This is a genomic window from Rhizobium beringeri (genome assembly GCF_004306515.1).
GTDB lineage: Bacteria > Pseudomonadota > Alphaproteobacteria > Rhizobiales > Rhizobiaceae > Rhizobium > Rhizobium beringeri.
Map to the genome: position 1 here is coordinate 2838252 of NZ_SILG01000001.1, position 57301 is coordinate 2895552.

The following is a 57301-nucleotide window of genomic DNA, read 5'->3' on the forward strand; positions in this document are numbered from 1 at the left end:
GAGCTTCTGGCCCGCGAGCCGGCCGCCTCGCGCGATCGCTACATCCTGCTCGACGCACAGGACTGGATGACGGACGAGCAGTTGAACGACGTCTGGACGGAAATCACCCGCACGGCGCGCGAAGGCGCCCGCGTGATCTTCCGCACCGCCGCCGAAAAAAGCATCATCGAAGGCCGCCTGGCTCCGGCGATCCGCGACCAATGGGATTATTTCGAGGAGAAGTCGCTTGAACTGACCGCGCTCGATCGTTCGGCAATCTACGGCGGCTTCCACATTTACGGGAAGAAGGCGTGAGCAAGGTCGGCACTGAGACGGCAGGAAAGAGCGGTGAACATGCCAGCCTCATGGATGGCATGTACCGCTACCAGCGGCATATCTACGACCTGACCCGCAAATATTATCTTCTTGGCCGCGACAGCACGATCCGCAATCTCGACGTGCCCGAAGGCGGCACCCTGCTTGAAGTCGGCTGCGGCACCGGGCGCAACATGGCCTTCGCCCACAGGCATTTCCCGACCGCCAAGCTGTTCGGCCTCGACATTTCCCAGGAAATGCTGATTTCGGCACGCAAGACCTTCGCCACGAAGGCGACGATCCCGGAATTCCGCGTCGCCGATGCCACGGCGTTCACGCCGCGCGAATTCGGCGTCAGCGGCTTCGACCGCATCCTGATTTCCTATGCCCTGTCGATGATCCCGGACTGGGAGCGCGCCGTCGATGCATCGATCGCCGCACTCAATCCCGGCGGCCAGCTGCACATTGTCGATTTCGGCCAGCAGGAAGGCTTGCCAGCCTGGTTCCGGCGCATGCTGCAGTCCTGGCTTGCGAAATTCCACGTCACCCCGCGCCCCGATCTGCGTGAGGTTCTGGAAGCGCAAGCCCATGAAAACAACGCGATATTGTTGTTCGATACCGTCGGCGGCGGTTATGCCTGGCGGGCTGCCATTATCAGCAAGCGCTTATAATTCGCTTGAAACTAACCGATTTTTTACGTTGATATGGTGAAAAGAGGGTTATCCTCTGCTGACTCGTCTTTTTCGAAGGTCAGGTTGTGGGGCAAAAAGATCATTCGAGTTACGACGGGACGCCCATGCGCCGGCTTTTGTTTTGCGTTTTGCCCCTTGCCATCATGCTGGCCGGCTGCACTTCTTCCGGTTATGACTATCTCGAAACGGCATCGATCAAGCCGAAGATGCGCTTCAAGGATACCGATCCGCAGGATTTCGGTCCGAAGCATCCGCAACAGAACCAGGTCCATGGCATCGATATCTCCAAATGGCAGGGCGATATCGATTGGGGCACGGTAAAGAATTCCGGTGTCGCCTTCGCCTTCATCAAGGCAACCGAAGGCAAGGACAGGGTCGATCCACGCTTCGACGAATACTGGCGCGAAGCCCGCGCCGCCGGCATCCCGCACGCCCCCTATCATTTCTATTATTTCTGCTCTTCGGCCGATCAGCAGGCAGACTGGTTCATCCGCAACGTGCCGAAGGAGGCCATGCGCCTGCCGCCAGTGCTAGACGTCGAATGGAACGCCGAATCGAAGACCTGCCGCTACCGCCCCGACGCTGAAACGGTGCGCGCCGAAATGCAGCGTTTCATGGACCGGCTGGAGGCTTATTACGGCAAGCGCCCGATCATCTATACCTCGGTCGATTTCCATCGCGACAATCTCGCCGGCTACTTCCAGGATTATCATTTCTGGGTCCGTTCGGTGGCAAAACACCCCGAGGTGACCTATTCCGACCGCCGCTGGGCCTTCTGGCAATATACCTCGACCGGCGTTATTCCCGGCATCAATGGGCCGACCGATATCAATGTCTTTGCCGGCAGCGCAAAGAACTGGAACAATTGGGTCGCGGCCGTTTCCAAGGATAGAAATTCTTAGTAACGTCTTGCGATGTTTCTTGCTTCCGTCACATTCGTCTGTGAAAGCGACGGCATTCTGTTTGATATAAGGACCACATCCATGCACCGCTCGCTCGCAAGCCGCTCTGCACTCGCCCTTCTGTTTGCCCTCGCCCTAGCAGGCGGCGCAGCCGCCCAGCAGGCGCCAGACGCGGCCCCGGCAGCGCCCTGCGGCGGTGATCTGTCCGCCTTCCTGGAAGGTGTCAAGAAAGATGCGGTCGCAGCCGGCGCCAGTGGGGTAGCCGCCGACGAGGCCTTTGCCGGCGCCGAGATCGATCCCAAGGTGCTGAGCCGGGATCGCGCCCAGGGCGTCTTCAAGCAGACCTTCCTCGAATTCTCCCAACGCACCGTCAGCCAAGCCCGCCTCGACATCGGCCGCCAGAAGATGAAGCAATATGCCGACGTCTTTGCCCGCGCCGAGCAGGAATTCGGCGTTCCCGCGGGCGTCATCACCGCCTTCTGGGCGATGGAAACCGATTTCGGCGCCGTCCAGGGCGATTTCAACACCCGCAACGCCCTGGTGACGCTGGCGCATGACTGCCGCCGCCCGGAACTCTTCCGCCCGCAGCTGATCGCCCTCGTCGAGATGGTTCAGCATGGTGACCTCGACCCCGCCACCAATACCGGCGCCTGGGCCGGCGAGATCGGCCAGGTGCAGATGTTGCCGCGCGACATCATTGCCTATGGCATGGATGGCGACGGTGACGGTCATATCCGCCTGAAGCAGAGCGGCCCGGACGCCATTCTGACGGCGGCGAAATTCATCCAGCATCTCGGCTTCGAGCGCGGCCAGCCCTGGCTGCAGGAAGTGACCCTGCCCGATAATCTGCCCTGGGAAAAATCCGGCCTCGGCGGCACGATGAAAGCGGGCGAATGGTTCGCGCTGGGCGTCAAGCCGCGCGACGGCAATACCGCCTTCGGTAACCTCGAAGGCGATCTCGTTCTGCCGCAGGGCCGCATGGGACCGGCCTTCATCGCCTATCCCAATTTCAAGATCTATCTCGAATGGAACAAGTCGTTCATCTACACGACCTCGGCCGCCTATTTCGGGACGCGTCTTTCGGGCGCCGAGCCCTATCTCAAGGGCGTGCCGGAACAGGGGCTTGCCAGCGACCAGATGAAGGCGCTGCAGACCAAGCTGCAGTCCCTCGGCCATGATGTCGGCGAGATCGACGGCATCCTCGGCTCCGGCACGCGTGTCGCGATCCAGAAGGAACAGCAGCGCCTCGGCATGCCGGCCGACGGCTGGGCGACGCCTGCCCTTCTCAACGCTCTCTGATCCCCGCTAGAGCCTTACCGTCGCCCGCTTCGCAAGAAACGGGTGGCGCGATCCGCTGCCTGCGCTAAAGCTTCAAACCGAAAACCGGTGCCGGTTTTCGGCAAAACAAGCGGCTTGCAGTGGAGGAATCTGCATGGACAGCAGAATGAATGCCTGGACTTGGGGTCTGCTGGTCCTGCTCGGCCTGATCTGGGGCGCCTCCTTCTTCTTTGCCCGCATCGCCGTCCACCACGTGCCGCCGCTGACCCTCGTCTTCTTCAGGCTGCTGCTCGCAGCGCTGGCGCTGCATATCTATATCGCCGGCCGTTTCGACTTCTATGCGATCCTCAAGGCCCGCTGGCGCGAATTCCTGATCCTCGGGCTCATCAACAATGCCCTGCCGCATGCGCTGATCTTCTTCGGCCAAACCCGCCTCGGCGCCGGTCTTGCGGCGATCCTGAATGCGACGACACCGATCTGGACCGTACTCATCGCCAACTACTTCACCTCGGACGAGAAGCTGTCGCCGGCAAAGATCGCCGGCTGCCTTGTCGGCCTGGTCGGAACGATCGTGCTGATCGGCCCCGGCCTGTCGGCCGGTGGCGAAGCCCCGCTCTGGGCGCTGCTTCTTCCCGTGCTTGCCGCGATCTCCTATGGTTTCGCCGCCACGTACGGCAAGCGCTTCAAGAATGTTCCCGCCCCTGTCACCGCAGCCGGCCAGTTGACCGCCTCCTCGCTGATTGCGCTGCCGCTGTCGCTACTGGCCGATCGCCCCTGGGCGCTTGCCGCACCGCCGCTCGATGCCCTCCTCGCCATCCTGGCGCTGGCACTGCTGTCGACCGCCTTCGGCTACATCCTCTATTTCCGGATCATGGCGTCGGCCGGCGCCACCAATGCCTCGCTCGTCACCCTGCTGGTGCCGCCGAGCGCCATCCTTCTTGGCGTGCTCTTCCTCGGCGAAAGGCTGACACTGGGTGAATTTTCCGGCATGGCGCTGATCGGTTTCGGCCTCGTCATTCTCGACGGCCGCGCCTATCACCTGCTGGCGAAAGCTGTTTGAACCGGTTGCGAATTTCGTATGTTTTCAACCGGTTGTCCATCCGCCATGTTTTAGACGCATAGGTAAATCCACAGTCGCCTGATTTAACGGCATGTTAAATTGTGTGAACAAAAATTTGTTGAGAATTATTGATTTATATCAAAGGCTTGCAAGAACGCTATTCGACTTATCCACCGAACCGTTCTGCAGCGCAGCATAAGATCTGCTTCCCAACCGACATATTTCAGACATATTATTGGCCGGTTAACGCGAGGAGACAGACATGGGACTCACGCAATCCTTGAATGTTCTGTTGGTCAGTGCAGCGTTTGCTTTCGTCCTGTCCATGCTCTTCATCTGAGCTGGCCGACGAAAGTGTAATGACTGATAGTGCCTAAACTCCTGAATAGCTGATCAATCCGCCAACGAAAAAGCGCATGTCCCGCCCGACATGCGCTTTTCACTTTTACGGCGCCGCGTGTCTTTTCAGACGCGCAAAGATCAGGCGGCTGCACCCGCACTTTTTGCCACCGGGCGGGAGAGGCCGAGATTGTCGAGCACGGCGGAAACCAGCGGCGCACGGTTCATCGTGTAGAGATGGAAATCATGGATGCCACGCCGGACGAGATCTTCGATCTGTTCGGCAGCGACTTCGGCGGCGACCTTCGCCCGCTCCTCGGGCTTGTCGTCAAAGCCTGCGAAGCGCTCGTCGAGAAAGGCGGGGATGATGGTGCCGCAGGCGCCGGCGAAGCGCTTCAGCTGCGTCAGATTCTGGATCGGCATGATGCCGGGCACGACTGGGATCGAGATGCCGGCGCCGCGCACCCGCTCCAAGTAACGCTCGAAATTGTCGTTGTCGAAGAAGAACTGCGTCAGCGCCCGGTCGGCGCCATTGTCGGCCTTGCGCTTCAGCATGTCGATATCGGCCGCCGTATCGCGGCTTTCCGGGTGTCTTTCCGGATAGGCGGAAACCGAAATCTCGAAATCGCCGATTTCCTTGAGGCCGGCCACCAACTCCGCCGCATTGGCGTAACCGCCGGGATGCGGCTGGTAGGGCGCCCCGGCGCCGCCGGGCGCATCGCCGCGCAGCGCCACGAAATGCGTCACGCCGGCTTTGCGGAACGTATCAACCACCTGATGCGTCTCCTCCTTGGTCGCGCCGACACAGGTGAGATGCGAGGCGGTGGCAAGCGGCGTCTGCGACAGGAAACGCGTGACGGTGGTCAGCGTCGGCGCCTTGGTGGTGCCGCCTGCGCCATAGGTCACCGAGACGAAATCCGGGTCCCAGTCCTGCAGCTGGCTGACGGTATGCCAGAGCTGCCCTTCCATCTCCTCCGATTTCGGCGGGAAGAATTCGAAGGAGACCCTGATGTTGCGGCCGCGTGCTTCGTTTTTCGAAACCATGTCATACCCTCCCGGCAAATGTAGGTTCGGCACCTTCGCTCGCCTGCGAAGCCATGAGGCGCCTCGGATCGCGCGCGAGCCAGACGGTAACCGTCAAGCCTTGCCCGCTTTGCTGACCCGGATGAAGATCGACGGCCTGCTCGACGTCGAGCCCGGCCTTGCGCAACCAGTCGGACATCGCCTGGTGCGAAAAGCCGAGACGGACATGCGCATGCTCGTCGCGGAGATATTCGAGCGTGTGCGGCGCCAGGTCGATGACCACGAGCCGGCCGCCCGGCCGGAGCATGCGCGCCGCTTCCGCGATCGCAATTTCCGGCTGATCGAAAAAGTGCAACACCTGATGGATCGTCACCAGGTCGAAATCCTGTCCCTCGAACGGCAGGTTCAGGATATCGGCGTGGCGCACGGTGGCCTTGGTGATGCGGGACTTGTCGAGATTGGCACGCGCCACGCTCAGCATGTCGCGGCTGGCATCGACGCCGGTCGCGCGGCGGTAGAGCCCGGACAAAAGTTCGAGGATACGGCCGGTGCCGGTGCCGAGATCGAGCAGAGAGTCGATCGGCTGGCTGCCGAGCAGCCGGATGACGGCGGCGTCGACCTCTTCGTCGGCGGCATGCAGACGGCGAAGCTCGTCCCATTCGGCCGCGTTGCGGCTGAAATAGGCCTGCGCCCGCTCGGCGCGCTGGCGCTTGACCTGCGAAAGCCGCTCGCCGTCGCGAAGGATAGTCGGATCGTTCTCGGAAACATGCTTGAGCAGCGCCCGCACCAGCATGGCGGCCTTGCCGTCCTGCTTGAGGCGGAAATAGGCCCAGGCGCCCTCCTGGTAGCGTTCGATCAGTTCGGCCTCGCCGAGCAGCTTCAGGTGACGGGAGATGCGGGGCTGGGATTGGCCGAGAATTTCGGTAAGATCGGTCACCGTCAGGTCGCCGCTGTCAAGAAGCGCCAGAAGACGCAGGCGCGTGGGCTCGCCGGCCGCCTTCAAGACGTCCACCAGCGCATCCAGTCCAAGCTTCAAGGGTTCGCTCATCTTCGATCCAATCAAGATATAAAGATATCTTTATGTGATTTGAAAAGCGGTGGCAAGCGAGAATTCGCTCTCTCCACGAAATTGCCTGCTCAAATTGCGACAAAGCCAGACATGAAAAAGCCCCGGCCGAACCGGGGCTCTCGCAAGCGAAAACAGCTGGAATAAATCAGCGCGTCAGACGCTTGTGGGCTTGGCTGCCCGGGTTAAGGGCGTCGGGGCCAAGGCGGCGCACCTTGTCCTGTTCATAATCCTCGAAGTTGCCTTCGAACCATTCGACATGGCCGTCGCCTTCGAAAGCGAGGATATGCGTCGCCAGACGGTCGAGGAACATGCGATCGTGGCTGATGATGATGGCACAGCCGGCGAAATTCTCCAGCGCGTTTTCCAGTGCACCCAGCGTTTCCGTATCGAGGTCGTTGGTCGGTTCGTCGAGCAGCAGAACGTTGCCGCCGGCCTTCAGCATCTTGGCAAGGTGAACGCGGTTGCGCTGACCGCCGGAGAGATTGCCGACCTTCTGCTGCTGGTCGCCGCCTTTGAAGTTGAAGGCGCCGCAATAGGCGCGGGAGTTCATGTCGAACTTGCCGAGCTTGATGATTTCGGCGCCGCCGGAGATTTCCTCCCAGACCGTCTTGTCGGCCGCAAGGGTGTCACGGCTCTGGTCGACATAACCGAGATGCACGGTCTCGCCGATGCGGATCGAACCGCCATCCGGCGTTTCCTGGCCGGTGATCATCCTGAATAGCGTCGTCTTACCGGCGCCGTTCGGGCCGATGATGCCGACGATACCGCCCGGCGGCAGCTTGATCGACAGATCGTTGATCAGCGTGCGGCCCTCGAAGCCCTTGGTGATGCCGTCCATCTCGATGACCACCTGGCCGAGGCGCTCGCTGACCGGGATGATGATCTGCGCGTCGCCGGGACGCTGCTTTTCGGCGGCATCCACCAGTTGCTCGTAGGACTTGATGCGCGCCTTGGATTTGGCCTGACGGGCCTTCGGGCTGGACGCGATCCATTCCTGTTCGCGGCTGATCGCCTTCTGGCGCGATGCGTCTTCGCGGCTTTCCTGCAGCATGCGCTTGGCTTTCGCCTGCAGGTAGGCCGAGTAGTTGCCCTCATAAGGAATGCCACGGCCGCGGTCGAGTTCGAGGATCCATCCGGTGACGTTGTCCAGGAAGTAGCGATCGTGGGTGATCATCATCACGGCGCCCGGATAGTCGCGCAGATGCTTTTCGAGCCAGGCGATGGTTTCGGCGTCCAGGTGGTTGGTCGGTTCGTCGAGCAGCAGCAGATCCGGCTGGGAAAGCAGCAGGCGGCAGAGCGCGACACGGCGACGCTCACCACCGGAAAGGCTGGTGACTTCAGCGTCGCGCGGCGGGCAACGCAGCGCTTCCATCGCCATCTCGACCTGGCTTTCCAGATCCCAGAGGTTCTGGCTGTCGATGACGTCCTGAAGCTTGGCGCCCTCTTCCGCCGTCTCATCGGAATAGTTCATCATCAATTCGTTGTAACGATCGAGGACAGCCGTCTTCGAGGCAACACCTTCCATGACGTTCTCGAACACCGTCTTGTTGGGATCGAGATGCGGCTCCTGCTCCAGATAGCCAACCGTCGCACCTTCGGCGAGCCAGGCTTCGCCGGTATACTCCTTGTCCTGGCCCGCGATAATGCGCAGTACGGTGGATTTACCCGCTCCGTTCGGACCGAGGATACCGATCTTGGCATCCGGGTAGAACGAAAGGTGGATATTCTCCAGGATCTTCTTGTTGCCATAGGCCTTGTTGAGGCCGGACATATGATAGATGAACTGACGTGCCATGCTGCGCTGCTCCGGGCGGGAAACTTTGATTGTGCCGCTATGTAGGCGAAACAGCGCCTCCGGGCAACGCCGAAACCCGGTTTACTCAGGATTTCCGGTCAAAAGCCCGCAGCGTCGACGACGCCTTCGTCGCAGCCGAACGACGTTTTTCCCGCACCCTGGATCAGATCGGCAAGCCCGGCACTTTTCGCCGATGCCGCTCCGGCGGCTTCCGAAAGCCCGATCGTCAGCTCGCTGATCATCCTGATATTGCCGGCCCGCCGGCAGCTCATCTTGACACGATCGCCGGCACCCGGCCCGAAGCTCTTGTCAAAAGCCGCCTTGATCGCTTCGGCCTTGACCGGCTTGCCGATATTGGCAGCGAAGAGATCGCGCACGGCCGACGCGTTGAGTGCGCCTACAAGATGCACACCAACGCCGAAATAGTCGTCGGCGCTCATCTTCGTGCAGGCGCCATGCTTTACCCATTCATGCCGTTCCAGGCCGGATTGCGTGCCGGGCATCGCCTTTGCCAGCGCCGTCTTCGTCTCGTCCGAAAGCGTGACCTCCGGCAGCTTGTTCCAGTCGCCGTCCTTGTCGGCGGCCTTCTGATCGGCGCTCACGCCGCAATAATCCTGCCGCATTGGCCAAAGCCCGTGCAACGAAAAGTTCGTCGCGTCATGGCGCTCCGTGGCCTGCGTAGCGCATTCAGCCTTCTTCTGGTTTGTCTGGCAAAAAGCCGGCTGCCAGCTCGCCGCCAGAATGAAGCGGGTGCGCCCGCCGGCCTCCTGCGCCACGGCGGCGCCGGCAATAACCATCGACACAGCGAACGACAAGGTACGCAACTGCATGCTGCTCATTTCAACCCCCAAAAAAGAACAATACAGGAACAAATAAGCATGAAGATTGAAAGGCCGCAACCCTGAATCGCAACAAGGCCGCAATTTGTTATCGGATAATCAAACGCCGATGTTGCAATTACCCGGCGATCTGGTCTGTTGCCGCCGGGAGGACCCACATGTTTTCTGAAACGCAAAGGCTCGTCGTACCTGGGGCGTCGCTGGCCTATCACCATGCCAAGGCCGAAGCTGCGGTCCGCGGCATCCTATTGATATCGCATGGCTTGGCCGAACATTCGAAACGATACCGCTCCTTTGCCGAGGCGATGGCAGAGCACGGCTATCACGTCTATGCCCACGATCATCGCGGCCACGGCGAGACGACGGCACCCGATGCGCCGATCGGCCGCTTTGCCCGGCGCGGTGGGGTCGAAAGGGTGATCGGCGACGTCATCGCCATGCGCGGCCATGCGGCCTCCCGCCATCCCGGCCTGCCGGTGATCCTCTTCGGCCATTCGATGGGCGGCCTCATCGCCCTCAATGCAGCCGTCACCGCTCCGGCCGACTTCGATGCTGTCGCCATCTGGAATTCGAATTTCGCCGTCGGCCTTGCCGGCCGAACCGCCCAGTCGATGCTGCTTGCCGAGCGCATGCTGAAGGGCTCCGACGTGCCGAGCGGCCTGTTGCCGAAGCTCACCTTCGGCACCTGGGGCAAATCCATTGCCGGCCGCCGCACCGAGTTCGATTGGCTGTCGCGTCGTCCTGATGAAGTCGACAAGTATGTCGCCGATCCACTCTGCGGCTTCGACGCCTCGGTCTCTCTCTGGCTCGATCTGTTCGAACTGACCTTCCGCGCGCCGCGGAAAATCCATCTCGACCGGCTGCCGCGGGATATGCCGATCCATCTCGTCGGCGGTGGAGAGGACCCGGCGACGGAGCGGGGAAAAGCCGTGCGCTGGCTGTCAAACCATTTGAAAGGCCGGGGCTTCTCCCGTATCAGCACTCAGATATATCAGGACATGCGACACGAAACGCTGAACGAGACCGGCGCGGATGCGGCGATCGCAGCCTTCGCCGACTGGTGCGACAAGGCGATCGCAAGATCCTGAGCGACCAATATCCTGAGTGACAGGGATTTCATCATGAACAGCACCTCCGCCCGCCCCGTTTCGTCCGCCTCCGACGTGACGATGGGGCTTGTGTTGATGGTTCTTTCGGTGATGGTCTCGCCGCTCATCGATATTTTTGCCAAGCTTGCGATCACGACCGTGCCATCCGGGGAGATCACCGCCGGCCGTTTCATCGTCCAGGCGCTCTGCATGCTGCCACTCGTGATATGGCGGCGCAGCTTCACCGATTTCTCCTGGCGACAGAGCCTGTTCCATGCCATCCGCGGCGCGATCATCACCGTCTCGATGATCTCCTTCGTCACGACGTTGAAATATATGGCGGTCGCCGACGCGATCGCGATCTTCTTCGTCGAGCCGATCATGGTGACGATCCTCGGTGGCATCTTCCTGAAGGAGACAATTGGCTGGCGGCGTTATACCGCCTGCGGCGTCGGCTTCTTCGGGGCGATGCTGATCATCCAACCGAGTTTCGAAGAGGTCGGCTACATCGCGCTTCTGCCTGTCGTCAGCGCGCTCTGCATCGCGATCTTCGTGCTGATGACCCGCGCCCTTTCGCGCAGGGAAGACCCCTGGTCGATGCAGTTCCAGATGAGCATCTGGGGCCTGCTCTTCTGTGTCCTCCTGCTTTTCCTGGGTCAGGGAACCGGCTCCGACCTCTTCGATCCGGTCATGCCGGAAGGCCGCGCCTGGTTCTATGTCGCCGGCGTCGGCGCCATGGCCGCAATCACCGGCATCCTCGGCGTCTACGCCTATCGCGCAGCACCGGCCTCGACGCTGGCGCCGCTGCAATATTTCGAGATCGTTTCGGCGACAATCTTCGCCTGGCTGGTCTTCGGCGACTTTCCGGATGCGGTCAAATGGCTCGGCATTGTCATCATCGTGGCATCGGGCTTCTACATCCTCTGGCGCGAGCGCCGCTTTGCTTCAAAGCCTGTATCCGATACATCTGAGGTGACGCTGGCACCTTAAAACTAGAATGCGAGCATAATGTCATCCGAAAACCGCTCACACTTTTCGGCATCATGCTCTGAACCTGCCGGAGGAACATGACGGAGACCGTGACGAAAAAGCCGCCGCTTGCCGGTATCCGGGTGATCGAGCTTGCCCGCGTGCTCGCCGGCCCCTGGGCGGGACAGATGCTCGCCGATCTCGGCGCCGACGTCATCAAGGTCGAAAATCCCGACGGCGGCGACGATACGCGCCAATGGGGCCCACCCTTCGTCGGGGGCGCCGACGGCGAGAATCTCTCGGCCGCCTATTACCACGCCGCCAATCGCGGCAAGCGCTCCGTCACTGCCGATCTGAAGAGCGCCGAAGGCCAGGATCTCGTCCGCCGCCTCGTCTCCACCGCCGATGTGGTCATCGAGAATTTCAAGCTCGGCGGCCTCGTCAAATATGGGCTCGATTATGACAGCCTGCGCAAGGTGAACCCGAAGCTCGTCTATTGCTCGATCACCGGCTTCGGCCAGAACGGCCCTTATGCCAGCCTCGCCGGCTACGATTACATCGTCCAGGGCATGTCCGGCTTCATGTCGATCACTGGTGAACCAGGCGGCCAGCCGATGAAGGCAGGCGTCGCCATCGCCGATATCTTCACCGGCATCTATGCCGTCTCGGCGATCGAAGCCGCCCTGATCCACGCCCTGAAGTCAGGCGAAGGCCAGTTGGTCGACATGGCCCTGCTCGATGTGCAATCGGCCGTGCTCGCCAATCAGAACATGAACTACCTGGTTTCCGGCGAGGCACCGACCCGCCTCGGCAACGCCCATCCCAATATTTCGCCCTATGAGGTCGTGCCGACGGCGGATGGTTATCTCATTCTCGCAGTCGGAAACGATGGGCAGTTCCGTCGCCTCTGCACCATCCTCGGCCTGGAGACCGTCGCCGGCGACGAGCGTTTCGCCACCAACATGGCCCGCGTCGGCAATCGCGGCGAAGTGCGACGCCTCGTCTCCACCGAGACGCTGAAATGGCAGAAGGCGGATCTGCTGAAGGCCTGTGAGGAGAACGCGGTTCCATCAGGCGCCATCAACACGATCGAGGAAATGTTCGCCCATCCGCAGATACAGGCCCGCGGCCTGCGCATCGACCTTGCGGATGCTGTCGGCACCGTGATCCCCGGTGTCAGGACGCCGGTGGTGCTGTCGGAGACGCCGCTGCGTTATATCAGGCCGAGCCCGCGTCTCGGCGAGCACCAGGCAGAAATTCTGGCGGAACTCGCCGAGCGCGAAAGGAAGGCATCGTCATGAAGAAGGCATTGTTATGAAGAAGACGGGCGGAGAACTAATCGTCGAGGCACTGAAGGCGAACGGCGTCAAGCGCCTCTCATGCGTGCCCGGCGAGAGCTTCCTCGCCGCGCTCGACGCGTTGCGCGACAGCGATATCGACGTCCTCGTCTGCCGCCAGGAGGGCGGAGCGGCGATGATGGCGGATTGCTGGGGCCGGCTGACCGGCGAACCCGGCATTTGCATGGTGACCCGTGGCCCCGGCGCCACCAACGCCTCCGCCGGCCTGCATATATCAAGGCAGGACTCGATCCCGATGATCCTGTTCATCGGCCAGGTACAGCGGGAAGCACGCGAGCGCGAGGCCTTCCAGGAGGTCGAGTTCCGCCGCGCCTTCACCGAATTCGCCAAATGGGTGGGTGAGATCGACGATGCCGCCCGCATTCCCGAATTCGTCACCCGCGCCTTTGCGGTCGCAACCTCCGGCCGGCCCGGCCCTGTCGTGCTGACGCTGCCGGAGGACATGCTGCGCGATGAAGTCGAGGCACCCCGCGCCAGGCATTATGCCAACGTCGAGGCCCATCCCGGCCGCCGCCAGATCGACGATTTCTATCTCCGCTTGCTGAAGGCGGAGCGGCCGATGGTGATCCTTGGCGGCACACGCTGGGATGCCGATGCCGTCGCCGATTTTCAGAGCTTCGCCGAGCGTTTCCAACTGCCCGTCGGCTGCTCCTTCCGCCGGCAGATGCTGTTCGATCATCTTCATCCCTCTTATGCCGGCGATGTCGGGATCGGCATCAATCCGGCATTGGCGAAAGAGATCAAGGAAAGCGACCTGCTGATCCTCCTCGGTAGCCGCATGTCGGAAATGCCGTCCTCGTCCTATACGCTGATCGATGTCCCCTACCCCCAGCAATCGCTGGTGCACATCTATCCCGACCCTTCCGAGCTCGGCCGCGTCTATCGCCCGGATCTTGCCATCTGCGCGGCACCTGCCGATTTCGTCGCCGCGCTCGCCGATCTGGAAGCGCCGGCCGAACCGCACTGGACCGAGCGCACCGCGGGCCTGCACCAGGCCTATCTCGCCTGGTCGACCCCGCCAACGACAGGTCCGGGCGCCGTCCATATGGGGCCGATCATGGAATGGCTGGAGGCCAATACCAGGCCGGAGACGATCTTCACCAATGGTGCGGGCAACTACGCCACCTGGGTGCACCGCTTCCATCGTTTTCGCCGTTTCAACACCCAAGCCGCCCCCACCTCCGGCTCGATGGGTTACGGCCTGCCGGCGGCGGTGGCCGCCAAGCGACTGTTTCCCGAGCGCGAGGTCATCTGCTTTGCCGGCGACGGCTGCTTCCTGATGCACGGCCAGGAATTCGCCACTGCCATCCGCTATGGCCTGCCGATCATCGCAGTCGTCGTCAACAATGGCATCTACGGCACGATCCGCATGCATCAGGAACGCGAGTATCCCGGCCGCGTTAGCAGCACCGATCTGACCAATCCCGACTTCGCGGCCCTTGCCCGCGCCTATGGCGGCCACGGCGAGACGGTGGAAACGACAGCGGATTTCGCCCCGGCCTTCGAGCGGGCACGCGCCAGCGGCAAGCCCGCAATCATCGAGGTCAAGCTCGATCCCGAAGCGATCACACCGACACGCACGCTTTCGGAAATCGCGCAAACAAAAAGCCGGTGAGCACGCGCAGTGCTCACCGGCTTCAGGCAATCGGAATGGTGTGACTTAGAGCGGTTCAGCTTTTCATAGAAGCGCAGAGCCGCTCTAATCTTTTGCTTTTTGCGCAATCCCGGACGGAAAACCGCTTCGCACTTTTCCTGGAGTTACTCTAGTCGAGTGCGGCCGTGATGATGAACTCGACCTTGTATTTCGGCGCAGCGAGCTTGGCTTCGCTGGTGGCGCGGGCCGGCGGATTGGCCGGATCGATCCAGCCTTCCCAGACGGCGTTCATCTCGGCGAAATCGGCGATATCGGACAGGTAGATGATCGTCTGCAGGATCTTCGACTTGCTGCTGCCCGATGCAGCCAGCAGGCGGTCGACTTCGGCAAGCGAGGACTTGCACTGATCGGTGACGCTTTCGCCCTCGCCGACCTGACCTGCGAGATAGACCGTGTTGCCGTGAATGACGGCGCCGCTCATGCGCGAGCCGACGTCGATACGCTTGATGCTCATTATAGTCTCCTGAGTGAATGGAAGGTGGCGGCGCTGAGGTTCAACGCCGGAAAATCGACCCGCCGGAACGGGCTCAATTACGGATATGGTGGGTCTTCTGGTAAATCGCCGTCGAGCGTGCGCCAGAGCGGCAATAGCCGAGCATCGGCCGCGGGAATTCATCGAGCGCGTCGACCATGCCCTGCACGGCTTCCTCGGTCACGCCCATCGGTCCAACCGGCACATGGGCGATCTCGAGGCCGAGCTCCTTGGCGCGCGCCTCGATGATGGAGAACGACGTCTGGTCGGGACTTTCGTGGTCAGGACGGTGGCAGACGATCGATTTGAACCCCAGCGCCTTGATCTCGTCGAGCTCGTCCAGCGTGATCTGGCCTGAAACCGAATATTCATCGTCGATCTGGCGAATATCCATCGTCTTGTCTCCTCAAAAATCGTGGGCTGAAGGTCTACGACGGAGGTCTGCCAGCGTCAACAAGACTTCGCTCACAGGAAGGTAAAGGTCAGCGCATAGCTGCGGCTCTCGCCGGGCGCCAGCATATTAAACTCACCAGCGGCCTGAAGCTCGTCGCGCGATATCCAGCGATGCGAAACCGGCTCGATACCGATGATATGGGCCGGCGCCTTCTGGTTCCGCCAGACCTGCAGATGGGGCAGCGTGTCGGCGCGGAAGCGCACACGCAGCGTCCTGCCGCCGATTGCGGCGATCGGTCCGAGGCGGACCTCCGCGAAACCCTCCTCCGTCGCCGGCGCCGCGACGCAGAAGATGCCGCCCGGCTCCTCGCCGAATGCCCAGGGGAAACCGCCATTCTCCAGCATCCGACCTTCGAGCCGCGTGCCCTCGTCCAGCCATTTGCCGCCAGTGTTCATGTGGTACATCAGGAAGGTCGGCACCATCCGATCGCTCGTATTGACGACCCGGTCCTCGAGCCGTACCTCGCCGGTCGCCCCGTCGATCCGCCACAGCCGCTCGATGCGCTGCGGCAGTCCTTCGACGGTGGTGATGTCGATATCGGCGCGGCATTCGGCATTGCCATTCTCGAACTTTGTCCACAGCACCTTTGCTGCATGGCCGGAGGCCGATCCGTGCAGCGGATAGACCTTGCCGTCATCCCGACCGGGAATCGGCTGGCGGTGGCGGATATGATCCGGCCCGCAGGTGAACAGGAAGCCTTCGAGCGAGTGATCGATTCGCGCATCACCGTCGTCGGGAATGGCGCGTTTCGGCGCGATATCGACACCGTCGACGATGCATCCGCCGATATCCAGCACCGATGTTTCGTCCAGCATCAGGCGCGGCCCGCTTGCGGCGGCAAATTCGATCATCACGGTCTCCTCGGGGAATTATCGGCCCTTAGAGCGCCGTGCGTCCTTTCGGACGTACAAAGGACGCTCTAACACTTTGAATCGACGCATCATGCTTTCCGAAAATCGATTCCGCTTTTCGAAAAGCATGATGCGCTAGCGTTAGGTTTCGCGCCGCCATTCGTCAATCAGCGCCATCCCATCTTGTGTTTTTGCAGCAACCGTGGATTTTGCGGAACTGACACAAGGACGCAAACGTTTATGAGTAAAAGGAAATCTTAGTGATTTTCATATTTTGTTCAGCACGGTTTCATAAATTCCACACTAGCGTCAAAATTCGCAGGTGTGTGTCTGCCCAGTCACTGTTCGAGGTATGAGACGTGAATCGCTTTTTGAAGTCGGCATTTTGCTTCGCGGCCGTCCTGGCTGCCCTTGCGGCTACACCGCCGGAGGCAGGCGCGCAGCAGTTCCGCGACCGCCGCCAGAGCGATATCGTGCTTGTGACGCCGAGCGGCGAAATCCTCGACTATGTTCCACCTGGCTATATCTACGCCCGGGACCAGAGTGGCAATCGCGTGTTGATTGACGGCTATGGCAACGTCGTCGCCACCGAGATGCGCGCGCGGGGCTACTATCCGCCGCGGCCGGGCCCGCGCGAGGTCTATAACGACCAGTATGGCAACGACCCCTATTATTCCGACAACAATCCCGATGGCGATACACGTTATTCCGAGCGCGGCGCCGTCACCGGCGGCATTCCGCGTGATGCCGCGATCGAACGCCGGCCGCTCGGCGAGCAGCCCTATCCCGATGATAACAGCATCGGCAATCCGCAGCCTGGCGACGATTATGCCTCGATCGACCCGGACCAGCAGATCCCGCCCGCCGACCAACCGAAGGCCGCACCCGATGAGCCCGTCATCACGCTGAAGAATAAGTCGAAGCCCGAGATCGTCGCATTGCAGGTCTTCCTCGATCGCGCCGGCATCTCTCCGGGCGTCATCGACGGCCATATGGGCTCGAACGTCACCAAGGGGATCTATGCCTATGACCAGATGACCGGGTCGAAGCTCGATCCCAACGACACCGATGCCATTCTGGAAGAGCTGCGCATGAATGGTGGCCTGCCTGTCATCAGCTACACGATCACGCCGGCCGATGCCGCCGGTCCCTTCGTCGCCGAGATCCCGGAAGATTATTCACATAAGGCGCTGTTGCCGTCGCTGGCTTACACCTCGACCACCGAGATGCTCGCCGAGCGTTTCCACATGGATGAGGCTTTCCTCAAGGAGATGAACCCCGGCGCCGACTTCACCGTTCCCGGCACCGTCATCAAGGTCGTCAATCCGGGCGAGCCGAAGAGCGGCGCTGTCGCCCGCATCATCGCCGACAAGGGCCGCAAGCAGGTCTTCGCCTATGACGGCGCCGGCAATCTCCTCGCCGCCTACCCGGCATCGATCGGCTCCACCGACACGCCCTCTCCGTCAGGCTTGGTGAACGTCGAGCGTGTCGCCTTCAATCCCGGCTATACCTACAATCCGAAGATCAATTTCCAGCAGGGTGCCAACGACAAGATCCTCAACATCCCGCCCGGCCCGAACGGCCCCGTCGGCACCGTCTGGATGGCGCTCTCCAAGCCGACCTACGGCATTCACGGCACGCCCGAACCCTCGAAGATCGGCCGCACTCAGAGCCACGGTTGTATCCGTCTGACCAACTGGGATGCGACAGAGCTTGCCAAGATGGTCAAGCCGGGAGTGACGGTCGAATTCGTCGACTGAACATACCATCGCGTCTTCAGGCGGAATGACCGCAAAGCGAACAGACAACAATGTCACGTGACTGGATCGACCAACACGCGGCTGGATCGGTGCTGCCCCGCACTTTGACACAACAATCTAGCGCGGGCCGCGACGGCAGTTCAAAATTGCTCTCCCGTACCAAAGTTTGGAACTCGAAAGCGCGCCAAAAAGCTATTAAATCTGTAGATTTCACTTCCTAACATTTTGGAGGTCGCATGAAATCGCTTGTTCGATTGGCTTTAAGCGTCTTGGCGGGTTTGGTCGCAGTTGGCACGGCGCAGGCTGCCGATGTCTCGGAAATTCGCGTGGACTGGGCGACCTACAACCCGGTCAGCCTCATTCTGAAGGATGAAGGCATTCTGGAAAAGGAATTCGAAAAGGATGGGATCAAGATAACCTGGGTCCAGTCCGCAGGCTCCAACAAAGCCCTGGAATTCCTGAATGCCGGCTCCCTCGACTTTGGTTCGACGGCGGGTGCGGCTGCATTGATCGGCCGCGTCAACGGCAACCCGATCAAATCCATCTATGTGTATTCGCGTCCGGAATGGACCGCGCTCGTAACACGCAAGGATACCGGCATCGCCAAGGTCCAGGACCTCAAGGGCAAGTCCATCGCCGTGACGCGCGGCACCGACCCGCACATTTTCCTGGTGCGCGCCCTCGCCGATGCAGGTCTGACTGAAAAGGACGTTTCGCTTGTTCTGCTGCAGCACGCGGACGGCCGCCTTGCGCTGAAGCGGGGCGACGTCGACGCTTGGGCCGGCCTCGATCCGATCATGGCCTCCGCCGAGATTGAAGATGGCGATGTGCTGTTCTATCGCAAGCCGGAAAACAACAGCTGGGGCGTGCTTAACGTGCGCGAAGAGTTTGCTACCGCGCATCCTGATCTCGTCAAACGCGTGCTTGCTTCCTACGAGAAGGCGCGCATTGAAGCTCTGAAAGATCCGACCAAGCTCAAAGCCGCCCTCGTTGCCGCCACCAAGCTGCCCGACACGGTGATAGAGCGCCAGCTGGAGCGCACGAACCTCACCTATTCCGTGATCGGCGATGCACAGCGGGAGACGATCGAAGCAGCGGGTCTCGCTTTGCAAAAGGCCGACGTCATCAAGGCGGATGTCGATGTCGTCAAGACCGTATCGGCGCTGGTCGATCCCAGCTATGCCTCGGCCGCACTCGGCCAGTGAAGCGATAGAAAGAGCGTTCCCATGTCCTTGGTGCACATCGCGCTGTCATGGCACAATGCGGAAACAGGAAGGGAGACCCGGCAGCGCCGGGTTTCGCCTTTCGATCGCCCGATTGTCGGAATCGTGTTTCCGGTTGCGTTGTTTGCCGCCTGGGAAATCCTCGTTCGTGCGGGAATGGTCGGAGGTCGTTTGATGCCCCCGCCCTCGAAAATTCTCTATACGGTCTATGCGCTGGCGGCCTCCGGCGATCTGGCAACGCATGTCGGCGCGACGCTGCGCAGAGTGGCGATCGGCTTCGCCTTCGGGTCCCTGGCGGGGACCGTTCTTGGGGCGCTGACCGGGTACTCCAAACCGCTCGCACGTCTGCTGGATCCGACCCTGCAGGCTCTGAGAGCCATTCCCTCCATTGCCTGGGTGCCACTGTTCATCCTGTGGTTCGGTATCTTCGAAGCCTCTAAAGTCGCCCTGATTGCCGTTGGCGTCTTCTTCCCGGTCTATCTAGGAGTGTATGGCGCCGTCGTCGGCGTCGACAGGCGCATCGTAGAGGTCGGCCGGGTCTTTCGGCTTTCGGGCTTCGAGCTCATTCGTCTGATCCTGCTGCCGGCGGTCCTTCCGGACTTTATCCTTGCCCTGCGCGCAGGCCTGGGCCTTGGTTGGATGTTCGTCGTTGCGGCGGAATTCATGGGCGCATCCGAAGGCCTGGGATATCTTCTGGTGGATGGTCAGCAACTCGGAAAGCCGGATCAGATCCTGGCGGCTATTTTGATCTTTGCCGTTGTCGGCAAGGCGACCGATAGCCTGCTTCTGATTGCGAGCGCGCCATTCCTGCGCTGGCGCGACACCCATGCGAGCGGGATCTGACATGCTTGACATCCGCTCCCTATCCAAGATCTATCCCAACGGAACACATGCTCTGCAGGACTTCTCCCTCAGTATCGGCAAGGGAGAGTTGGTCGCGGTCATCGGAGGATCGGGTTGCGGCAAGAGCACCCTTCTGAGACTGTTGTCGGGCCTCGAAGGCCCTACACAGGGCGAAATCAGCTTGGAGGGACGGCTGCTGACAGAGCCGGACTCGCTCGTGAATATCGTCTTCCAGGAGCCCCGGCTCTTTCCATGGCTGACAGTCGCGGACAATATCGGTTTCGGCCTGCGCCACCTAGCAAGCAGCGAACGGGATGAGCAGGTATCGGCGGCCCTGGAGAAGATTGGCCTTCGCGGCTACGAGAAGCGCTGGATAAAGGAGCTGTCCGGCGGGCAGGCGCAACGCGTGGCCTTGGCGCGAGCACTCGTGACGAAGCCGGCCGTTCTCCTATTGGACGAGCCCTTCTCCGCACTCGATGCGATGACGCGTGTCGAACTCCAGGATCATCTGATCGATCTATGGCGCGTGAATGCCACGACCATGCTGCTCGTCACGCACGATATCGAAGAGGCAGCCTTTTTGGCGGATCGCGTCGTCGTGATGCGCCCCTGGCCGGGACGCATTCTAGAGGTGGTCGATATAGGTCTGCCGCGACAACGCAATCGCATGTCGGACGAATTGGCCGAAGTCAAAAGGCGTCTTTCCGCCCTTCTGGCTCATTCTCTCAATGATGGCAGCCACACGGCAAGCGCCTGAAAAACAAAATGCGTCGTGGAGCGAACCGGACGCACTTCGTTCGAGGATGCGGGAACTGTCAGGCTGCCGTCGCCATGCGGGCGGACGCCACCAGCCTCACCGGCAGTTTGCGCATCATTTCCTCGGCAAAACAGGTGGCGTTTTCGCGGGCCTTGTCGAGGTTGCTGACGCGCGTCGGATCAATCGTGTGCAGCGTGCCGCCACAGTCGAAGATGTCGCGAAAGGCGGAGCGTTCGATAATGGCAGTGTCCAGCACCGGTACATGCCGCTCGCTGAGCAGCGACTTGACGACTTGCAGCGCCCGTGTCGTCACCATCGAGTTGACGCGGGTGAGCACCACCGAATGGCCGATCTTGATGCCGGCCTTCTCGTCCAGATACTGCAGCAGTTCGAGTACCTGCGCGCCGCCGCGCGCGTCCATCGCACAGCCCTGGATCGGGATCAGCACGTGGTCGGACAGGCCGACGGCGGTGGCAAGCAGCGGATTGCGTGCACCCGGCAGGTCGACGATGAAATAGTCGGTATTGTGCTTGTTCTCGCTGATATGCAGCGGTAGCGACGCGGTTGTCACGAAATCGATCACCGAAAGATTGGGAACATGACCAGAGATCTCGTGCCAGCGCGAAATCCAGTGCTGCGGATCGGCGTCGAGAATGGTGACGCGATAGCCTTTGCGGGCAAGCTCGGTCGCGAGCAGGAGAACAGCGGTCGTTTTGCCGGCGCCGCCCTTGGTATTTGCGAATGTGATGACAGGCATGTTCGGTCCTCGGAAGGAAATGGTGCGAGCCGGAATTGCTCATTTACGCACCCTCAGAGCATCGTGCGGTTAATCCATCCTTTCTAATCATGGTTAACAAATTGGAAACACGCGCGGCGAAATTGCAGCCGGTATTTTTCACATCCCTAAAACTAGGGATGCCGCCCGAATGAAAAAAGCCTGGAAAACCGCGGTTTTCCAGGCCAATTAGTAGGTCCGCTCTTATGTTGTCAGAAGCAATCCCTGAAAAGGGCCTTGGTATTTTCGAGCGTCATTGCAACCGGGTTGCCGCCCGCACTCGGATCTTCAATCGCCATGGCCGACAATTCGTCGATGCGGTCGGCCGCAATTCCCATTGCCGACAGCGTCTCCGGCACCCCGAGTTCGGAGCGGAGCTTCAGCACATAGTCGTAGAACCCGTCGAAACCGCCCGCGATGCCGAGATAGGCGGCGGCGCGGCCGATCTTCTCCTCGATCGCCTTGCGGTTGAAGCGCAGCACCGCCGGCATCACCACCGCATTGGTCATGCCGTGATGGGTGTTGTAGACGGCGCCGATCGGGTGCGACAGCGCGTGGATGGCGCCGAGCCCCTTCTGGAAGGCGACCGCGCCCATGGCGGCGGCCGACATCATGTTGGCGCGGGCCTCCAGATCGGTGCCTTCCCTATAGGCGCGCGGCAGGAACTCCTTGACGAGGCGCATGCCTTCCAACGCGATGCCGGCCGACATCGGGTGATAGAAGGGCGAGGAATAGGCCTCCAGGCAATGAGCGAAGGCATCCATGCCGGTGCCGGCCGTGATGATCTTCGGCATGCCGACCGTCAGTTCCGGATCGGAGATGACGACGCCAGGCAGGAACTTCGGATGGAAGATGATTTTCTTCACATGGGTTTCGGAATTGGTGATGACGCTGGCGCGCCCGACTTCCGAACCGGTGCCCGCCGTCGTCGGCACGGCGACAATCGGGGCGATGCCCTCAAGGCTCGCACGCGTCCACCAGTCGCCGATATCTTCAAAATCCCAGACCGGCCGCGTCTGGCCGGCCATGAACGCGACGCACTTGCCGAGATCGAGGCCGGAGCCGCCACCGAAAGCAACGACGCCGTCATGGCCGCCGTCCTTGAAGGCCCTGACGCCGGCTTCGAGGTTCTTCTCGTTCGGGTTCGGATCGACATCGGCAAAGATCGCCCGGCCGAGACCGGCATCTTCGAGGATATCGAGCGCAGTCTTGGTGATCGCCATCGAGGCAAGGCCGCGGTCGGTGACGAGCAGCGGCTTCTTGATGCCGAGGCTCTTGCAGGCGTCGGCCAGTTCCGTGATGCGGCCCCGGCCGAGCTTGACCGATGTTGGGTAGCTCCAATTTGCGATGATGTTGCTGCTCATGCTGTGACTTTCTTCAGATGGAAGGATTTCGGGCGCGTCAGATTTTGGAAACCGATGATCGACAGCGAACCGCCGCGGCCGGTCTCCTTGACGCCGGTCCAGCAAAGTGCCGGGTCGAGATAGTCCGCGCGGTTCATGAAAACGGTGCCGGTTTCGATCTCGCGGCCGAGCCGCCCTGCCCGCTCGACATCTTTGGTCCAGAGCGAGGCCGTCAGCCCGTACTGGCTGTCGTTCATCAAAGTGAGTGCCTCCTCATCGCTCTTCACCTTCATGATGCCGACCGCCGGACCGAAAGTCTCTTCGCGCATGAAGGCCATGGAGTGGTCGACGTCGACGAGAATCTGCGGTGCAAGATAGGCGCCGCCGTCATCCTGGGGGAAAAGCTTGGAATCGACAAGCGCTTTGGCGCCCTTGGAAACCGCATCGGCGATCTGCTCGCGCACCACCTTGGCGAAGCGCTTATGTGCCATCGGCCCGAGCGACGTATCGGGATCGAGGGGATTGCCGAGCTTGTAGTTCGACACCCAGGCAACCGACTTCTCGACGAATGCGTCATAGAGCGATTCATGCACGTAGATGCGCTCGATGCCGCAGCAGCACTGGCCGGAATTGTAGGTCGCGCCGTCCATCAGCGTGTCGACGGCCGCCTCAAGATCGGCGTCCTCCATGACATAACCCGGATCCTTGCCGCCGAGTTCGAGGCCGAGGCCGGTGAACGTGCCGGCGGCGGCCCGCTCCATCGACCGCCCGCCTTCGACCGATCCGGTGAAGTTGACGAAATTGAAGCTGCCGGCGGCAATCAGCGCCGACGTCGTTTCGTGATCGAGGAAGACGTTCTGGAACACATCTTCAGGAACGCCGGCCTCGGTGAAGGCCTGCACCAGCCGCTCACCGACCAGCAGCGTCTGCGAGGCATGTTTCAGCACCACGGTATTGCCGGCCATCAATGCCGGCGCAATCGTGTTGATCGCCGTCATATAGGGATAGTTCCACGGCGCGACGACGAAGACGACGCCATGCGCCTCGCGCTCGATGCGGCGCTCGAAACGCTCGCTCTCCTCGACGACGAGAGGCGCCAGCGCATCCGCCGCGATCGAAGCGACATAGTTGGAGCGCTCGTTGAAGCCCTTGTATTCGCCGCCATACTTGACCGGCCGGCCCATCTGCCAGGCAAGCTCCGGCACGACGACGTCGGACATCTCGTTCAGCCGCGCAGCCCCCTTCAGCACCAGTTGCACACGCTCTTCGAGCGGCCGTTTCGCCCAGGCCTTCTGCGCCTTGCGGGCGCGCGCCACCACGTCCTTGGCGGCATCGAAAGAAAGGGCTGCGCGTTCGGCATAGACCGACCCGTCAACCGGTGAAATGCATTGGATCATTACCATGATCGATTCCTGTCCTCGTATTCTTCAAAATCTTTGCGAAGGCCGTAGCCGCTGATCCGCCTGCCGGCACCTCTCCCCGTAAACGGGGCGAAGGGGATATGCCGCACCGGCTTTCCCCAACATCGACGCTGCATTTGGCACGTCCCCTCTCCCCGTTTTTACGGGGAGAGGGTTAGGGTGAGGGGCAGGCAAATCGCAAATGCCTATTAAGCTCTTTCGAAACCGCGCGCCACTTCCCAGTCGGTGATGCGGCGATCGTATTCTTCCTGCTCCCATTCAGCAGCGCGGGTGTAATGGTCGATCACGTCATCGCCGAAGGCTTTGCGAAGCATCGCCGATTCCGTCATCTCAGTCGTGGCCGCGCGCAGCGTGCGCGGGATCTCACGAGCGCCCTTGCCGCCATAGGCGTCGCCGACGAAGGGGGCTTCGAGTTCCAGCTTGTTCTCGATCCCGTCAATGCCGGCGGCAAGCAGCGCGGCGAAGGCGAGATAGGGATTGAGATCGGAGCCGCCAACGCGGCACTCGATACGAATTCCCTTGGTTTCCTCGCCGCAGAGCCGGTAGCCGGCGGTGCGGTTGTCCTTGCTCCAGATCGCCTTGGTCGGCGCAAACGTGCCGGCCATGAAGCGCTTGTAGGAGTTGATGTAGGGCGCCAGGAAATAGGTGATCTCGCTCGCATGGGCGAGAAGCCCGGCGACGTAATTGTGCATCAGCGGCGACATGCCGTATTTGCCGGTATGGTCGAAGAACAGCGGCTTTTCCTCGAGGCTCCAGAGCGACTGGTGGATATGCGAGGAACTGCCGGCGGCATTGTAGTTCCACTTGGCGAGGAAAGTGATGGCCTTGCCCTTCGACCAGGCAATCTCCTTGCAGCCGTTCTTGATGATTGCGTGCCGGTCGGCCATGGCGAGTGCATCGGCATAGCGCACATTGATCTCCTCCTGGCCGGCCGAAGCCTCGCCCTTGGAATTCTCGACCGGGATGCCGGCGCCCTGCAACCCGGTGCGGATCGCCCGCATCACCTCTTCCTCCTTGGTGGTCTGGAAGATGTGGTAGTCCTCATTATAGGCGCTGGCGAGCTTGAGGTTGCGGTAGCCGGAAGCCTGCGCCGCCTCGTAGCTCTGGTCGAAAAGGAAGAATTCGAGCTCGGAGGCCATGTAGGCCTTCATGCCCATATCCTCGAGCCGCTTCACCTGCTTCTTCAGGATCGCGCGCGGCGAGTGGGCGACCTCCTCATGCGTATGATGGTCGAGCACGTCGCAGAGCACCAACGCGGTGCCTTCGAGCCAGGGAATACGACGCAGCGTCGCCAGATCCGGCTTCATCGTGTAGTCGCCGTAGCCCTTCTCCCAGCTCGTCGCCTTGTAGCCGGAGACGGTCTCCATCTCCATGTCGGTGGCGATCAGGTAGTTGCAGCTGTGCGTTTCCTTCCAGGCGCTCTCGACGAAATATTCCGCCTGGAAGCGCTTGCCCATCAGCCGGCCCTGCATATCCACCTGGCAGGCCAGTACCGTGTCGATGCGCCCTTCGGCAACATCCTTCCTGAGATCGTCGATTGTGTAGCTGCTGCTCATGATTGATCCGCCTGAATTGGATTGACAAAATCGGGGCAACGAAATCGCATGCGCTCGGCCGGACTTTGCGGCCCGATGCCTTTTCGTTGAACCGTGATGGGGCCGCAGGATGCGGCCCCACCATTTGAGAGGGAAGCCTTGATGCTTAGTTTTCGCCGCTTTCGCCGACGGCTGCTTCGGCGGCCGCGATCTCGGCCTGACGCTTTGCCACTTCAGCACCAATCGGCGGCCCCTTGAAGCGACGGCTTTCGAAGCCGAACCAGACGATCGCAGTCAGCACCAGGAAACCAACGGTGATGTAGAGCGCCCATTCATTCGGCGGCTGGATGCCGAGGATGAAGATCAGGATCATCGCGATCACAGTCAGCACCGCAAAGAGCTTGAAGACGCCTTCGCCGAGGTTCCACGGCCCCATCTTGTCCCACTTCGACGTGCCCCAGGCGAACAGGCCGAGCGTGATCGGGATCGCGAAGGAGAAGAACAGGAAGATGACCGTGCACGAGACCACGATCGTATAGACCGGCGTGTCGCCGATCGAAACAAGCGAGGAACCCCAGACGAACAGAACCGACAGGATCGAGCCGGTCCAGATCGCAGCCACAGGCGTGCGGTATTGCGGGCTGACCTTCGACAAGGCCTTCGATGCCGGCAGACCGCCGTCACGCGAGAAGGCAAAGATCATGCGCGAGACCGAGGTGACGGTGGCAAGACCGCACAGCCATTGGCTGACCAGGATGGCGAGATAAAGAATGTCCTTAACGATCGGGTTCACCTGGCTGTCCATCGCCCAGAAGAACACGTTCCAGCCTTGCTTTGCCGCATCATCCATGTTCGGCAGCATCAGAACGAAGGCGCACAGCATGATATAGCCGAAAAGCGCCGACCAGAGGACCGAGGCGACCATGCCACGCGGGACAGATTCGGCAGCCTTGACTGTCTCTTCCGACGTATGCGCCGAGGCGTCATAGCCCGTGATCGTGTAGATCGGCAGCAGCAGGCCGAGTAGGAAGACCCAGGCGCCCGAGGTGGAAGGCCAGACATTGCCGCCGGCTTCGCCGGAATAGTTGGCAAAGGTGAAGAGGCGGCCGATTTCGTAGGAGGGCGCCGCGGCGAGGCAGACGAGCGCTAGCGCGATCGATGTCGCAAAGATCAGGTAACCTGAAAAGTCGGTCAGCTTCGCCGTCAGTCCGATGCCCATGTGGTTCACGAGCGCCTGCGCGCCGGTGATGATCACGAGGAAGACGATGCGCACCACGGTTGTATCCGTCAGCCCGAGATAGGTGGTGCCGAACGAACCCATGAAGAAATAGTAGGTGCCGACATTAATGGCGCCAAGGACGGTCACGAGACCGAGCAAGTTGAACCAGGCGGTCAGCCAGCCGGTGAAGCGGTTGCCGAGGATCGAACCCCAGTGATAGAGGCCGCCAGCCGTCGGATAGGCCGAGCTGATCTGCGCCATGGCGATGGCGAAGACGAGCGAGATGAAGCAGCCGAGTGGCCAGCCGATACCGATGGCGGCGCCGCCGGCACCCGAGGTCGCCTGAGCCAGCGAATTGATGCCGCCGGAGAGGATGCAGATGATGGAAAATGAGACGGCGAAGTTCGAGAACGAGCTCATGCGTCGTTCGAGTTCCTGAGCATAGCCCATGGAATGCAGGATGTGCACATCCTGCTTCTTGTCCAGTTCGGTATAATCCGACATGACTTCCCCCTGTTCACGATCGGCCGCGGGATTGCGGGCCGGTTCAGTGCCAATTGCCCGCGGCATTTGCGCCGTGCGGACGTCCGCAGTTAGACTGCTCCCTCGGGTCTTCTTTTTATGTCAGGCGTCCAGACTTTGCTGGAGCAGCCCTTTTAGATAGTCGGCCATGACCCCTTGGCCGGTATCGTCTGCGATAAGGTCGTTGCGGACCTCGATCATCACATTGCGCAAGCCGTTCGAAAGCCCGTGCAGGATGAGCGTGTGGGTCACGCCGTCCTCGGGCCCGTAAGGCTCGTTGCGTTCCGTCCTGTAAAGCGGCGCTTCGGCCGCTGCCTCCAGCATACGGTCGGCAAGCCGGCTGTCCTCATCGTGCAATATGCCGAGTTCGACGGCGCGTTCGCGGCCATGATAGACCGGCGTAAAGCTGTGCATCGTCACGATGATGCTGTCCTGTGCCCTCGCCCGGCGATCGCGGATCAGCTCGCGAATGGCGTCGTGGAAAGGCACGTAGAGCGAGTCGGTGCGCACAAGCCGTTCTTCGGGGCTCAAATCCTTGTTGCCGGGAATGGCGTAGATCTCGCTGGTCTCCGGCATGGCGCCGGGTGAACTGGGCGGCCGGTTGCAGTCGTAGATAAGCCGCGAGAACCGCTGGTAAACGAGCGTCGCGTCGAGCGCTTCCGATATGCTGCGGGCGACCGCAAGCGCGCCGGGATCCCAGGCAATGTGACTGGAGAGCGCCTCGCTGGGCAGGCCGAGATCGCCGAAAAGGGCTGGAAGCGCATTCGAAGCGTGCTCGCAGATGAGAAGCACCGGGCTCCGGCCGTGGATGCGCTCGATCCCGACGCAGTCACCGTCCGCTTCGCTGAGGATTTTCGGCCGGGCCAGCACCAAAGGCGCCACTCCTTATCCCTTAACAAATTCCTTATGAAGAAAAGAATTCTTCAGGTTTCGGCCAGTGTCAAGCATCCACTGAAAATTTCTTTTCATGACAGTAGTTGACATGGATTATGACAGCGTTGTTAACTTTGAGTGGGAAAGTGGCGCCAGACCATCCCGGGGAGCATAACTAAGTGACAGTAGCGTCGAAGACGGTTTCCGACGTCATACACTCGCATTTGGGGGTGTTGACGCGTGCCGAGAAGCAGCTGGCCGAAAGCCTGCTGGACAATTATCCGGTCTCCGGGCTCGGCAGTATAACCACGATCGCCGAGAACGCCGGCGTCTCGACGCCGACCGTCGTGCGCATGGTGCAAAAGCTCGGCTTCAAAGGCTATCCGGACTTTCAGGCGCATCTGCATCAGGAAGTCGAGGCGACGATCTCGAACCCGATCGCTAAGCACGACCGCTGGGCGCAGAACGCCCCGGGCACCCATATTCTCAACCGTTTCGCCGATGCGATCATGGGCAATCTGCGCCAGACGCTGACCGATCTCGACACCGCGACTTTCGACAGCGTCGCCGCGTTGCTCTCCGACCGCAAGCGCGGCCTTTATTTCGTCGGCGGCCGCATCACCGGCGCGCTTGCCGAGTATTTCTTCACCCATATGCAGGTCATCCGGCCGGCAACGACGCTGCTATCGTCGAATTCCAGCAGCTGGCCGCAATATGTCCTCAACATGAACGCCGGCGACATCCTGATCATCTTCGACATCCGCCGCTACGAGCAGGAGATGGTGAGCCTCGCCACCGCCGCCCGCAAGCGCGGCGCCGAAATCGTCGTCTTCACCGACCAGTGGGGCTCGCCTGCCGCCAAGCTCGCCAGGCATGCCTTCCGCGTCCGGATCGAAGCGCCGTCGGCCTGGGATTCCTCCGTCGTCACCCTTTTCATCGTCGAAGCACTGATCGAAGCCGTTCAAAATTCGACCTGGGACGAGACGAAGGAGCGCATGAAGACACTGGAAGGCCTGTTCGAGCAGACCAGGCTTTTCCGTAAACCCGGCTAGGAGGACAAGACTAAAACAGAAGAAAAACAATGACGGATTTTCACGGAACCACGGCGCGCTGTCGCAAATGAAACATTGCCGCAACCGCCTGCTATCTAGGGTGAAATGAACGTCATCCAATCGTCATACAAGCTTCATGTAAGCTCATTAACAGCATCGCCAGACACTGAAAACCCGAAGGAGAACAACAGTGATCTCTAACATTTCTCGACTACTGTCGCTTTCTACTGCAATGATCGTGGCTTCGACCGCGATTGCCGCTGCCGAGCCGAGCGCTGAACTTATCGCCGCCGCCAAGAAAGAAGGCACCCTGACCACGATCGCTCTTCCGCACGACTGGTGCGGCTACGGCGAGGTCATTGCCGGCTTCAAGGCCAAGTATGGCCTCGAGGTCAACGAGCTCAACCCGGATGCGGGTTCGGGCGACGAAGTCGAAGCCATCAAGGCCAACAAGGGCAACACCGGCCCGCAGGCTCCTGACGTCATCGACGTAGGCCTCTCTTTCGGCCCGTCTGCAAAGAAAGACGGCCTGATCCAGCCTTACAAGGTCTCCACCTGGGACTCCATCCCGGATACCGCCAAGGATGCCGAAGGCTACTGGTACGGCGACTATTACGGCGTTCTCTCGTTCCTCGTGAACAAGGATCTCGTCAAGGAATCGCCGGCCGACTGGGCCGACCTGAAGAAGAGCGACTACGCAAACACCGTCGCCCTCGCAGGCGATCCGCGTACCGCCAACCAGGCTGTCCAGGGCGTCTATGCGGCCGGTCTTTCCGCATCCGGCGGTGACGCTGCCAAGGCCGGCGAAGAAGGTCTGAAATTCTTCGCCGAATTGAACAAGAACGGCAATTTCGTGCCGGTCGTCGGCAAGGCGGCTCCGTTCGCCCAGGGCTCCACGCCGATCATCGTTGCCTGGGATTACAACGCCCTCTCCTGGGGCGAAAGCCTGAAAGGCAATCCTCCGTTCGAGGTCGTCGTTCCGAAGACCGGCGTCGTTGCCGGCGTCTACGTCCAGGCCATCTCCGCCTTCGCTCCGCACCCGAACGCTGCGAAGCTCTGGATGGAATACCTCTATTCCGACGAAGGTCAGCTCGGCTGGCTGAAGGGCTATTGCCACCCGATCCGCTTCAACGATCTTGCCAAGAACAACAAGATCCCGAAGGAACTGCTCGACAAGCTGCCGCCGGCTGCAGCCTATGAAAAGGCTGTTTTCCCGACACTCGAAGAGCAGTCCGCTGGCAAGGAAGCCATCACCAAGAACTGGGATTCCGTTGTCGGCGCCGCCGTCAAGTAACCTCTGATCCTGCCTCCCCGCCGCAAGGCGGGGAGGTTTTCTCACTCCGACGCCCCAGGATGAGCTTTTCCATGAGCACCGTTTCAACGCCTATGGTGCGCAGTGCCCCCTTGATCAACAGAGATCGCGTGATCGACTGGCTGGGCATTGCACCCTTCATCATTTTCTCCCTGCTGTTCCTGATCATCCCCACGCTTTATCTTGTGGCGGGCGCATTCCTGACGCCCGAGGGCGATTTGACGCTGAAGAACATCGGTGATCTCTTTACCCCATCCATCATGAGCGCCTACTCGATCAGTATCCGTGTGTCGGTGGCGTCAGCTCTGGGCGGTGCGCTGATCGGCTTCTTCCTCGCTTGGGCCGTCGTGCTCGGCGGCCTGCCCGCCTCCGTCCGTTCGACGCTGCTGACCTTCTCCGGCGTCGCCTCGAATTTCGCCGGCGTGCCGCTTGCCTTCGCCTTTCTCGCAACGCTTGGCCGCACCGGGCTTGTGACGATCTTCCTGCGCGAATGGTTCGGCTTCAATCTCTACGGCACCGGCTTTAATCTGCTGTCCTTCCTCGGCCTCACCATCACCTACATGTATTTCCAGATCCCGCTGATGGTGCTGATCCTGACGCCGGCCCTCGACGGCATGAAGAAGGAATGGCGCGAAGCCTCGCAAATCCTTGGCGCCACCAACCGCCAGTACTGGACCATGGTCGCGCTGCCGATCCTTTGGCCGAGCCTGCTCGGCACGACGTTGCTGCTCTTCGCCAACGCCTTCGGCGCCATCGCCACCGCTTTCGCGCTGACCGGCAGCTCGCTGAACATCGTGCCGATCCTGCTCTATGCGCAGATCCGCGGCGACGTTCTGCACAATGCCAACCTCGGTTACGCCATCGCGCTCGGCATGATCGTCATCACCGGCGTCTCCAACGTCCTTTACCTCATGCTGCGCATGCGCGCCGAACGGTGGCAGAAATGAAAGCTCAACGTCTGGGAGCCTGGATCGCCGTCATTCTGGGTGCATCCTATTTCGTCATCCCGTTGATCGGCACAATCGAGTTTTCGTTGCGCATGCGCCGCGGCGAATACAGCCTCGATGCTTATGAGTCGGTATTCTCCGACGTTCAGTTCCGCGAGACCTTCGGCTATTCCATGCTGATGGCGCTTCTGACCATCGTCTTCGGCATGCTGCTCGTCGTACCGACGGCCTATTGGGTGCGGCTGCGCCTGCCGCAGATGCGTCCGGTCGTCGAATTCATCACCCTGCTACCGCTCGTCATTCCGGCGATCGTCATCGTCTTCGGCTACCTCAGAATGTATAATTCGTCCTCTTACTTACCGCTGACGGGTTCGACGACCGGCACCAACATCCTGCTGGTCTTCTCCTATACCACGCTGTCGCTGCCCTACATGTACCGCGCCGTCGATACCGCCATGCGCGCCATCGACGTCCGCACGCTGACGGAAGCGGCCGAAAGCCTCGGCGCCCGCTGGACGACCATCATGTTCAAGTGCATTTTCCCCAACGTCATGAGCGGCGTGCTCTCAGGCGCTTTCATCACGCTCGCGATCGTCATGGGCGAATTCACCTTTGCCGCACTTCTGAACCGTCCGGCCTTCGGTCCCTACCTGCAGCTCGTCGGCGCCAACAAGGCCTATGAGCCTTCGGCGCTTGCCGTCATCGCCTTCTCGATCACCTGGCTCAGCATGGGCCTGCTCAACCTCGTTTCCCGCTTCGGCAAAGCCGCCCCGGCAAAGGCTTAAGGTATCTGGCTCATGTCTTTTCTCACGCTGAACAACATTCAGAAATCCTTCGGCCCTGTGCAGGTCGTCAAGAACTTCAACATGACGATCGAGAAGGGTGAGTTCATCTCCTTCCTCGGGCCGTCAGGCTGCGGCAAGACAACCGTTCTGCGCATGATCGCCGGCTTTGAAACGCCGACCGGCGGCACGCTGACCATCAACGGCAAGGATCAAAGCTCGCTGAAGCCGAACCAGCGCAATATCGGCATGGTGTTCCAGGCCTACGCGCTGTTCCCCAACATGACAGTGCACGACAACGTCGCCTTCGGCCTCAAGGTGGCAGGCGCGCCGAAGCCTGAGATCGACGCCCGGGTCAAGGAAATGCTCGGCCTGATCAAGCTCGATCACCTGGCCGACCGCTTCCCCTATCAACTATCGGGCGGCCAGCAGCAGCGTGTCGCCCTTGCCCGCGCGCTCGCCGTCAAGCCGCAAGTGCTGCTGCTCGACGAGCCGCTCTCCGCACTCGACGCCAAGATTCGCGTGTCGCTGCGCGAGGAAATCCGTCAGATCCAGCAGCAGCTTGGCATCACCACGGTCTTCGTCACCCATGATCAGGAAGAAGCCCTGTCGATCTCCGACCGCATCGTCGTCATGAATGCCGGCAAGGCCGACCAGATCGGTTCGCCCTTCGAGATCTACAATACGCCGGCGACGCGCTTCGTCGCTTCCTTCGTCGGCACGCTGAACCTCATCGAGGCCAAGGTCGTCGATCCAGATACCAACCGCATCCAGATCGGCGATCAGGGCATAACGCTGAAGCAGTCGGTCGCCGCCCACAAGGCCGGCGAAACCATTTCGCTGGCGCTGCGTCCGGAAGCCGGCTCGCTCTCCGACAACGTCAAGAGCGACACGGCACTGACCGGCCAGGTCGTTTCGGCCCACTTCCTGGGATCGGTCATCCGCACCCGCATGAATGTCGGCGGCAACGTCATCTCCTTCGACATGTTCAACAGCCCGGGCACCACCCCGCCGCAGGCCGGCGAAACGGTAACGCTGCGCTTCATGGCAGCCGACCTGCTGATCATCCGCGATTAATCCGCTAACGCGGATCTGACCTGGAAGGCGCCGCCGACGCGGCGCTTTTTTCATTTCAGGCCGGCCGGCCTGTCAGCAAAAGTGATGCAGCCATCACCGCAAAGCACTTGAACTCTGCCCGCTCAGTGCCAGAAGTTGAGGGAACCAAATGCGCCGGGCAGCCCTCTGTCCGGCATTTTACGCGATGGGATATGTCAATGATTACCTGCCACCTGCGTTATGTGATCGATCCTTTCAAGCTTGCCGAATTCGAGGAATATGCCCGGCTCTGGATTCCAATCGTCAACAGGATGGGCGGCACCCATCACGGTTATTTCCTGCCGTCCGAAGGCGCCAACAACATTGCCGTTGCCTTGTTTTCCTTCCCGAGCCTGGCTGCTTACGAGGACTATCGCAAACGCATGGCAAGCGATCCGGGATGCCAGGCCGCTTTCGAACTCGACAACCGCAACCGCAGTATCGTCAGCTATGAACGCAGCTTCATGCGGCCCGTACTCGGCTGATCGAACCGCACACGACCGGAAATGAAAAAGCCCCGCCAGGCTGACTGGCGGGGCTTTTTCGTTCTGTCATGCGCTTATCGGATCGCCTGATCGTCGACGTCGAAGCGGTGCACATGCGCCTGGTCAGGCGTCGCATAGACGATCTCGTCCGGCTCGTACTGGTGCTCGCCGAACAGGCGCGCGGTCAACAGGCCGCATTGATCAGATTCCAGATAGATGATCGTGTCGGCGCCGAGATGCTCGACATGCACGACCTTCGCAGCCCAAGTCCCCTGTTCGCGCGACAACGTCAGGTGTTCGGGACGCACGCCGATCGTCTTGGCGCTGTGATCGCCCACCTTCTCGGCCGCGATGAAATTCATCTGCGGCGAGCCGATGAAGCCGGCAACGAAGACATTGGCCGGTCGTTTGTAGAGTTCCATCGGCGAACCGATCTGCTCGATCGCGCCGGCATTCAGCACCACGATCTTGTCGGCAAGCGTCATCGCCTCGACCTGGTCGTGGGTGACATAGATCATCGTCGCCTTCAGGCTGCGGTGCAGCCGGGCGATTTCGAGGCGGGTCTGGACGCGCAGCGCCGCATCAAGGTTCGACAGCGGTTCGTCGAACAGGAAGAGTTCCGGCTCGCGCACGATGGCACGGCCGATGGCGACGCGCTGGCGCTGGCCGCCGGAGAGCTCGGCCGGCCGCCGCGCCAGATAGGGTTCCAGCGAAAGCATGCCGGATGCCTTGCTGACACGCTTGTCGATCTCGTCCCTGGCGGTGCCGGCCTGCTTCAGACCAAGCCCCATATTGTCCTTGACCGTCAGATGCGGATAGAGCGCGTAAGACTGGAACACCATGGCGATGCCGCGCTTGGCCGGCGGCGTCAGCGTCTCGTCGCGGCCATTGATGACGACAGCGCCCGACGTGACGTCTTCGAGGCCTGCAATGCTGCGCAGCAGCGTCGATTTCCCGCAGCCTGACGGCCCGACGAAGATGACGAATTCGCCGTCCTTGACCTCGAGGTCGATGCCTTTCAGCACCTCATGCGTGCCATAGGTCTTGCGGATGGATTTGAGTTGAAGCGATCCCACTGTCTTTCCCTTACAATCTGACCGGCTGGCCGGTACGCACGCTCTCGTCGGCGGCAAGGCAGATGCGCAGCGATGCCACCGCATCCGCCATATGGCGGTCGAGGTCCAGATCCTCGCGGATCGCCCTCAGCATGAAGGCCTGTTCCAGGTCGCAGAGCGCCTGATGGCCGGGTTCACCTTCCATCGTCATGTCCTGGTCGGGTCGGATGAACTTGCCGTCAGGCCCGGTCTCGGCCGTGTGCAGCCGGATCACCGAGGTCTTGGTGTGCGTGTCGATATCGTCGGACTTGGCGTTCGGATCCATGACGATCGACACCGCGCCCTTCGGCGACATCACATCCTTCACGAAGAAGGCTGTTTCCGAGATCATCGGGCCCCAGCCGGCCTCATACCAGCCGACGGAACCATCCTCGAACAGCACCTGCAGGTGGCCATAATTATACATGTCGGCGGCGATCTCTTCCGACATGCGCAGCCCCATGCCGCGCACCTCGACAGCCCTGGCGTCGGTGATCTGGCACATGACGTCGACATAATGCACGCCGCAATCGACGATCGGCGAGGTGGTGCGCATCAGCGATTTGTGCGTCGCCCAGGTCGGGCCGCTGGACTGCTGGTTGAGGTTCATGCGGAAGACGTAAGGCGGGCCGAGCTTGCGCGCCTCTTCGATCAGCTTCATCCAGGAAGGATGATGGCGAAGGATATAACCGATCACCAGCTTGCGCCCGGCCTTCCCAGCCGCGGCGACGACGCGCTCGGCGTCGGCGACCGTGGTCGCCAGCGGCTTTTCCACGAAGACGTCGCATCCGGCCTCGAAGGCGGCGACGGCATAATCGGCATGGCTGTCGGAATAGGTGTTGATGGAGCAGAGGTCCGGCTTCAGCTCGGCGAGCGCCGTCGTGAAGTCGGGATGGATCGTATAGCCCTGCAACTCGGGCTCCAGTTGTGGCCTCGAACGGTTGACGAGACCGACAATCTCGAAGCCGGGATTGTTGTGATAGGCGAGCGCGTGGCTGCGACCCATATTGCCGAGGCCGGCAACGAGGACACGGATCGGTTTTACTGTCACTTGACGGCTCCTGACGTGATGCCGCGGATCAGCTGCCGCGAGAAGATAACGTAGAGGACGAGGATAGGCAGGATCGCCAGCGACAGCGCTGCCAGCACCGCGTTCCAGTTGGTGACGAACTGGCCGATGAAGATCTGCGAGCCGAGCGTCACCGTCTTGGTCGCCTCGGAGGGTGCGAGGATCAGCGGGAACCAGAGGTCGTTCCAGATCGGGATCATCGTGAAGACGGCGACCGTTGCCATGGCCGGGCGCACCAGCGGCAGCACCAGACGGAAGAAGATCGCATATTCGGAAAGCCCGTCGATGCGCCCGGCATTCTTCAGATCGTCCGAAACCGTGCGCATGAATTCCGACAGGATGAAGATCGCCAGCGGTATGCCCTGCGCGGTATAGACGAGGACCAGCGCCGTCAGCGTATTGACGAGGCCGGCCGCCACCATGCCCTGCAGGATCGCCACCGTGCCGAGACGGATCGGGATCATGATGCCGATCGCCATGTAGAGACCAAGCAGCATATTGCCGCGGAAACGATACTCCGAGAGCGCGAAGGCCGCCATGGCGCCGAAGAGCAGCACCAGCAGGATCGAGACGATCGTGACGATGAAGCTGTTTTGGAAATAGGTGGCGAAATCGCCCTGCCCGAGCACCGTCTGATAGCCGACGAGGCTGAAGGTCGACGGCGTCGGGATCATCAGCGGCTCTCGGAAGATCGAGGCACGATCCTTGAACGAGTTGACGATGGTCAGAAACACCGGAAACAGTGCGACCAGCGTATAGGCGCTCAGCGCCAGATGCACGAGGCCGGTGCGGATGGGAGATGTGCGTGCCTTGGACATGCGCGCTCCTCAGAATTGGTAGCGACGCATGCGCCGCTGGATGACGAACAGATAAAGCGAGACGCCGGCGAGGATGATGAGGAACATCACCGTGGCGATGGTCGCGCCCATCGAGCGGTCGCCGAGCTGAAGCTGGAAACCGAAGAAGGTGCGGTAGAGCAGCGTGCCGAGAATGTCGGTCGACATGTCAGGCCCGGCAAGCGCGCCCTGCACGGTGTAGATCAGGTCGAAGGCGTTGAAATTGCCGACGAAGGTCAGGATCGAGATAATGCCGATCGCCGGCAGGATGAGCGGCAGCTTGATTTTCCAGAATTGGGCCCAGCCGGTGATGCCGTCGCACTCGGCCGCCTCGATCACCTCTTCGGGGATGCTGAGCAGTGCGGCATAGATCAGCATCATCGGAATGCCGATATATTGCCAGTTCGAGATCAGCGACACTGCGATCAGCGCCGAACCGGATTTGCCGAGCCAAGGTGCGAACAAGAATTTCAAGCCGATGAGATCGAGCATCCAGGGCGCCACGCCCCAGATCGGCGAGAGGATGAGCTTCCAGATGAAGCCGACAATGACGAAGGAGAGCAGCGTCGGCAGGAACATCGCCGTGCGGTAGAAGGCGACGCCGCGCAGTTTCGGCACCGAAAGCAGGGCGGCAAGCGCCACGCCGATCGGGTTCTGTACGCACATGTGGATGGCAAAGAAAATCAGGTTGTTGACAAGGGCATTCCAGAAATCGCGCGCCCAGCGCGCATCGCCGAACAGCACTTTGAAATTCGCCAGTCCGACGAAGGCCGGCTGCCCGTCGACCGTATTGTAGAGCGACAGCCGAAGAGTTTCGATGAGCGGCAGCACCATGACCGCGGAATAGACGATCAGGGCCGGCAACATGAAGACGAAAATGTGCCAGCGCACCGGGCGCTTGATCGGGACGATATCAGCCGCGTTGTCGGTTTCGCTCATGGCTTTTGCCTGTTCTTGTCGACTGGCTGCAAGGGCAGCACAGGTGGAAAACGTTGCGCCTCACCCTAACTCTCTGCCACCTGGGTAGAGAGGGAACACGCCCTGTTGAGATGCTATCGGGCTGGGAGGTCGCTGCGAGTCTCCTTCTCCCCGCGAGCGGGGAGAAGGTGGCCGGCAGGCCGGATGAGGGGCCGCAAACGCCGCCCCTGATCACATCACTTGGCCGGCTTGTACCAGCTGTCGAGGCCCTTCTGGAGCTTTTCGGCAGCAACCGCAGGCGTATCCGTGCCGTTGATCACATTGGCCGATTCGACCCAGGTCTCGTTTTCGAGGTTCGGCGTGCCGCGCGACAGGATCTGATAGGTCGAGCGCACCGTCGACTTGTACGGGCCGCGCCAGGAAACGAATTCCTGAGCGAGCGGATCGGACATCTTGACCGGAGTGGAGTTCAGGCTGAAGAAGCCCGGCAGCGCGTTGGCGTAGATATCGGCGAACTCAGGCGAAGCGACCCAGCTGAGGAACTTCTTGGCTTCCTCGGCATGCGTGCTCTTGGTGTTCAGAGCAACACCGATATCCGGATGGTCGGAGATGTAGCCCGTGTCGCCGGCCTTCGGAACCGGCGGCGGGAAGGCGCCCATCTTGAACTGAGCCTGGCTGTTGAACAGCGAGATTTCCCACGAGCCGGCCGGATAGATCGCGGCGCGACCAAGCGTGAACAGGTTCTGGCTGTCGGAGTAGGTTTGAGCTTCGAAACCGTCGCCGAGATAGGGCTTCCACTTGGCAAGCTCTTCATAGGGCTTGACCCAGTTGGCGTCGGTCAGCTTTTCCTTGCCGGCGATCAGGGCGGCGCGGCCGTCCTCACCCTTCCAGTAGTTCGGCCCGATATTCTGGTAGCCCATGGTAGCGGCTTCCCAGAGGTCCTTCGTACCCATGGCGAGCGGAATGTAGGTGCCGTCAGCCTTGATCTTGTCGAGCGCTGCGTAGAACTCGTCCTGGGTCTTCGGCACAGAGATGCCGAGCTTGTCGAAGGCATCCTTGTTGTAGATGAAGCCGTGGATGACAGAAGCCATCGGCACGCAGAAGGTCGACTTGCCGTCGTCGGTGCTCCAGGCAGCCTTGGCGACCGGCGAGAAGTTCTCCATGCCAGGCAGGCTGGTGATGTCGACGAGCTGCTTCTTGTTGAAGAGTTCGAGCGAAGCGTCGAACGGACGGCAGGTGATGATATCGCCTGCGGAGCCGGCATCGAGCTTGGCATTCAGCGAGGCGTTGTACTCAGTCGGCGCGGTCGGCGAGAAGACGATCTTGATGCCCGGGTTCTTGGCTTCGAAAGCCGGGATGATCTTTTCCTGCCAGATCTGCAGGTCGTCGTTACGCCAGCTTTCGACCGTCAGCGTGACGTCGGCGGCATGGACGAGACCCGCCGAACTCAGCAGACTGGAGGCAAGCAGCAGGCTTTTCAGAGCAGTGTTTTTCATTTCCCTCTCCTGTTTTAAGCGCCGCGAGGCGCTGTTTTCGATCTGAACCAAGCAATTGGCGTGTTTGAGGTAACACCCAACGCCCCTTGGAGGACCGCCAGCAATGCCGGTCCCGAAAGCTCGACGGACACGAAGGCGGATCGCCTGCGGCCGGACTGCGCGCCTTCCCGGCGGCTGCACCGGGGGCGGCGAAATGATGGGGAAAGCCGATGGATGCCCGAATTCGCCACCAGCTTGATGGGCCGGGGGTCGTTCTCTCGATCATCCTCGAAGCGGTTCCGGCTTGGCTTAACTGCCGGTTTTCGTGGGCTTCGAAGTGCTGTTCCCTTTTGCCGAATTAATGCCAAAAAAATACCAATTGTCCAGCCGAATTTAACTTTTCGGTCTGAGAAAATTCATTAAAAAATTTAATCAAGCAAAATCAACAAGATAAAAAGATTGATTTTCTCCTTCATTCCCACTTGGTAAATGGTATTTTTTTGGTATTGTATTAAAAAACATGGGGAACGGCATATTCGGAGGCCCGATGACGGAGCTTGCAATCGGCATAGACGGCGGCGGAACGAGCTGCCGAGCCGCGGTCGCGGACAGAAACGGCAATATCATCGGCCGCGGCAAGGCCGGCCCCGCCAACATTCTGTCGGATCTCGAAAACTCTCTTCTCAATATCGTTGAATCCGCCCGGCAGGCGCTGCGCGATGCCGGGCTTGCTGCTGAAACCATTTCCTCCGTCGCAGCCGTCGTCGGCGTCGCAGGCGCCAATGTCGGGGATTACGGCAGGCGAATCGAAAAGGCCCTCCCCTTCGCCGAAGGCCGCGTCGTCACCGATGCGCTGATCGCGCTACAGGGCGCGCTCGGCGATGCCGACGGCATCGTCGGCGCCTTCGGCACCGGCTCGGTCTATAACGCCCGTAGGGATGGCCGACTGAATGGCATCGGCGGCTGGGGTTTCGTCGTCGGCGACCAGGCAAGCGGCGCCCGCCTCGGCCGCGACCTCCTGGAACGATCGCTGCTCGCCCACGACAGAGTGCGCCCGGCATCGCCGATCACCGAAGCGGTCATGACCGAATACGGCAACGATCCCGAGCGCATCGTCGAATTCGCCCATTCGGCAAGACCGAAGGACTTTGCCGGCTACGCACCGATCGTCTTTCAGCATGCGGCCAAGGGCGATGCCATCGCGGTCGGCATCGTCACGGATGCGGCAACGGCGATCGGCGAAAGCCTCGACGCGCTGCTCTGGCCCGAATGCCCATCGATCTGCCTGCTCGGCGGTCTTGCCGAAGCCTATGAACCCTGGCTTTCCGAACGCTACAGGCCGCTGCTCGCCAGACCGAAGAACGATGCCTTGCACGGCGCGGTGGAACTTGCGGTGAAGCTCCTGAACAACAGGCAGAGAGGTGCGGCATGAGCGACGACCTCGCTACCATCCTGTCCCTGGAGCGCTTGCAGGCTGCCGGCACCGGCCCGCTCTACGTCAAGCTGCGCCGCATGCTCGAAGAGGCCGTGCGCACCGGCACGCTCGGCCACGGCGATGCACTGCCGCCGGAACGTGACATCGCCGAATTCGCCGCCGTCAGCCGCGTCACCGTGCGCAAGGCGATCGACGAACTTGTCGCCGACGGCCTGCTGGTGCGCCGCCACGGCTCGGGCACCTTCGTCGCCAAGCCGGTCTCCAAGGTCGAGCAACGCCTGTCGCAGCTCACCTCCTTTACTGAGGATATGGCGCGCCGCGGCATGTCCTCCCGCTCCGAATGGCTGCACAAGGGCATCCACACCCCCTCGCCCGATGAGATGATGATCCTTGGCCTCGGTACCGACGTCAAGGTTTCGCGCCTCTCCCGTCTGCGCATTGCCGACGACCAGCCGCTGGCGATCGAGAACGCCAGCGTCTCCGGCGAATTCCTGCCCGATCCCTCAGCCGTCACCAATTCACTCTATGCCGAACTCGAACGCCTCCAGGTTCGCCCGGTGCGCGCCGTGCAGCGCATCTCGGCGACCAACATGAAGGAAGCCGACGCCCAGCTTCTCGGCGTCTCCGTGGGTGCGGCCGGCCTGTCGATCGAGCGTATCTCCTATCTCGGCTCCGGCCGCGCCGTCGAATTCACCCGCTCGCTCTATCGCGGCGACGCCTATGACTTTGTCGCGGAGCTGACGATCGCGGTGACGTGAACCGCAAAGCCGACATCATCGGCTCCAAAGAATAATCCTCTTGATTTTCAAAAGCATGGAGCCGGAAAGTGCATCACTTTCCGGCTCCATCGTTTCTTGAATCACTTTATCAGCGGAAGAGGCCAAACGGCTGGTTACGCCGCATCCTCGATCTCGGTTTCGGCCTTGCGCGGCACATAGTTCAGCACCGGCCCGAGCCAGCGCTCGACTTCGGAAACCTCCATGCCCTTGCGGGTTGCATAGTCTTCCACCTGATCGCGCTCCACCTTGGCGACGCCGAAATAATAGGAGTCTGGATGGCCGATATAGAGGCCGGAGACCGAGGAGCCCGGCCACATCGCATAGCTCTCCGTCAGCTTCACGCCGGCCGCTTTTTCCGCATCGAGCAGCTTGAAGAGTGTGGCCTTTTCGGTGTGATCGGGCTGTGCAGGATAACCCGGCGCCGGGCGAATGCCGGCATAGGCTTCGGTGATGAGATCCTCCTTGCTGAGTGTCTCGTCCTTGGCATAGCCCCAGTATTCGCGTCGCACCTGCTCGTGCATACGCTCGGCAAAAGCTTCGGCGAAGCGGTCGGCCAGCGCCTTCACGAGGATCGACGAATAATCGTCGTTCGCCCGTTCGAAACGTTCGGAGATGGCGATTTCCTCGATACCCGCCGTCACCACGAAGCCGCCGACATAATCCTGAACACCGCTTGTGACAGGCGCGACGAAATCGGAGAGCGCCACGTTCGGCCGCCCGTCCCGCTTCGAAAGCTGCTGGCGCAGCGTATAGAAGGTCTCAAGCTCCTGTTTCCGGCTCTCGTCCGTGAACAACCGGATATCGTCGCCGACGGCGCCGGCCGGCCAGAAGCCGATGACGGCGCGCGGACGAAACCACTTCTCGTCGATGATCTTCTTGAGTATGGCCTGCGCATCGGCCCAGAGCGCGCGCGCAGCCTCGCCCTGCTTCTCGTCTTCGAGAATGGCAGGGTAACGGCCGCGCAGCTCCCAGGTCTGGAAGAATGGCGTCCAGTCGATATATTTGGCAAGCTCGGCCAGATCGTAATCCTCGAACACCCGCGTGCCGAAGAATTGCGGCTTCACCGGCTGGTAGGCAGACCAGTCGATCTTGGGGGCATTCTCGCGAGCCCGGGGCAACGGCAGGCGCACCTTCTCGGCCTCACTGCGCGCATGGGCGGCCGCCACCTTGGCATATTCGGCTCTTATATCATCGACATAGCTCTGGCGCGTTTCCGGCGAAAGCAGTGCGGAGACGACGCCGACGGCGCGGCTCGCATCGGTGACGTAGACTGTCTGCCCGTTGTTGTAGCCCGGATGGATCTTCACGGCCGTATGCACGCGGCTGGTCGTCGCCCCGCCGATCAACAGCGGAATCTCGAAGCCCTGCCGCTCCATCTCGGCGGCAACATGCACCATCTCGTCGAGCGACGGCGTGATCAGGCCGGAAAGGCCGATGACGTCGACCTTCTCGGCAATGGCCGTTTCAAGGATCTTCGTCGCCGGCACCATGACACCGAGGTCGACAATCTCGTAATTGTTGCACGCAAGCACGACGCCGACGATGTTCTTGCCGATGTCGTGCACGTCGCCCTTGACCGTCGCCATCAGGATCTTGCCGGCCGACCGGCGTTCATCGCCGCCGTTGAGGCGCTTTTCCTCTTCCATGTAGGGCAGCAGCACGGCCACCGCCTGCTTCATCACGCGCGCCGACTTGACCACCTGCGGCAGGAACATCTTGCCCGAGCCGAAGAGATCACCGACGACATTCATGCCGGCCATCAGCGGCCCTTCGATGACGTGCAGCGGCCGGGCGGCCTGAAGGCGCGCCTCCTCGGTATCAGCCTCGATATATTCGGTGATGCCGTTGACCAGCGCGTGTTCGAGACGCTTCTCGACGCTCCATTCGCGCCAGGAGAGATCCTGGACGCGGCCTTCCCTGGCACCGGCGCCACGGAAACGCTCGGCCACTTCGAGCAGCCGCTCGGTGCCGTCGGGACGGCGGTTCAGCACCACGTCCTCGCAGGCCTGGCGCAGCTCGGGATCGATATTGTCGTAGACGGCGAGCTGGCCGGCATTGACGATGCCCATGTCCATGCCCGCCTGGATGGCGTGGTAGAGGAACACGGCATGCATCGCCTCGCGCACCGGCTCGTTGCCGCGGAACGAGAAGGACAGGTTGGAGACGCCGCCCGAAATATGCACCAGCGGCATGCGCTCGCGGATCGTCCGCGTCGCCTCGATGAAATCGACGCCGTAGTTGTTGTGCTCTTCGATGCCGGTCGCGACCGCGAAGATGTTCGGATCGAAGATGATGTCCTCGGGCGGGTAGCCGATCTTTTCGGTCAGCAGCTTGTAGGCGCGCGTGCAGATATCCACCTTGCGCTCGTAGCTGTCCGCCTGCCCCGTCTCGTCGAAAGCCATGACGACGACGGCAGCACCATAATTGTGCAGCAGCCGCGCCTGGGCGAGGAAATTCTCCTCGCCTTCCTTCAGCGAGATCGAGTTGACGATCGGCTTGCCCTGGACGCGCTTCAGGCCGGATTCGATGATCGAGAATTTCGACGAGTCGATCATGACAGGCACGCGGGCGATGTCAGGCTCGGCCGCGATCAGGTTGAGGAACTCGACCATCGCCTTTTCGGAATCGATCAGCCCCTCGTCCATGTTGATGTCGATCACCTGCGCGCCGTTCTCGACCTGGTCGCGGGCGACATCGAGCGCTGCCGTGAAATCGCCGTTGGTGATCAGCTTGCGGAAGCGGGCCGAGCCGGTGACATTGGTGCGCTCGCCGACGTTGACGAAGGGAATATCCTTGGTCAGTTCGAAGGGTTCGAGACCCGACAGCGACATGAAGGGGCGATGCTCGGGAATCGGCCGTGGCTTGTACTTGGCAACGGTCTCGGCGATCGCCTTGATGTGCTCGGGCGTCGAGCCGCAGCAGCCGCCGACGATATTGACCAGGCCCTCGCGGGCGAAGCTGTCGATCTGCGCCGCCATCAGCTCCGGCGTTTCGTCATACTGGCCGAATTCGTTCGGCAGCCCGGCATTCGGATAGGCGCAGATGAAGGTGTCGGCAACGCCCGAAAGCTCCTGCAGGTGCGGGCGCATCGCATTGGCGCCGAGTGCGCAGTTAAGCCCGATCGTGAAGGGATTGGCATGGCGCACGGAATTCCAGAAGGCCGATGGCGTCTGGCCTGACAGCGTGCGGCCGGAAAGGTCGGTGATCGTGCCCGAGATCATCACGGGCAGGCGCACGCCCTTGGCCTCGAAGCGCTCCTCGCAGGCGAAGATCGCCGCCTTGGCGTTCAGCGTGTCGAAGATCGTCTCGATGAGGATGATATCAGCACCGCCGTCGATCAGCCCGTCGATCTGCTCGCCATAGGCGGAACGCAGATCGTCGAAGGTGACGGCGCGAAAACCCGGATTGTTGACGTCGGGCGAGATCGAGGCGGTACGGTTGGTCGGCCCGATGGCGCCGGCGACGAAGCGGCGACGGCCGTCCTCGCGCTCGGCGCGCAGTGCCGCCCGGCGCACGATTTCGGCACCTTCCTTGTTGAGGTCATAGACCGCACCTTCCATCTCGTAATCGGCCTGCGCGATGCGGGTCGAGGAGAAGGTGTTGGTCTCGAGAATGTCGGCGCCGGCCTTGGCGTATCTGTAATGGATCTCTTCGATCGCATCGGGCTGGGTCAGGATCAGAAGGTCGTTATTGCCCTTCTGATGACAGGCGCAGCCAATGAAGCGCGTTCCGCGGAACTGGTCTTCGTCATAGCCAAGTCCCTGGATCTGCGTGCCCATGGCGCCGTCGAGAACAAGGATGCGCTCGCTCGCGGCTTGCTTCAAAGCTGCGAACACTTCACTGCCGTCACGTTTGCCCGTTTCCGGACCAAAGAGGTTGTCAAACACGGGAGGGCTCCTTGACGTCGTAAGACCAGACTTCCAAATCACATAAAGATATCTTTATGTCAATATATGCCTATCGATTTCGTGCTTTGCAAGTCTACAGCGCCGCGCGTCTCCTAAGACGCGCAAAGGACGCTGTAGCAGTTTGAATCTTCGCATCGTGCTTTCCGAAAATCGATCCCGATTTTCGGGCCGATGCGATAGCCAGATGACAGGCTTGCCCGACCTCTATATAGGCGTTTGCGACGCTTGTGCACGAAATCGGAGGAGCAACATGGCACCCGCAACCGGCAACGCCGTGCTTGGAAACTGGACGACCCGCGCCTATCATCGCGGCTGGCTGCTGACCCAGGCGAACGGTCTCTTCGATTTCTTCCAGCACAATTCGGTCAATCCCAAGGGCGGCTTCTACGATCTCGACGACGAAGGCGGGCCTCTCGACGCCGACGGCCAGGTTCGCGGCATCCATATCGCGGCGCGCGCCGTGCATTGCTTCTCGATCGGCGCCCTGCTTGGCCGTCCCGGCGCTGCCGATGTCGTCGACCACGGCATGGATTATATCTGGAACCATCATCGCGACCGGAAAAATGGCGGTTATTTCTGGTCCCTCAACAATAATGGTCCCGTCGATTCCAACAAGCAGGGCTATGGCCATGCTTTCGTGCTGCTGGCCGCCTCAGCCGCAAAGACGATCGGCCATCCGCTTGCCGACGGTATGCTCGATGATATCACCGGGATCCTCAACACGAAGTTCTGGGAAGAAAAGCACGGCGCGATCGCCGAGGAATTCACCGCCGACTGGCAGCCGCTCGATGGCGGCGGCTATCGCGGCCAGAACTCCAACATGCACCTGACCGAAGCGCTGATGGCGGCCTTCGAAGCTACCGGCGACCGGGACTATCTGACCAAGGCCGAAAGCATCGCCGATCTCGTCATCCGCCGCGCCGCCGGTTCGGTCGACTGGCGCGTCGCCGAGCATTTCGATGCCGAATGGAACCTCGACAAGACGTACTATCATCCGAACGAAATGTTCCGCCCGGCCGGCACGACGCCCGGCCACTGGCTGGAATGGGCCCGCCTCATCCTGCAGCTCTGGGCGCTCGGCGGCAAACGGATCGAATGGTTGCCGGATGCGGCCAAGGCGCTCTTTGCGCAATCCATGGCGCTCGGCTGGGACAACGACAAGGGTGGCTTCTTCTATACGCTCGATTGGGACGACAAGCCCGCCAAGCGTAACAAGCTCTGGTGGCCGGCCTGCGAAGGTGCGGCCGCTGCACATTTCCTCAACGAGCACCTGCCGAGCGATTTCCATGAAGAGAGCTACCGCAAGATCTGGAACGTGATCGAACGCGCCTTCATCGATCACAAGAACGGCGGCTGGCACGAAGAGCTGACGGAAGATCTCGTTCCCTCGCACTCGCTGTTCCCCGGCAAGGGCGATATCTATCACGCCCTGCAGGCCTGCCTCATCCCGCTCTTCCCGGCAACGGGCAGCCTGGCAAAGGGCATCGCCGAGGCCGGCGGGAAGCTCTGAGGTTGGGGATCAGTAACCCGGCGCCGGCAGTTCGGCGTTCGGGTTCCGCTGGAACCACTCGACATCCTCGTTGACACGGTCGAGATCGTCCTGCACGTCGCGCCGGTCGCGGCGGATGTCGTGCATGTCATCTTCCAGATCTTCTATCCGCCGGCGCAGTTCCGAGCGGTCGCCGTCCTTGGCATCTCTCAGCTTGTCGGAAAGCTCGTCGATATCAGTCTCCTTATTGCTATAATCGCTCTGCATCGAGCTAAGACGCGCCTGCAGCTCGTGCTGCTTGCTGCCGAGGCCGAAGCCGCGCAGGAAACCGGGCGCGGTCTCCGGCGGGCAGACATTGGCGTAGCCGCTGCCCGCCTGGCCGCGCGCAAGCCCGCTGAGTGGCGTGCAGTAGCGCACCAGGCCAGCCTGATATCCCTGAAACCAGATCGTCTGATCGGGCACGATCTTGACCCGCTCGCAGGATTTCGCATGTGCGGCGAAGCGCTGTTGCGGCTCGTAGCCCGCCGCGCCGTCGCTCTCGCCGATCACCCGCCAGTCGGCGGCAACGCATTCCTCCTTGGAAAGCGTGTTGCAGGAGGCAAGGAAAAGGCCGAAGCCGATGGTGGCGGCAAGCGCAAGAAACAAGCGGATCATGGCGTCCCGGGTAGGATGAGGAGTGCGATGCCGCAGCTTAGCCGCAGGACAAGCCCGCGTCACCGGCACGGCGACGCGAATTTGCAGTTTTCATGGCTTTTTTCTGTCAAAATTACGGCGGGAGAAACCGCATCAAAGCGGCGCGGCGAGCCGCAGCGTATCCAGATCCTTCGCGAGCATCAGCGCCAGCGCTTCGACCGCGAGATTATGGTCGTCGCGCTGCGGCAATCCTGAGACGGTGACGGCGCCGATGCAACCGGTACCCTTGACGTTGATCGGGAAACTGCCGCCATGCGGCGCATAGTCGGCGCCGGAAAGCCCGTTATCCTCGACCGTCTTGCCGTCCTTCTGCAGCTTCAGGCCGGAAGCATAGCTGCTGCGGAAATAGCGCAGCACCATATTGCGCTTGCGGCGGACCCAGTTGACGTTATCGGGTGTCACCCCCGGGAGTGCCGCATAGAAGACCGGCATCGAATGCAGGGTCACGTCGATCGCGATGCCGAGGCCGCGCTCGGTGGCGAGTTCCTGCAGGAGCTTGCCGAGCTGCCATGCCGTCGTCAGGTCGAAAGCGTCGAAACTCAGGACTTTCTCCTGCTCCGCGATCCGGCTGAGATCGTCCTCAATTGTCATGGGTAAAGCGCTCCTCTGCCGTGATGATCCGTTGCAGACCATTCTTGCGGGAGCCGAAAAAGTAAAGCAAAAACTTAGGGCTATCCCTCCAGCAATTCCAGCAAAACTGCGTAGCGGTTTTGCGTCCGGAATGGCGCGAAGACAAAGCGATCGAGCATTTTTGAGACTCGAAGAAAACGGAAATGCTCTATGTCAGAGCTTCGGCGTCAGCATCTCGAAACGGTCACGGATAGTGGCGCAGGTATCGCCGCCGAGCCTTGCAATGGCATCGACCGCTGACGGATCGACATGCAGCCTTTCCGGATCGACGACCCCATCGCGGTAATGCGCATAGACGATCTCGCCCATGACGATCTGCCGCGAGCGGCCGAGCTCCAGCGTCACATGCCGCCGGCATTCGAAGGCGGCCGGCGCCTCGGCGATAAAGGGCGAGGCCACCTTCTCGCCTGGCATCGCCGTCAGGCCGGCTTCCTTCAACTCGTCGACGCCGCGCGGATATTTGGCGCCGCAGACATGCATCGCCTCGGCGATCGCGAAGGAGACGATATTGACCGTGAACACCTCGGTCATGCGGATATTGTGGCCGGTGTCCTTGAACGACATGTCGGCATGGTTCTCGACCCCGATCGCAAGGATCGGCGGATCGGCCGAAAGGCAGTTGAAGAAACTGAAGGGCGCGGCGTTGATCCGGCCATTCTCGTCGACCGTCGTCACCAGCGCAATCGGGCGTGGGATGATCGTGCCGATCATCAGCTTGTAGCGTTCGCGTTCGGTGAGCTGCTTGAAATCGAAGGAAACGGACATCGGTTCAGCCGGCCGCCCGGATCGGCGAGAAACCGTTCATCGCCCCGGTGAAGGGTTTCGGCAGCGGCGATGCATAGGAGCCGCGCTTGCTGGTGGAAAGCCCGAGCGACACCAGCGCCTCGGCCTGCTTGACGGCGGCCGCGACGCCATCGACGACAGGCACGCCGTAGATCTCCTGCAACTCGCGCGCCAGATCGGTCATGCCGGCGCAGCCGAGCACGATCGCCTCGGCGCCGTCTTCCAAAAGCGCCCGCTCGATCTCGGCCCTGAGCTTGCCGATCGCGCCCGAGGCCGGATCTTCCAGCTCCAGCACCGGGATGTCGGAGGCGCGCACCTTGGCGCGGTCGCCCATGCCGTAGCGGCGCACCAGATTGTCGATCAGTACCCGCGACCGCTCCAGCGTCGTCACCACGGTGAAGCGCTGCGCCAGAAAGCCCGCCGTCACCACCGCGGATTCGCAAAGCCCGAGGATCGGCACATCGGCGAAGGTTCGTGCCGCTTCGAGCCCGGTATCGTCGAAGCAAGCGATAACGGCTGCGTCATAGCCCGCCGGCTGCCGGTCCCTGAGCTCGGCGAGCAGACCGGGGATCGCCAGCGCGCCGTCGTAATGTCCTTCGATGGAGACCGGCCCCATGCGCGAGGTGGCGGCGATGATCTCCGTGCCGGATGCCGCCACCGCACGCGCGGCGGTCGCAGCCTTCTCGGTCATGGAGGCCGTGGTGTTCGGATTGACGATGAGGATGCGCATGTCAGCTTATCTTTGCCTGCCGCCGGCTGAGCATCGTCATGATGCCGAGTGCGACGAGAATGATGGTGAAGGAAAACAGCGTCGTCACCGTGCCGAGCGCATAGAGTACCGGCGTCGTGACGTTGGTGGTCATGCCGTAGATTTCGAGCGGCAGCGTGTTGTAGGTGCCTGATGTCATCAGCGTGCGGGCGAATTCGTCGTAGGAGAGCGTGAAGCCGAACAGGCCGACGCCGACGAGGCTCGGCGCGATCATCGGCAGCACGACATGGCGGAACGTCTGCCAGGAGCTGGCGCCAAGGTCACGCGCCGCCTCTTCATAGGCCGGCGAGAAGCGGTTGAAGACGGCAAACATGATCAGCACGCCGAACGGCAGCGTCCAGGTGAGATGCGCGCCGAAGGCCGACGAATACCAGGCAGGCTTCAGCCCTCCCTCCTGGAAGACGACGCCGATGCCGAGCGAGATGATGATCGACGGCACCACGAGACTGGCGACCGTGGCGTAAAACAGCGCCGTCGAACCGCGGAAACGGCGCCGGAAGGCAAGGCCGGCGAGCAGTGAGACCACGACAGTCACCGCCATCACCATCAGCCCGAGGGTGAAGGAGCGCCGGAACGAGGCACCGAAATCGCCGACCGCCTGCTTCTCGAACAGGTTGAAGAACCAATGGGTGGAAACGCCGTTCATCGGGAAGGTCAGGCCGCCATCCGGCCCCTGGAAGGAGAGGATCAGGATCGCCGAAAGCGGGCCGTAGAGGAACAGCACGAAGATGATGAAGAAGATCGCCAGCAGGTAGAATTCCAAGCCGCGTTTTTCGTGGTTCATCTCAAAGCTCCTTGCGGATATCGACGACACGCAGGATGGCCGCGACCATCAGCAGCACCACGGCAAGCAGCACCACGGCATTGGCGGCAGCGGCCGGATATTGCAGCAGCGACATCTGGTTCTTCATCATCAGCGCCACCGAGGCGCTCTGGCCGCCGGACATCACCTGCACCGTCGAAAAATCAGCCATGACGAGCGTGACGACGAAGATCGTGCCGATCGCCATGCCGGGCTTGGCAAGCGGGATGACGACATTCCACAGCACCTGCCAGCCGGAGGCGCCGGCATCGCGCGCCGCCTCGAACAACGATCGGTCGATGCGCATCAGCGTGTTGAAGATCGGCGTCACCATGAACAGCGTATAGAGATGCACCATGGCAAGCACGACGGCGAAATCGGAATAGAGCAGCCATTCGATCGGCTTGGGGATGATGCCCATATTGATCAGCGTCGAATTGACGAGGCCGTTGCGCCCGAGCACCGGGATCCACGAGATCATGCGGATGATGTTCGACGTCATGAACGGCACGGTGCAGACGAGGAAGAGGATCATCTGCGTCGAAGTCTTGCGGATGTGGAAGGCCAGGAAATAGGCGACCCAGAAACCGATGACGAGCGTCAGCGACCAGACGATCGCAGTGAATTTCAAGGTGTTGAGATAGGTCTTCCACGTGACCCACGAGCCGAGCGTGTCGGTGTAGTTCATCGTCAGGAAATCGGGATAGAGACCGGCAAAGTCGTAGTCCCAGAAGCTGACGACACCGATCATGGCGATCGGCAGCAGGAAGAAGAAGCCGAGAATGACGAACAGCGGCGTCGCCTGGAGATAGGATATCGCCGATGGGGAAAGCCTCAGTCCGCGCCCGCCGCGCGCGCCCTGGCCGTCCTCCTCCGTTTCCGCTGCGATGGTCGCCATGATCCGGTTCTCCGTTGTCTCATTGTCAGGCGTGACAATGGAAGGCTCGTGCCCCGCCCCCTCATCCGCCTGCCGGCACCTTCTCCCCGCCGAGGAGAAGAGAATCGCGGCGGCACCTAAGCCACCGCGCACCTCAGTTTCGTCTCGCGGTCAGCGCCGTGAACTCCCTCTTCTCCCCGGCGGGGTCCGAAGGACGGGGCGAGACCCGCGGCTCGACCCTGGCAAAGACGCCCGAAGGGCAGATGAGGGGCGGAGCGAAGCGACGTCTTGAGCATCAGCCAAAGACAGCGGCTCTCCGCCCTCTCTGCGGAGATTAGGCAGCGATGAACTCGTTCCAGCGACGGACCATGTAGCGGTCCTCGTCCATCACGGAGTTCCAGCAGGCGACCGCGCCCATGCGGGCTTCGAAGGAACCGCCGTCGCGAACGGCGCCGGCCTTCTCCATCACCTTGCCTTCGGGAGACAGGATATCGCCCTGCGCCGGCTTGCCCTCGATCCAGTAGCCCCATTCGTCGGCCGACATGAATTCCTTGGCGGTGTCCATGCAGGCGGAATAATAGCCCTGACGGTTGAGGTAGCCGCCGACCCAGCCCGACGTGTACCAGTTGATGTATTCATAGGCGGCATCAAGCTGCGCGCCCTTGAGGTGCGAGGCAAGGCCGAGACCACCACCCCAGGCGCGGTAGCCTTCCTTGAGCGGCTGGAAGGTGCAGGCGATGCCCTTCGAACGGACGGCGGCGACGGCCGGCGACCACATCGACTGGATAACGACTTCGCCCGAGGCCATCAGGTTGACGCTTTCGTCGAACGACTTCCAGAAGGCACGGAACTGGCCGTCGCCCTTGGTCTTGATCAGGAAGTCGATCGTCTTGTCGATTTCTTCCTTCGTCATGTTGCCCTTGTCGGCATATTTGATCTTGCCGGAGGCTTCCATGATCATCGCCGCATCCATGATGCCGATCGACGGGATATTGAGGATCGCGGTCTTGCCCTTGAAGGCCGGATCCAGAATATCGGCCCAGCTGGTGATCGGACGGCCGGTGAGGTCGGGGCGAATACCAAGCGTATCGGCATTGTAGATGGTCGGAACCATCGTCATCCACTGCGTCGGCTCCTTGGCGAACTTCTTGGAGCCCTGCGCCTCGACGAAACCGACCGTGTGCGGCGCCGTGCCCTGGGCAATGACGCTCTCCGGCTTTAACTTGCCGTTGATGAACAGCGGCACGATCTTGTCGTAATATTTCAGCTTCTTGACGTCCATCGGCTGCATGACGCCGGTCGGGAACACCTTCTTGGCGATCCAGTATTCGATGTCGGCAATGTCATAGCTGTCAGGCTGGGTTACGGCGCGCTGGGCGGCGGCGTCGGAATCGGTTGCCGTCATCTCCAGCGTGATGCCGAGATCGGCCTTGCACTTCTCGGCGATGGCATTGATGTTCGAAACACCGGTGCCGAACTGGCGAAGCGTGATGTTCGTCTGCGCCCAGATTGTCGGAAAGCCGGTAATGGCGCCGGAGCCGGCGATGGCGCCGACGGCGGCAGCACCCGTCTTCAGCAGCGTGCGGCGGGAAAGTCCCTTCTCCGCCTTGGTCGATGTCGTTTCAGTCGTCATGTCAGTTCCCCTTTTCTTGGATAGAAGGTTCAGTGTTCTTGATGGTGATGGCTCATGCGGAAGAGCGGCCGAGAAGCACGGCATCTTCGAGCGCCCAGCTGAGCGAGACGGTGTCGCCAACGGCAACCGGCCGGGCGAAATAGTCGCCGTCGTCGGCAATGACGGTGAAGTCGTCGCTGCCGGCGCCGAGGACGGTGATCTTCACGGAAGAGCCGCGATATTCGATGTTGGAGACGATGCCGTCGAAGCCGAGCGTCCATTCGGTCGCCACCTGCAGCCGCACACGGTCGGTGCGGATACCGATGTCGACAGGCTCGCCGACTTCCCTGCCCGTCCCTCGCACGGAAAAGCTCTGCCCATCAGGCACGGTCATGACGAGCACGCCGTTCTCGCTCGACGTCACCCGGCCGGACAGCACGTTGTGATCGCCCATGAACCGCGCGACGAAGGCGGTCGCCGGCCGCTCGAAGACTTCGCGCGGGGCGGCCGCCTGCTCGATCCGGCCGTCATTCATGATGACGATGACGTCGGCGAGCGCCATCGCCTCTTCCTGGCTATGGGTAACGTGCACGAAGGTGATGCCGAGCGACTTCTGGAGCTTCTTGAGTTCGGCGCGCATGCGGATCTTCAGGAACGGATCGAGCGCCGACAGCGGCTCGTCGAGCAGCAGCGCTTCCGGATCGGTGATCAGCGCGCGCGCCAGCGCCACGCGCTGCTGCTGGCCGCCGGAAAGCTGGGCCGGGCGCCGGTTGGCATAGGCCTCCATCTGCATCAGCTTCAGCATCTCGAGCGCCTTGGCCTGCCGCTCTTGCTTATCGACACCCTTCATCTTCAGGCTGAAGGCGACGTTGTCGATCAAATCGAGATGCGGGAAAAGCGCGTAGGACTGGAACATCATCGCCGTGCCGCGCCTGGCGGGCGGAAAATCGGTGACGACGACATTGCCGAGCCTGATATCGCCCGACGAGATGCTCTCGTGGCCGGCAATCATGCGCAGCGTCGAGGTCTTGCCGCAGCCGGACGGGCCGAGGAAGCAGCAATAGGAGCCGGCCGGAATCTTCAGGCTGATCGCATGGACCGCCGTCGTCGCGCCATAGACCTTCGAAACGGATACTATATCGATCTCTGCCGCTTTCGACATCATGCCTTCCCCTGTTCGGAAAAGACAATGCATCTGCCGTGCCAAACTCCGTTGCTCGCGTCAAGCCATTGCGAATTCGGGCTTTTTTCAACGCAAAACTTGCGAGAGCAAATTATATGCACAACGAAATCTGCCCATGATTTAGGCTATCGTGCGCAATTTGTGCAGAAAATCGTATACAATATTGCCGTCATTTCGGGCACAAATTCCGTTTAACTTTTACCGCGAACACGGATATGGTTTCTCGTCATCAGGAAATCGATTTTCATGAAATCCGCCGCCAAGGCTCAGCAAGCCGAAGACTCCGCCGAAACAGGCGCGCAACAGATCCGCGATGCCATCCGCGAAGCGATTGTCGAGCGCAGGCTCTCGCCCGGCACCAAGCTTTCGGAAAGCGATGTCGGCAATCTCTTCAACGTCAGCCGCACGCTTGCGCGCGCCGCCCTGCAGGCGCTCTCCTATGAGGGCCTCGTCAGCGTTGAGAAGAACCGTGGCGCCTTCGTCGCCTATCCCTCGCCCGAAGAGGCTCGCCAGATCTTTTCCGCCCGCCGCCTGGTCGAGCCCGGCATATTGCGCGAGGCCGCGGCGCGGATCACGCCGGATGACGTCGCGCATCTGAGACAGCTTCTGCTGGAAGAAGGCCGCCTGATGAGCGAGCGCGGCCAGACGGCGCGCCGCGCCGAAATCAAGGCATCGGGCGATTTTCATCTGATGCTGGCGGCCATATCGGGAAACTCAATCATGCAGCGCTTTATGGAGGAGCTCGTCGCCCGCTCCTCCCTGGTGATTGCGCTTTACGGTCAGTCGACTGCGTCGAGCTGCGGCCACTCCGAACATGGCGACATCATCTCGGCGATAGAAAGCAACGAACTCGATCGTGCCTGCCAGCTGATGCTGCATCATATCGCCCATATCGAGGCCGATCTCGACCTGCGCGAACGCAAGAGCCTGGGCCTCAAGGAAGCCTTCGAGCTCTAAACATGCAAAAGGTGCGGGCGCGGATGCTCCACCGCACGCCGCTTTCGTTTCAGACCGAAGGCTGAAGCCTTACCAGGGCGTCTGCTTCGGCAGCGTCTCGAAGGCCGCGAAAATTTCCTCCGCGGTTTGCGGCTCGCTCGAGCGCAGCCTCACGGTTCCGTCGCGCCCGATCAGGATCAGGCCGAACTGGCCGGACGGCGGTCCCTCCAGCCGCTCGCGAATATCGTCGGCATCGAGTTCCCAGTCATCGTCGAACAGCGCAAACGCGCCGCCGCCGGCAATGCTGAACACTTCGACGTCTTCTTCGATGAGGCGCATATGCGCCTTGCGCAGCCATTCGTCCTGAATGAGAGCGCGGTCGTCTTGCGCATCGGCGAAGATGATCAACACCCGCTTCTTGTCGCGAAACTGCTCGAGCGATTGCGGAAGGTCAGGCTCACGCCTGGGTGTGCCGATGATTTCATGAACGATGGATTTTAGCATGGTACTTATTCCTCGCCCGTCACGACTGCATAATTCCTTAGATCGGGATCGATTTAAGGATAAAATTATGCGGCAATTCAAAGTGCCACAGCTGCGCTGTAGCGGCGGGCCGTGCCTGCCAAATTAAACGGTTGGGAATGGGTGAGGTTCCGCCTAGAAGCGGAAAAGGATCGCAGCCATGGCCGCGATCCTCATCCTGTCAGTCGCGGCTCTGGTCTTCGGACGCGTGGGCCGAAACGGCAACGAGATCCACGGCACCGGTGGCGAGAAGGCGCTTGCGCACCAGCACGCGCATGACGCGCGCCGCCGTCGAGAAAGTCATCTGGTCGAGCGGGCCTTCGCCCTCCCACGGCTTGGTCAGCCGTTCAGTGACGGCGCCGACAATGTTCATCGGCACGATGTCGGTGCATTCGCGCATGGCTTCGAAAACGAAGCTGATTGGAATGACCCTTCCTTCGTGGGTCACGATCGGCTCGGTCAATTCGCTGTCCCATTCCTCGAAGGCATAGAGCGCTTCGCGAAACAGCTGCTGGAGGGTAAACGGCGCGTGGCCGTTATGAAGTGGCGGCAGTGCATTCATCATGTCTGTCTCCTCTTGTTGGATTGAAGCCAAGTCCTCCGGTATCGGTCGGCATCAACGCGGGGAACGAATATTTGCCCCTGCGGACCGAATAACACGATTGATTCTATAGAGTAACGCGCCGGGGATAAAGTCATTTATCCCACGTCGCGAAAGGCGATTTTATAAAGCCCTGATATTTATGCATTTTTTAGGCGAAATTTTCTTGCACACCATCAATCTTAAAAATCTATGCCACCCGTTTGAGATCGCTCCAAAATGGCACGACGAGGCGAAAAAACCCTGAAAATTCACGGAACTTTTGTCTCTGTAATTTGTTTTGTTCTCACATTCGCAAAACAGTCTGGGGTTATCACCAATGACGCAAATCCATGAACCGGAGCGCCGAAGCAGAATCCTGCGCGGCCGCCCCTATAGCCTTGACGAATTCGCCTCCAAATATGGCCTACACGGCGATCAGGCCGAAAGTCTTTTCACCCGTTTCGGACCCTCCTCGATCGAACTCGACCTGCTGATGGCAGCCAAACGCCGGCCGCCGGTTCTGCAGGACAAAATTGCTGAATAACACTTTTGACGAATGGAATGGATAAATGAGCGACAGACGCCACGAATGGATCAGCAAAAGAGCTTACGCGATCTGGGAGGAACGGGGCCGCCCTCACGACCGCGACGACGAGCACTGGCGCCAGGCGGTTGCCGAACGCGATGCGCTGGAGCGCACGAAGGCCTCTTCCGACGGCCGCGAGGTACTGAAGTTTCGCCCAAAGCCGCAGCAGCCCGAAGCGCCACGCACCGGCTGGCTCGACCGATCGGCAAGCGTCGGCTGAACCCTTCTTGCATCGGCCCGG

General features: G+C 61.1%; 54 protein-coding genes (1 of these 54 running past the window's edge). 25 read left to right on the forward strand and 29 right to left on the reverse strand.

The genetic code is table 11. The annotated features are described in order from the left end of the window. The 5 genes from ELH03_RS14380 to ELH03_RS14400 all read left to right on the forward strand — a co-directional run. A protein-coding gene (locus ELH03_RS14380) for a BtaA family protein (protein WP_128401177.1) crosses the window boundary here: on the forward strand, window positions 1-294 show its 3' end. The gene continues 951 nt to the left of window position 1, outside the view; 294 of the gene's 1245 nt are visible here — the last part of the coding sequence; its start codon lies beyond the left edge, outside the window; the stop codon is at window positions 292-294. After that, on the forward strand, window positions 291-965 hold the full coding sequence (locus ELH03_RS14385) for a class I SAM-dependent methyltransferase (protein ID WP_128410756.1): 675 nt from the start codon (window positions 291-293) through the stop codon (window positions 963-965). The genes ELH03_RS14380 and ELH03_RS14385 overlap by 4 nt, the downstream gene beginning before the upstream one ends. Window positions 966-1090: 125 nt before the next feature. After that, window positions 1091-1888, forward strand: coding sequence for a glycoside hydrolase family 25 protein (locus ELH03_RS14390; protein WP_128401175.1), 798 nt, complete (start codon window positions 1091-1093; stop codon window positions 1886-1888). An 81-nt stretch (window positions 1889-1969) separates the two neighbouring features. Beyond that, complete coding sequence (locus tag ELH03_RS14395) at window positions 1970-3187, forward strand: lytic murein transglycosylase (protein WP_128410757.1); 1218 nt, start codon at window positions 1970-1972, stop codon at window positions 3185-3187. 133 nt (window positions 3188-3320) lie between these two features. Then, a complete protein-coding gene (locus tag ELH03_RS14400) occupies window positions 3321-4226 on the forward strand; it encodes a DMT family transporter (protein WP_128401173.1) in 906 nt (301 codons plus the stop codon). A gap of 480 nt (window positions 4227-4706) precedes the next feature. On the opposite strand, the gene metF is transcribed toward ELH03_RS14400, so the two are convergent. The 4 genes from metF to ELH03_RS14420 form a co-directional block, all read right to left on the reverse strand. After that, window positions 4707-5609 carry a methylenetetrahydrofolate reductase [NAD(P)H] gene (gene metF, locus ELH03_RS14405; RefSeq protein WP_130806693.1) on the reverse strand — a complete coding sequence of 301 codons (903 nt, stop codon included), beginning with the start codon at window positions 5607-5609 and terminating at the stop codon, window positions 4707-4709. Window position 5610: 1 nt separating this feature from the next. Then, window positions 5611-6636 carry an ArsR/SmtB family transcription factor gene (locus tag ELH03_RS14410; RefSeq protein ID WP_128401171.1) on the reverse strand — a complete coding sequence of 342 codons (1026 nt, stop codon included), beginning with the start codon at window positions 6634-6636 and terminating at the stop codon, window positions 5611-5613. 166 nt (window positions 6637-6802) lie between these two features. Next, the gene (gene ettA / locus ELH03_RS14415; protein WP_011652822.1) at window positions 6803-8452 is read right to left on the reverse strand and encodes an energy-dependent translational throttle protein EttA; all 1650 of its coding nucleotides are present in this window, start codon (window positions 8450-8452) and stop codon (window positions 6803-6805) included. Between the two features lie 98 nt (window positions 8453-8550). After that, window positions 8551-9291: a ribonuclease T2 family protein gene (locus ELH03_RS14420; RefSeq protein ID WP_130766438.1), complete on the reverse strand. Its 741-nt coding sequence runs from the start codon at window positions 9289-9291 to the stop codon at window positions 8551-8553. A gap of 158 nt (window positions 9292-9449) precedes the next feature. On the opposite strand from ELH03_RS14420, the gene ELH03_RS14425 reads away from it, so the two are divergent. The 4 genes from ELH03_RS14425 (at window position 9450) to ELH03_RS14440 (ending at window position 14321) form a co-directional block, all read left to right on the forward strand. After that, window positions 9450-10379: an alpha/beta fold hydrolase gene (locus tag ELH03_RS14425; RefSeq protein ID WP_130766439.1), complete on the forward strand. Its 930-nt coding sequence runs from the start codon at window positions 9450-9452 to the stop codon at window positions 10377-10379. Between the two features lie 33 nt (window positions 10380-10412). Beyond that, a complete protein-coding gene (locus ELH03_RS14430; protein WP_128401168.1) occupies window positions 10413-11369 on the forward strand; it encodes a DMT family transporter in 957 nt (318 codons plus the stop codon). Between the two features lie 77 nt (window positions 11370-11446). Further along, window positions 11447-12649: a succinate--glutarate CoA-transferase gene (gene caiB / locus ELH03_RS14435; RefSeq protein ID WP_130766440.1), complete on the forward strand. Its 1203-nt coding sequence runs from the start codon at window positions 11447-11449 to the stop codon at window positions 12647-12649. Window positions 12650-12662: 13 nt separating this feature from the next. Beyond that, entirely contained in the window at window positions 12663-14321 is a 1659-nt protein-coding gene (locus ELH03_RS14440; protein ID WP_130766441.1) for a thiamine pyrophosphate-binding protein, read from the forward strand. Window positions 14322-14469: 148 nt separating this feature from the next. Here the strand turns inward: ELH03_RS14440 and ELH03_RS14445 are convergent, their stop codons facing one another. The 3 genes from ELH03_RS14445 to ELH03_RS14455 all read right to left on the reverse strand — a co-directional run bounded on the left by ELH03_RS14445 (window position 14470) and on the right by ELH03_RS14455 (window position 16137). Beyond that, on the reverse strand, window positions 14470-14814 hold the full coding sequence (locus ELH03_RS14445) for a RidA family protein (RefSeq protein WP_018446572.1): 345 nt from the start codon (window positions 14812-14814) through the stop codon (window positions 14470-14472). Window positions 14815-14887: 73 nt separating this feature from the next. Continuing rightward, entirely contained in the window at window positions 14888-15226 is a 339-nt protein-coding gene (locus tag ELH03_RS14450) for a protein tyrosine phosphatase family protein (protein ID WP_128410761.1), read from the reverse strand. Between the two features lie 71 nt (window positions 15227-15297). Then, window positions 15298-16137, reverse strand: coding sequence for an aldose 1-epimerase family protein (locus tag ELH03_RS14455; protein ID WP_130766442.1), 840 nt, complete (start codon window positions 16135-16137; stop codon window positions 15298-15300). 359 nt (window positions 16138-16496) lie between these two features. Here ELH03_RS14455 and ELH03_RS14460 point away from each other — a divergent pair, with 359 nt between their 5' ends. The 4 genes from ELH03_RS14460 to ELH03_RS14475 all read left to right on the forward strand — a co-directional run bounded on the left by ELH03_RS14460 (window position 16497) and on the right by ELH03_RS14475 (window position 20720). Further along, window positions 16497-17897 (forward strand): L,D-transpeptidase, encoded by a 1401-nt coding sequence (locus tag ELH03_RS14460; RefSeq protein ID WP_128410763.1) that lies wholly within the window; start codon window positions 16497-16499, stop codon window positions 17895-17897. A gap of 236 nt (window positions 17898-18133) precedes the next feature. Further along, window positions 18134-19102, forward strand: a complete 969-nt coding sequence (locus ELH03_RS14465; RefSeq protein WP_128401163.1) for an aliphatic sulfonate ABC transporter substrate-binding protein — start codon at window positions 18134-18136, stop codon at window positions 19100-19102. A 21-nt stretch (window positions 19103-19123) separates the two neighbouring features. Beyond that, entirely contained in the window at window positions 19124-19963 is an 840-nt protein-coding gene (locus tag ELH03_RS14470) for an ABC transporter permease (RefSeq protein WP_128410764.1), read from the forward strand. Between the two features lies 1 nt (window position 19964). Then, complete coding sequence (locus ELH03_RS14475; protein WP_128410765.1) at window positions 19965-20720, forward strand: ABC transporter ATP-binding protein; 756 nt, start codon at window positions 19965-19967, stop codon at window positions 20718-20720. A gap of 58 nt (window positions 20721-20778) precedes the next feature. Here ELH03_RS14475 and ELH03_RS14480 read toward each other — a convergent pair whose 3' ends face one another. From ELH03_RS14480 to ELH03_RS14505, 6 genes are all read right to left on the reverse strand, one after another. Continuing rightward, on the reverse strand, window positions 20779-21477 hold the full coding sequence (locus tag ELH03_RS14480; protein WP_128410766.1) for an AAA family ATPase: 699 nt from the start codon (window positions 21475-21477) through the stop codon (window positions 20779-20781). 230 nt (window positions 21478-21707) lie between these two features. Beyond that, window positions 21708-22859, reverse strand: coding sequence for an iron-containing alcohol dehydrogenase (locus ELH03_RS14485; RefSeq protein WP_128401159.1), 1152 nt, complete (start codon window positions 22857-22859; stop codon window positions 21708-21710). Further along, the gene (locus tag ELH03_RS14490) at window positions 22856-24241 is read right to left on the reverse strand and encodes an aldehyde dehydrogenase family protein (RefSeq protein ID WP_128410767.1); all 1386 of its coding nucleotides are present in this window, start codon (window positions 24239-24241) and stop codon (window positions 22856-22858) included. The genes ELH03_RS14485 and ELH03_RS14490 overlap by 4 nt, the downstream gene beginning before the upstream one ends. 206 nt (window positions 24242-24447) lie before the next feature. Further along, complete coding sequence (locus ELH03_RS14495; protein ID WP_128410768.1) at window positions 24448-25815, reverse strand: glutamine synthetase family protein; 1368 nt, start codon at window positions 25813-25815, stop codon at window positions 24448-24450. Window positions 25816-25960: 145 nt separating this feature from the next. After that, window positions 25961-27517, reverse strand: coding sequence for an amino acid permease (locus ELH03_RS14500; protein WP_128401157.1), 1557 nt, complete (start codon window positions 27515-27517; stop codon window positions 25961-25963). Between the two features lie 120 nt (window positions 27518-27637). Then, on the reverse strand, window positions 27638-28408 hold the full coding sequence (locus ELH03_RS14505; protein WP_128401191.1) for an N-formylglutamate amidohydrolase: 771 nt from the start codon (window positions 28406-28408) through the stop codon (window positions 27638-27640). 179 nt (window positions 28409-28587) lie between these two features. Between ELH03_RS14505 and ELH03_RS14510 the strand changes: the two genes are divergently transcribed. From ELH03_RS14510 to ELH03_RS14535, 6 genes are all read left to right on the forward strand, one after another. Further along, window positions 28588-29460, forward strand: coding sequence for a MurR/RpiR family transcriptional regulator (locus tag ELH03_RS14510; protein ID WP_105006800.1), 873 nt, complete (start codon window positions 28588-28590; stop codon window positions 29458-29460). Window positions 29461-29650: 190 nt separating this feature from the next. Continuing rightward, a complete protein-coding gene (locus ELH03_RS14515) occupies window positions 29651-30754 on the forward strand; it encodes an ABC transporter substrate-binding protein (protein ID WP_024320753.1) in 1104 nt (367 codons plus the stop codon). 71 nt (window positions 30755-30825) lie between these two features. Further along, a complete protein-coding gene (locus ELH03_RS14520; protein ID WP_105008201.1) occupies window positions 30826-31719 on the forward strand; it encodes an ABC transporter permease in 894 nt (297 codons plus the stop codon). After that, window positions 31716-32504 (forward strand): ABC transporter permease, encoded by a 789-nt coding sequence (locus ELH03_RS14525; protein ID WP_128401156.1) that lies wholly within the window; start codon window positions 31716-31718, stop codon window positions 32502-32504. Before ELH03_RS14520 ends, ELH03_RS14525 begins: the two co-directional genes overlap by 4 nt. 12 nt (window positions 32505-32516) lie before the next feature. Further along, window positions 32517-33578 (forward strand): ABC transporter ATP-binding protein, encoded by a 1062-nt coding sequence (locus ELH03_RS14530; protein WP_130659131.1) that lies wholly within the window; start codon window positions 32517-32519, stop codon window positions 33576-33578. A gap of 197 nt (window positions 33579-33775) precedes the next feature. Continuing rightward, the gene (locus tag ELH03_RS14535; protein ID WP_130659132.1) at window positions 33776-34081 is read left to right on the forward strand and encodes an NIPSNAP family protein; all 306 of its coding nucleotides are present in this window, start codon (window positions 33776-33778) and stop codon (window positions 34079-34081) included. Between the two features lie 74 nt (window positions 34082-34155). Here the strand turns inward: ELH03_RS14535 and ELH03_RS14540 are convergent, their stop codons facing one another. The 5 genes from ELH03_RS14540 to ELH03_RS14560 form a co-directional block, all read right to left on the reverse strand. Beyond that, window positions 34156-35157: an ABC transporter ATP-binding protein gene (locus tag ELH03_RS14540; protein ID WP_128401153.1), complete on the reverse strand. Its 1002-nt coding sequence runs from the start codon at window positions 35155-35157 to the stop codon at window positions 34156-34158. Between the two features lie 10 nt (window positions 35158-35167). Then, window positions 35168-36226 carry a Gfo/Idh/MocA family protein gene (locus ELH03_RS14545; protein WP_128410769.1) on the reverse strand — a complete coding sequence of 353 codons (1059 nt, stop codon included), beginning with the start codon at window positions 36224-36226 and terminating at the stop codon, window positions 35168-35170. After that, the gene (locus ELH03_RS14550; protein WP_018074095.1) at window positions 36223-37062 is read right to left on the reverse strand and encodes a carbohydrate ABC transporter permease; all 840 of its coding nucleotides are present in this window, start codon (window positions 37060-37062) and stop codon (window positions 36223-36225) included. Before ELH03_RS14550 ends, ELH03_RS14545 begins: the two co-directional genes overlap by 4 nt. A 9-nt stretch (window positions 37063-37071) precedes the next feature. Continuing rightward, window positions 37072-38019 carry a carbohydrate ABC transporter permease gene (locus tag ELH03_RS14555; RefSeq protein ID WP_003561123.1) on the reverse strand — a complete coding sequence of 316 codons (948 nt, stop codon included), beginning with the start codon at window positions 38017-38019 and terminating at the stop codon, window positions 37072-37074. A gap of 215 nt (window positions 38020-38234) precedes the next feature. Then, window positions 38235-39494, reverse strand: a complete 1260-nt coding sequence (locus ELH03_RS14560; protein WP_130766443.1) for an ABC transporter substrate-binding protein — start codon at window positions 39492-39494, stop codon at window positions 38235-38237. A gap of 526 nt (window positions 39495-40020) precedes the next feature. On the opposite strand from ELH03_RS14560, the gene ELH03_RS14565 reads away from it, so the two are divergent. Together ELH03_RS14565 and ELH03_RS14570 are read left to right on the forward strand one after the other, a co-directional pair. After that, a complete protein-coding gene (locus ELH03_RS14565; protein WP_128410770.1) occupies window positions 40021-40905 on the forward strand; it encodes a glucosamine kinase nucleotide-binding domain-containing protein in 885 nt (294 codons plus the stop codon). Then, entirely contained in the window at window positions 40902-41666 is a 765-nt protein-coding gene (locus ELH03_RS14570; RefSeq protein ID WP_011652849.1) for a GntR family transcriptional regulator, read from the forward strand. The genes ELH03_RS14565 and ELH03_RS14570 overlap by 4 nt, the downstream gene beginning before the upstream one ends. Before the next feature lie 134 nt (window positions 41667-41800). On the opposite strand, the gene metH is transcribed toward ELH03_RS14570, so the two are convergent. Further along, the gene (gene metH / locus ELH03_RS14575) at window positions 41801-45574 is read right to left on the reverse strand and encodes a methionine synthase (RefSeq protein ID WP_130766444.1); all 3774 of its coding nucleotides are present in this window, start codon (window positions 45572-45574) and stop codon (window positions 41801-41803) included. Between the two features lie 271 nt (window positions 45575-45845). Between metH and ELH03_RS14580 the strand changes: the two genes are divergently transcribed. Continuing rightward, entirely contained in the window at window positions 45846-47105 is a 1260-nt protein-coding gene (locus tag ELH03_RS14580; RefSeq protein ID WP_128410772.1) for an AGE family epimerase/isomerase, read from the forward strand. Window positions 47106-47114: 9 nt separating this feature from the next. On the opposite strand, the gene ELH03_RS14585 is transcribed toward ELH03_RS14580, so the two are convergent. From ELH03_RS14585 to ELH03_RS14620, 8 genes are all read right to left on the reverse strand, one after another. Continuing rightward, window positions 47115-47738, reverse strand: coding sequence for a DUF2799 domain-containing protein (locus tag ELH03_RS14585; protein WP_130766445.1), 624 nt, complete (start codon window positions 47736-47738; stop codon window positions 47115-47117). 132 nt (window positions 47739-47870) lie between these two features. Continuing rightward, window positions 47871-48368, reverse strand: coding sequence for a heme-degrading domain-containing protein (locus ELH03_RS14590; RefSeq protein WP_027683693.1), 498 nt, complete (start codon window positions 48366-48368; stop codon window positions 47871-47873). A 192-nt stretch (window positions 48369-48560) separates the two neighbouring features. Continuing rightward, complete coding sequence (locus ELH03_RS14595) at window positions 48561-49172, reverse strand: flavin reductase family protein (RefSeq protein WP_128401146.1); 612 nt, start codon at window positions 49170-49172, stop codon at window positions 48561-48563. 4 nt (window positions 49173-49176) lie between these two features. Then, window positions 49177-49920, reverse strand: a complete 744-nt coding sequence (locus ELH03_RS14600; RefSeq protein ID WP_128401145.1) for an aspartate/glutamate racemase family protein — start codon at window positions 49918-49920, stop codon at window positions 49177-49179. A gap of 1 nt (window position 49921) precedes the next feature. Next, a complete protein-coding gene (locus tag ELH03_RS14605; RefSeq protein WP_128401144.1) occupies window positions 49922-50743 on the reverse strand; it encodes an ABC transporter permease in 822 nt (273 codons plus the stop codon). A gap of 1 nt (window position 50744) precedes the next feature. Further along, window positions 50745-51659, reverse strand: coding sequence for an ABC transporter permease (locus tag ELH03_RS14610; protein WP_018242921.1), 915 nt, complete (start codon window positions 51657-51659; stop codon window positions 50745-50747). Window positions 51660-51972: 313 nt separating this feature from the next. Next, the gene (locus ELH03_RS14615) at window positions 51973-53271 is read right to left on the reverse strand and encodes an ABC transporter substrate-binding protein (protein WP_018074083.1); all 1299 of its coding nucleotides are present in this window, start codon (window positions 53269-53271) and stop codon (window positions 51973-51975) included. 52 nt (window positions 53272-53323) lie between these two features. After that, window positions 53324-54412, reverse strand: coding sequence for an ABC transporter ATP-binding protein (locus ELH03_RS14620; protein ID WP_128401143.1), 1089 nt, complete (start codon window positions 54410-54412; stop codon window positions 53324-53326). Window positions 54413-54679: 267 nt separating this feature from the next. Between ELH03_RS14620 and ELH03_RS14625 the strand changes: the two genes are divergently transcribed. Then, a complete protein-coding gene (locus tag ELH03_RS14625) occupies window positions 54680-55390 on the forward strand; it encodes a GntR family transcriptional regulator (RefSeq protein WP_130766446.1) in 711 nt (236 codons plus the stop codon). A 69-nt stretch (window positions 55391-55459) separates the two neighbouring features. On the opposite strand, the gene ELH03_RS14630 is transcribed toward ELH03_RS14625, so the two are convergent. Next, on the reverse strand, window positions 55460-55873 hold the full coding sequence (locus ELH03_RS14630) for a DUF4174 domain-containing protein (RefSeq protein WP_128401141.1): 414 nt from the start codon (window positions 55871-55873) through the stop codon (window positions 55460-55462). Between the two features lie 199 nt (window positions 55874-56072). Further along, window positions 56073-56456: a BRA0787 family protein gene (locus ELH03_RS14635; protein WP_018446599.1), complete on the reverse strand. Its 384-nt coding sequence runs from the start codon at window positions 56454-56456 to the stop codon at window positions 56073-56075. Window positions 56457-56811: 355 nt separating this feature from the next. Here ELH03_RS14635 and ELH03_RS14640 point away from each other — a divergent pair, with 355 nt between their 5' ends. Then, window positions 56812-57018, forward strand: coding sequence for a hypothetical protein (locus tag ELH03_RS14640; protein ID WP_018242926.1), 207 nt, complete (start codon window positions 56812-56814; stop codon window positions 57016-57018). Between the two features lie 25 nt (window positions 57019-57043). Then, window positions 57044-57280 carry a DUF2934 domain-containing protein gene (locus ELH03_RS14645; RefSeq protein WP_130766447.1) on the forward strand — a complete coding sequence of 79 codons (237 nt, stop codon included), beginning with the start codon at window positions 57044-57046 and terminating at the stop codon, window positions 57278-57280. Window positions 57281-57301 lie beyond the last annotated feature (21 nt).

Excerpts from the sequence above, each read along its gene's own strand:
- ELH03_RS14485 (WP_128401159.1), bottom strand. The coding sequence starts at position 22,859 with ATGAGCAGCAACATCATCGCAAATTGGAGCTACCCAACATCGGTCAAG.
- ELH03_RS14430 (WP_128401168.1), top strand. The coding sequence starts at position 10,413 with ATGAACAGCACCTCCGCCCGCCCCGTTTCGTCCGCCTCCGACGTGACG.
- ELH03_RS14420 (WP_130766438.1), bottom strand. The coding sequence starts at position 9,291 with ATGAGCAGCATGCAGTTGCGTACCTTGTCGTTCGCTGTGTCGATGGTT.
- ELH03_RS14390 (WP_128401175.1), top strand. The coding sequence starts at position 1,091 with ATGCGCCGGCTTTTGTTTTGCGTTTTGCCCCTTGCCATCATGCTGGCC.
- ELH03_RS14590 (WP_027683693.1), bottom strand. The coding sequence starts at position 48,368 with ATGACAATTGAGGACGATCTCAGCCGGATCGCGGAGCAGGAGAAAGTC.
- ELH03_RS14530 (WP_130659131.1), top strand. The coding sequence starts at position 32,517 with ATGTCTTTTCTCACGCTGAACAACATTCAGAAATCCTTCGGCCCTGTG.
- ELH03_RS14630 (WP_128401141.1), bottom strand. The coding sequence starts at position 55,873 with ATGCTAAAATCCATCGTTCATGAAATCATCGGCACACCCAGGCGTGAG.
- ELH03_RS14520 (WP_105008201.1), top strand. The coding sequence starts at position 30,826 with ATGAGCACCGTTTCAACGCCTATGGTGCGCAGTGCCCCCTTGATCAAC.
- ELH03_RS14600 (WP_128401145.1), bottom strand. The coding sequence starts at position 49,920 with ATGCGCATCCTCATCGTCAATCCGAACACCACGGCCTCCATGACCGAG.
- ELH03_RS14560 (WP_130766443.1), bottom strand. The coding sequence starts at position 39,494 with ATGAAAAACACTGCTCTGAAAAGCCTGCTGCTTGCCTCCAGTCTGCTG.
- ELH03_RS14500 (WP_128401157.1), bottom strand. The coding sequence starts at position 27,517 with ATGTCGGATTATACCGAACTGGACAAGAAGCAGGATGTGCACATCCTG.
- ELH03_RS14465 (WP_128401163.1), top strand. The coding sequence starts at position 18,134 with ATGAAATCGCTTGTTCGATTGGCTTTAAGCGTCTTGGCGGGTTTGGTC.
- ELH03_RS14620 (WP_128401143.1), bottom strand. The coding sequence starts at position 54,412 with ATGTCGAAAGCGGCAGAGATCGATATAGTATCCGTTTCGAAGGTCTAT.
- metF (WP_130806693.1), bottom strand. The coding sequence starts at position 5,609 with ATGGTTTCGAAAAACGAAGCACGCGGCCGCAACATCAGGGTCTCCTTC.
- ELH03_RS14645 (WP_130766447.1), top strand. The coding sequence starts at position 57,044 with ATGAGCGACAGACGCCACGAATGGATCAGCAAAAGAGCTTACGCGATC.
- ELH03_RS14555 (WP_003561123.1), bottom strand. The coding sequence starts at position 38,019 with ATGAGCGAAACCGACAACGCGGCTGATATCGTCCCGATCAAGCGCCCG.
- ELH03_RS14480 (WP_128410766.1), bottom strand. The coding sequence starts at position 21,477 with ATGCCTGTCATCACATTCGCAAATACCAAGGGCGGCGCCGGCAAAACG.
- ELH03_RS14625 (WP_130766446.1), top strand. The coding sequence starts at position 54,680 with ATGAAATCCGCCGCCAAGGCTCAGCAAGCCGAAGACTCCGCCGAAACA.
- ettA (WP_011652822.1), bottom strand. The coding sequence starts at position 8,452 with ATGGCACGTCAGTTCATCTATCATATGTCCGGCCTCAACAAGGCCTAT.
- ELH03_RS14495 (WP_128410768.1), bottom strand. The coding sequence starts at position 25,815 with ATGAGCAGCAGCTACACAATCGACGATCTCAGGAAGGATGTTGCCGAA.
- ELH03_RS14490 (WP_128410767.1), bottom strand. The coding sequence starts at position 24,241 with ATGGTAATGATCCAATGCATTTCACCGGTTGACGGGTCGGTCTATGCC.
- ELH03_RS14640 (WP_018242926.1), top strand. The coding sequence starts at position 56,812 with ATGACGCAAATCCATGAACCGGAGCGCCGAAGCAGAATCCTGCGCGGC.
- ELH03_RS14470 (WP_128410764.1), top strand. The coding sequence starts at position 19,124 with ATGTCCTTGGTGCACATCGCGCTGTCATGGCACAATGCGGAAACAGGA.
- ELH03_RS14595 (WP_128401146.1), bottom strand. The coding sequence starts at position 49,172 with ATGTCCGTTTCCTTCGATTTCAAGCAGCTCACCGAACGCGAACGCTAC.
- ELH03_RS14440 (WP_130766441.1), top strand. The coding sequence starts at position 12,663 with ATGAAGAAGACGGGCGGAGAACTAATCGTCGAGGCACTGAAGGCGAAC.
- ELH03_RS14445 (WP_018446572.1), bottom strand. The coding sequence starts at position 14,814 with ATGAGCATCAAGCGTATCGACGTCGGCTCGCGCATGAGCGGCGCCGTC.
- ELH03_RS14610 (WP_018242921.1), bottom strand. The coding sequence starts at position 51,659 with ATGGCGACCATCGCAGCGGAAACGGAGGAGGACGGCCAGGGCGCGCGC.
- ELH03_RS14580 (WP_128410772.1), top strand. The coding sequence starts at position 45,846 with ATGGCACCCGCAACCGGCAACGCCGTGCTTGGAAACTGGACGACCCGC.
- ELH03_RS14410 (WP_128401171.1), bottom strand. The coding sequence starts at position 6,636 with ATGAGCGAACCCTTGAAGCTTGGACTGGATGCGCTGGTGGACGTCTTG.
- ELH03_RS14395 (WP_128410757.1), top strand. The coding sequence starts at position 1,970 with ATGCACCGCTCGCTCGCAAGCCGCTCTGCACTCGCCCTTCTGTTTGCC.
- ELH03_RS14635 (WP_018446599.1), bottom strand. The coding sequence starts at position 56,456 with ATGATGAATGCACTGCCGCCACTTCATAACGGCCACGCGCCGTTTACC.
- ELH03_RS14525 (WP_128401156.1), top strand. The coding sequence starts at position 31,716 with ATGAAAGCTCAACGTCTGGGAGCCTGGATCGCCGTCATTCTGGGTGCA.
- ELH03_RS14455 (WP_130766442.1), bottom strand. The coding sequence starts at position 16,137 with ATGATCGAATTTGCCGCCGCAAGCGGGCCGCGCCTGATGCTGGACGAA.
- ELH03_RS14535 (WP_130659132.1), top strand. The coding sequence starts at position 33,776 with ATGATTACCTGCCACCTGCGTTATGTGATCGATCCTTTCAAGCTTGCC.
- ELH03_RS14475 (WP_128410765.1), top strand. The coding sequence starts at position 19,965 with ATGCTTGACATCCGCTCCCTATCCAAGATCTATCCCAACGGAACACAT.
- ELH03_RS14400 (WP_128401173.1), top strand. The coding sequence starts at position 3,321 with ATGGACAGCAGAATGAATGCCTGGACTTGGGGTCTGCTGGTCCTGCTC.
- ELH03_RS14615 (WP_018074083.1), bottom strand. The coding sequence starts at position 53,271 with ATGACGACTGAAACGACATCGACCAAGGCGGAGAAGGGACTTTCCCGC.
- caiB (WP_130766440.1), top strand. The coding sequence starts at position 11,447 with ATGACGGAGACCGTGACGAAAAAGCCGCCGCTTGCCGGTATCCGGGTG.
- ELH03_RS14585 (WP_130766445.1), bottom strand. The coding sequence starts at position 47,738 with ATGATCCGCTTGTTTCTTGCGCTTGCCGCCACCATCGGCTTCGGCCTT.
- ELH03_RS14565 (WP_128410770.1), top strand. The coding sequence starts at position 40,021 with ATGACGGAGCTTGCAATCGGCATAGACGGCGGCGGAACGAGCTGCCGA.
- ELH03_RS14550 (WP_018074095.1), bottom strand. The coding sequence starts at position 37,062 with ATGTCCAAGGCACGCACATCTCCCATCCGCACCGGCCTCGTGCATCTG.
- ELH03_RS14450 (WP_128410761.1), bottom strand. The coding sequence starts at position 15,226 with ATGGATATTCGCCAGATCGACGATGAATATTCGGTTTCAGGCCAGATC.
- ELH03_RS14605 (WP_128401144.1), bottom strand. The coding sequence starts at position 50,743 with ATGAACCACGAAAAACGCGGCTTGGAATTCTACCTGCTGGCGATCTTC.
- ELH03_RS14425 (WP_130766439.1), top strand. The coding sequence starts at position 9,450 with ATGTTTTCTGAAACGCAAAGGCTCGTCGTACCTGGGGCGTCGCTGGCC.
- ELH03_RS14570 (WP_011652849.1), top strand. The coding sequence starts at position 40,902 with ATGAGCGACGACCTCGCTACCATCCTGTCCCTGGAGCGCTTGCAGGCT.